Origin of the sequence: Pseudomonas sp. NFR16 (genome assembly GCF_900108875.1) — a bacterium.
GTDB lineage: Bacteria > Pseudomonadota > Gammaproteobacteria > Pseudomonadales > Pseudomonadaceae > Aquipseudomonas.
Map to the genome: position 1 here is coordinate 1,035,258 of NZ_FNYJ01000001.1, position 56,157 is coordinate 1,091,414.

The 56,157-nt window shown below is 60.7% G+C and carries 55 protein-coding genes, 3 tRNA genes and 1 pseudogene (1 of these 59 cut by a window edge); 36 read left to right on the top strand and 23 right to left on the bottom strand.

The features are described from left to right. Positions 1-201 precede the first annotated feature (201 nt). The gene (locus BMZ10_RS04620; protein ID WP_093458848.1) at positions 202-1,110 is read right to left on the bottom strand and encodes a LysR family transcriptional regulator; all 909 of its coding nucleotides are present in this window, start codon (positions 1,108-1,110) and stop codon (positions 202-204) included. Between the two features lie 108 nt (positions 1,111-1,218). Here BMZ10_RS04620 and gcl point away from each other — a divergent pair, with 108 nt between their 5' ends. The 3 genes from gcl (at position 1,219) to BMZ10_RS04635 (ending at position 4,785) form a co-directional block, all read left to right on the top strand. After that, positions 1,219-2,994: a glyoxylate carboligase gene (gene gcl, locus BMZ10_RS04625; RefSeq protein ID WP_093458849.1), complete on the top strand. Its 1,776-nt coding sequence runs from the start codon at positions 1,219-1,221 to the stop codon at positions 2,992-2,994. A 32-nt stretch (positions 2,995-3,026) separates the two neighbouring features. Further along, complete coding sequence (gene hyi / locus BMZ10_RS04630; protein WP_093458850.1) at positions 3,027-3,809, top strand: hydroxypyruvate isomerase; 783 nt, start codon at positions 3,027-3,029, stop codon at positions 3,807-3,809. 73 nt (positions 3,810-3,882) lie between these two features. Beyond that, positions 3,883-4,785, top strand: coding sequence for a 2-hydroxy-3-oxopropionate reductase (locus BMZ10_RS04635; RefSeq protein ID WP_093458851.1), 903 nt, complete (start codon positions 3,883-3,885; stop codon positions 4,783-4,785). A gap of 98 nt (positions 4,786-4,883) precedes the next feature. Here the strand turns inward: BMZ10_RS04635 and BMZ10_RS04640 are convergent, their stop codons facing one another. Continuing rightward, complete coding sequence (locus BMZ10_RS04640; RefSeq protein ID WP_093458852.1) at positions 4,884-6,206, bottom strand: OprD family porin; 1,323 nt, start codon at positions 6,204-6,206, stop codon at positions 4,884-4,886. A gap of 738 nt (positions 6,207-6,944) precedes the next feature. On the opposite strand from BMZ10_RS04640, the pseudogene BMZ10_RS28175 reads away from it, so the two are divergent. The 8 genes and pseudogenes from BMZ10_RS28175 to BMZ10_RS04675 all read left to right on the top strand — a co-directional run. Next, positions 6,945-7,454 (top strand): annotated as a pseudogene (locus tag BMZ10_RS28175) (MCP four helix bundle domain-containing protein); the annotation flags it as partial. 516 nt (positions 7,455-7,970) lie between these two features. After that, complete coding sequence (locus BMZ10_RS28180) at positions 7,971-8,582, top strand: methyl-accepting chemotaxis protein (protein ID WP_371265943.1); 612 nt, start codon at positions 7,971-7,973, stop codon at positions 8,580-8,582. Between the two features lie 321 nt (positions 8,583-8,903). Beyond that, entirely contained in the window at positions 8,904-9,467 is a 564-nt protein-coding gene (locus BMZ10_RS04650; protein ID WP_093458854.1) for a tetratricopeptide repeat protein, read from the top strand. A gap of 173 nt (positions 9,468-9,640) precedes the next feature. Next, complete coding sequence (copC, locus tag BMZ10_RS04655) at positions 9,641-10,027, top strand: copper homeostasis periplasmic binding protein CopC (protein WP_093458855.1); 387 nt, start codon at positions 9,641-9,643, stop codon at positions 10,025-10,027. A 4-nt stretch (positions 10,028-10,031) separates the two neighbouring features. After that, complete coding sequence (gene copD, locus BMZ10_RS04660; protein WP_093458856.1) at positions 10,032-10,904, top strand: copper homeostasis membrane protein CopD; 873 nt, start codon at positions 10,032-10,034, stop codon at positions 10,902-10,904. Positions 10,905-10,989: 85 nt separating this feature from the next. Further along, a complete protein-coding gene (gene ada / locus BMZ10_RS04665; protein ID WP_093458857.1) occupies positions 10,990-12,096 on the top strand; it encodes a bifunctional DNA-binding transcriptional regulator/O6-methylguanine-DNA methyltransferase Ada in 1,107 nt (368 codons plus the stop codon). A gap of 46 nt (positions 12,097-12,142) precedes the next feature. Next, entirely contained in the window at positions 12,143-12,592 is a 450-nt protein-coding gene (locus BMZ10_RS04670) for a type II RES/Xre toxin-antitoxin system antitoxin (RefSeq protein WP_093458858.1), read from the top strand. Further along, entirely contained in the window at positions 12,592-13,035 is a 444-nt protein-coding gene (locus BMZ10_RS04675; protein WP_093458859.1) for an RES family NAD+ phosphorylase, read from the top strand. Before BMZ10_RS04670 ends, BMZ10_RS04675 begins: the two co-directional genes overlap by 1 nt. Here the strand turns inward: BMZ10_RS04675 and BMZ10_RS04680 are convergent, their stop codons facing one another. Both BMZ10_RS04680 and BMZ10_RS04685 read right to left on the bottom strand, forming a co-directional pair. Beyond that, on the bottom strand, positions 13,036-14,019 hold the full coding sequence (locus tag BMZ10_RS04680; RefSeq protein ID WP_093458860.1) for an acrylyl-CoA reductase (NADPH): 984 nt from the start codon (positions 14,017-14,019) through the stop codon (positions 13,036-13,038). 48 nt (positions 14,020-14,067) lie between these two features. Continuing rightward, on the bottom strand, positions 14,068-14,706 hold the full coding sequence (locus tag BMZ10_RS04685) for an acrylate utilization transcriptional regulator AcuR (protein ID WP_093458861.1): 639 nt from the start codon (positions 14,704-14,706) through the stop codon (positions 14,068-14,070). 79 nt (positions 14,707-14,785) lie between these two features. Between BMZ10_RS04685 and BMZ10_RS04690 the strand changes: the two genes are divergently transcribed. From BMZ10_RS04690 to BMZ10_RS04720, 8 genes are all read left to right on the top strand, one after another. Then, a complete protein-coding gene (locus tag BMZ10_RS04690) occupies positions 14,786-15,868 on the top strand; it encodes an NAD(P)H-dependent flavin oxidoreductase (RefSeq protein WP_093458862.1) in 1,083 nt (360 codons plus the stop codon). 123 nt (positions 15,869-15,991) lie between these two features. After that, a complete protein-coding gene (modA, locus tag BMZ10_RS04695; RefSeq protein ID WP_093458863.1) occupies positions 15,992-16,759 on the top strand; it encodes a molybdate ABC transporter substrate-binding protein in 768 nt (255 codons plus the stop codon). Further along, positions 16,760-17,440, top strand: coding sequence for a molybdate ABC transporter permease subunit (gene modB, locus BMZ10_RS04700; RefSeq protein ID WP_093458864.1), 681 nt, complete (start codon positions 16,760-16,762; stop codon positions 17,438-17,440). Between the two features lie 3 nt (positions 17,441-17,443). Further along, positions 17,444-18,532: a molybdenum ABC transporter ATP-binding protein gene (gene modC / locus BMZ10_RS04705; protein WP_093458865.1), complete on the top strand. Its 1,089-nt coding sequence runs from the start codon at positions 17,444-17,446 to the stop codon at positions 18,530-18,532. Between the two features lie 119 nt (positions 18,533-18,651). Beyond that, positions 18,652-19,710: a DNA topoisomerase IB gene (locus BMZ10_RS04710; protein WP_093458866.1), complete on the top strand. Its 1,059-nt coding sequence runs from the start codon at positions 18,652-18,654 to the stop codon at positions 19,708-19,710. Continuing rightward, a complete protein-coding gene (locus BMZ10_RS27665; RefSeq protein ID WP_177182040.1) occupies positions 19,707-19,880 on the top strand; it encodes a hypothetical protein in 174 nt (57 codons plus the stop codon). Before BMZ10_RS04710 ends, BMZ10_RS27665 begins: the two co-directional genes overlap by 4 nt. A gap of 37 nt (positions 19,881-19,917) precedes the next feature. After that, positions 19,918-22,614 carry an excinuclease ABC subunit UvrA gene (locus tag BMZ10_RS04715; RefSeq protein ID WP_093458867.1) on the top strand — a complete coding sequence of 899 codons (2,697 nt, stop codon included), beginning with the start codon at positions 19,918-19,920 and terminating at the stop codon, positions 22,612-22,614. Positions 22,615-22,933: 319 nt separating this feature from the next. Next, positions 22,934-23,185, top strand: coding sequence for a hypothetical protein (locus tag BMZ10_RS04720; protein ID WP_093458868.1), 252 nt, complete (start codon positions 22,934-22,936; stop codon positions 23,183-23,185). 84 nt (positions 23,186-23,269) lie between these two features. On the opposite strand, the gene BMZ10_RS04725 is transcribed toward BMZ10_RS04720, so the two are convergent. After that, positions 23,270-23,980, bottom strand: a complete 711-nt coding sequence (locus tag BMZ10_RS04725) for an SDR family NAD(P)-dependent oxidoreductase (protein ID WP_093458869.1) — start codon at positions 23,978-23,980, stop codon at positions 23,270-23,272. Between the two features lie 77 nt (positions 23,981-24,057). On the opposite strand from BMZ10_RS04725, the gene BMZ10_RS04730 reads away from it, so the two are divergent. Continuing rightward, positions 24,058-24,942, top strand: a complete 885-nt coding sequence (locus BMZ10_RS04730; RefSeq protein WP_093458870.1) for a LysR family transcriptional regulator — start codon at positions 24,058-24,060, stop codon at positions 24,940-24,942. A 145-nt stretch (positions 24,943-25,087) separates the two neighbouring features. On the opposite strand, the gene BMZ10_RS04735 is transcribed toward BMZ10_RS04730, so the two are convergent. The 7 genes from BMZ10_RS04735 to BMZ10_RS04765 all read right to left on the bottom strand — a co-directional run bounded on the left by BMZ10_RS04735 (position 25,088) and on the right by BMZ10_RS04765 (position 29,277). Beyond that, positions 25,088-25,174 (bottom strand) — tRNA-Leu (locus tag BMZ10_RS04735). Between the two features lie 172 nt (positions 25,175-25,346). Then, positions 25,347-25,420: transfer RNA gene (locus BMZ10_RS04740), tRNA-Cys, on the bottom strand. Between the two features lie 45 nt (positions 25,421-25,465). Beyond that, a tRNA-Gly gene (locus BMZ10_RS04745) sits at positions 25,466-25,541 on the bottom strand. Between the two features lie 127 nt (positions 25,542-25,668). Then, on the bottom strand, positions 25,669-26,226 hold the full coding sequence (gene pgsA, locus BMZ10_RS04750) for a CDP-diacylglycerol--glycerol-3-phosphate 3-phosphatidyltransferase (RefSeq protein WP_093458871.1): 558 nt from the start codon (positions 26,224-26,226) through the stop codon (positions 25,669-25,671). Positions 26,227-26,258: 32 nt separating this feature from the next. Continuing rightward, a complete protein-coding gene (gene uvrC / locus BMZ10_RS04755) occupies positions 26,259-28,082 on the bottom strand; it encodes an excinuclease ABC subunit UvrC (protein WP_093460018.1) in 1,824 nt (607 codons plus the stop codon). Between the two features lies 1 nt (position 28,083). After that, the gene (gene uvrY / locus BMZ10_RS04760) at positions 28,084-28,728 is read right to left on the bottom strand and encodes a response regulator transcription factor GacA (protein WP_093458872.1); all 645 of its coding nucleotides are present in this window, start codon (positions 28,726-28,728) and stop codon (positions 28,084-28,086) included. A 189-nt stretch (positions 28,729-28,917) separates the two neighbouring features. Beyond that, positions 28,918-29,277 (bottom strand): helix-turn-helix domain-containing protein, encoded by a 360-nt coding sequence (locus BMZ10_RS04765; RefSeq protein ID WP_093458873.1) that lies wholly within the window; start codon positions 29,275-29,277, stop codon positions 28,918-28,920. Between the two features lie 81 nt (positions 29,278-29,358). On the opposite strand from BMZ10_RS04765, the gene BMZ10_RS04770 reads away from it, so the two are divergent. The 11 genes from BMZ10_RS04770 to BMZ10_RS04820 all read left to right on the top strand — a co-directional run bounded on the left by BMZ10_RS04770 (position 29,359) and on the right by BMZ10_RS04820 (position 42,812). Next, positions 29,359-29,601 carry a DNA-binding protein gene (locus BMZ10_RS04770; RefSeq protein ID WP_093458874.1) on the top strand — a complete coding sequence of 81 codons (243 nt, stop codon included), beginning with the start codon at positions 29,359-29,361 and terminating at the stop codon, positions 29,599-29,601. Positions 29,602-30,371: 770 nt separating this feature from the next. Beyond that, positions 30,372-31,457 (top strand): 3-deoxy-7-phosphoheptulonate synthase, encoded by a 1,086-nt coding sequence (locus BMZ10_RS04775; protein WP_093458875.1) that lies wholly within the window; start codon positions 30,372-30,374, stop codon positions 31,455-31,457. 302 nt (positions 31,458-31,759) lie between these two features. Then, positions 31,760-32,638, top strand: coding sequence for a lipase family alpha/beta hydrolase (locus tag BMZ10_RS04780; RefSeq protein WP_093458876.1), 879 nt, complete (start codon positions 31,760-31,762; stop codon positions 32,636-32,638). Between the two features lie 107 nt (positions 32,639-32,745). After that, positions 32,746-33,027, top strand: a complete 282-nt coding sequence (locus tag BMZ10_RS04785) for a peptidylprolyl isomerase (RefSeq protein WP_093458877.1) — start codon at positions 32,746-32,748, stop codon at positions 33,025-33,027. Positions 33,028-33,351: 324 nt separating this feature from the next. After that, positions 33,352-35,220, top strand: coding sequence for an extracellular solute-binding protein (locus BMZ10_RS04790; RefSeq protein ID WP_093458878.1), 1,869 nt, complete (start codon positions 33,352-33,354; stop codon positions 35,218-35,220). Beyond that, positions 35,220-36,284 carry a microcin C ABC transporter permease YejB gene (locus BMZ10_RS04795; RefSeq protein ID WP_093458879.1) on the top strand — a complete coding sequence of 355 codons (1,065 nt, stop codon included), beginning with the start codon at positions 35,220-35,222 and terminating at the stop codon, positions 36,282-36,284. Before BMZ10_RS04790 ends, BMZ10_RS04795 begins: the two co-directional genes overlap by 1 nt. Next, complete coding sequence (locus BMZ10_RS04800; RefSeq protein WP_093458880.1) at positions 36,284-37,306, top strand: ABC transporter permease; 1,023 nt, start codon at positions 36,284-36,286, stop codon at positions 37,304-37,306. Before BMZ10_RS04795 ends, BMZ10_RS04800 begins: the two co-directional genes overlap by 1 nt. 1 nt (position 37,307) lies before the next feature. Continuing rightward, positions 37,308-38,891, top strand: coding sequence for an ABC transporter ATP-binding protein (locus BMZ10_RS04805; protein ID WP_093458881.1), 1,584 nt, complete (start codon positions 37,308-37,310; stop codon positions 38,889-38,891). 62 nt (positions 38,892-38,953) lie between these two features. Next, complete coding sequence (locus tag BMZ10_RS04810; protein WP_093458882.1) at positions 38,954-40,363, top strand: sigma-54 interaction domain-containing protein; 1,410 nt, start codon at positions 38,954-38,956, stop codon at positions 40,361-40,363. A gap of 276 nt (positions 40,364-40,639) precedes the next feature. Next, entirely contained in the window at positions 40,640-42,031 is a 1,392-nt protein-coding gene (locus BMZ10_RS04815; RefSeq protein WP_093458883.1) for a GntP family permease, read from the top strand. A 10-nt stretch (positions 42,032-42,041) separates the two neighbouring features. Then, the gene (locus BMZ10_RS04820) at positions 42,042-42,812 is read left to right on the top strand and encodes a 3-hydroxybutyrate dehydrogenase (RefSeq protein WP_093458884.1); all 771 of its coding nucleotides are present in this window, start codon (positions 42,042-42,044) and stop codon (positions 42,810-42,812) included. Between the two features lie 110 nt (positions 42,813-42,922). On the opposite strand, the gene BMZ10_RS04825 is transcribed toward BMZ10_RS04820, so the two are convergent. Further along, positions 42,923-44,089: a PilT/PilU family type 4a pilus ATPase gene (locus BMZ10_RS04825; protein WP_093458885.1), complete on the bottom strand. Its 1,167-nt coding sequence runs from the start codon at positions 44,087-44,089 to the stop codon at positions 42,923-42,925. Positions 44,090-44,275: 186 nt separating this feature from the next. On the opposite strand from BMZ10_RS04825, the gene BMZ10_RS04830 reads away from it, so the two are divergent. Beyond that, entirely contained in the window at positions 44,276-44,551 is a 276-nt protein-coding gene (locus tag BMZ10_RS04830) for a peptidylprolyl isomerase (protein WP_081568400.1), read from the top strand. Positions 44,552-44,569: 18 nt separating this feature from the next. On the opposite strand, the gene BMZ10_RS04835 is transcribed toward BMZ10_RS04830, so the two are convergent. From BMZ10_RS04835 to BMZ10_RS04870, 8 genes are all read right to left on the bottom strand, one after another. Then, on the bottom strand, positions 44,570-45,511 hold the full coding sequence (locus BMZ10_RS04835) for a 2-dehydro-3-deoxygluconokinase (RefSeq protein ID WP_093458886.1): 942 nt from the start codon (positions 45,509-45,511) through the stop codon (positions 44,570-44,572). Between the two features lie 12 nt (positions 45,512-45,523). Beyond that, complete coding sequence (locus BMZ10_RS04840; protein WP_093458887.1) at positions 45,524-46,729, bottom strand: amino acid deaminase; 1,206 nt, start codon at positions 46,727-46,729, stop codon at positions 45,524-45,526. Between the two features lie 57 nt (positions 46,730-46,786). Further along, positions 46,787-47,551 (bottom strand): IclR family transcriptional regulator, encoded by a 765-nt coding sequence (locus tag BMZ10_RS04845; protein WP_093460021.1) that lies wholly within the window; start codon positions 47,549-47,551, stop codon positions 46,787-46,789. Positions 47,552-47,692: 141 nt separating this feature from the next. Beyond that, a complete protein-coding gene (locus BMZ10_RS04850) occupies positions 47,693-48,082 on the bottom strand; it encodes a RidA family protein (protein ID WP_093458888.1) in 390 nt (129 codons plus the stop codon). A gap of 22 nt (positions 48,083-48,104) precedes the next feature. Beyond that, the gene (locus BMZ10_RS04855) at positions 48,105-48,896 is read right to left on the bottom strand and encodes an amino acid ABC transporter ATP-binding protein (protein ID WP_093458889.1); all 792 of its coding nucleotides are present in this window, start codon (positions 48,894-48,896) and stop codon (positions 48,105-48,107) included. Further along, positions 48,893-49,555, bottom strand: a complete 663-nt coding sequence (locus tag BMZ10_RS04860) for an amino acid ABC transporter permease (protein ID WP_093458890.1) — start codon at positions 49,553-49,555, stop codon at positions 48,893-48,895. The genes BMZ10_RS04855 and BMZ10_RS04860 overlap by 4 nt, the downstream gene beginning before the upstream one ends. A gap of 9 nt (positions 49,556-49,564) precedes the next feature. Continuing rightward, a complete protein-coding gene (locus tag BMZ10_RS04865) occupies positions 49,565-50,227 on the bottom strand; it encodes an amino acid ABC transporter permease (RefSeq protein ID WP_093460024.1) in 663 nt (220 codons plus the stop codon). A 65-nt stretch (positions 50,228-50,292) separates the two neighbouring features. Continuing rightward, positions 50,293-51,141, bottom strand: coding sequence for a transporter substrate-binding domain-containing protein (locus BMZ10_RS04870; protein ID WP_093458891.1), 849 nt, complete (start codon positions 51,139-51,141; stop codon positions 50,293-50,295). Between the two features lie 343 nt (positions 51,142-51,484). On the opposite strand from BMZ10_RS04870, the gene BMZ10_RS04875 reads away from it, so the two are divergent. Together BMZ10_RS04875 and BMZ10_RS04880 are read left to right on the top strand one after the other, a co-directional pair. Continuing rightward, a complete protein-coding gene (locus tag BMZ10_RS04875; protein ID WP_093458892.1) occupies positions 51,485-51,814 on the top strand; it encodes a hypothetical protein in 330 nt (109 codons plus the stop codon). Between the two features lie 210 nt (positions 51,815-52,024). After that, a complete protein-coding gene (locus tag BMZ10_RS04880; protein WP_093458893.1) occupies positions 52,025-52,393 on the top strand; it encodes an NUDIX hydrolase in 369 nt (122 codons plus the stop codon). 148 nt (positions 52,394-52,541) lie between these two features. Here BMZ10_RS04880 and BMZ10_RS04885 read toward each other — a convergent pair whose 3' ends face one another. Beyond that, positions 52,542-52,841 carry a hypothetical protein gene (locus BMZ10_RS04885; RefSeq protein WP_256214353.1) on the bottom strand — a complete coding sequence of 100 codons (300 nt, stop codon included), beginning with the start codon at positions 52,839-52,841 and terminating at the stop codon, positions 52,542-52,544. A gap of 19 nt (positions 52,842-52,860) precedes the next feature. Beyond that, on the bottom strand, positions 52,861-53,055 hold the full coding sequence (locus tag BMZ10_RS04890; RefSeq protein WP_093458895.1) for a hypothetical protein: 195 nt from the start codon (positions 53,053-53,055) through the stop codon (positions 52,861-52,863). Positions 53,056-53,417: 362 nt separating this feature from the next. Between BMZ10_RS04890 and BMZ10_RS04895 the strand changes: the two genes are divergently transcribed. Both BMZ10_RS04895 and BMZ10_RS04900 read left to right on the top strand, forming a co-directional pair. Then, positions 53,418-55,004 (top strand): ABC-F family ATPase, encoded by a 1,587-nt coding sequence (locus BMZ10_RS04895; RefSeq protein WP_093458896.1) that lies wholly within the window; start codon positions 53,418-53,420, stop codon positions 55,002-55,004. A gap of 149 nt (positions 55,005-55,153) precedes the next feature. Further along, positions 55,154-56,157, top strand: the 5' portion of a protein-coding gene (locus tag BMZ10_RS04900) for an MFS transporter (protein WP_093458897.1). 211 nt of this gene lie beyond the right edge of the window; only the first 1,004 of its 1,215 coding nucleotides appear in the window; it begins with the start codon at positions 55,154-55,156; its stop codon lies beyond the right edge, outside the window.

A 56,157-nucleotide genomic window follows, 5' to 3' on the forward strand; every position in this document is an offset into this window, starting at 1 on the left:
TACGAACAGCGTGCGGCGTCTGTAGGACCGGCTTCAGCCGGGAAAATGCCGGTGTAGCCGTGGAGACGCAGCGGCCGGAAGTCAGTCTTCGCGAGCAAGCTCGCTCCTACAGGTTTTTGGGTTTGCCCTGACAGCGCCATACGACCTTATAGGAGCGCGCTTACAGGCTTTGTGAACCCACCGAGATTCACCAGAAGCCCGTCACTGCTGAGTCCAGTACCCCGGCCGGTTGTACACCTCTTTCAAAAACGCGATGAAAAACCGCACCTTCGCCGGCAGGTAATGTTGCTGTGGGTAGACGCCCTGAATGTCGTAGCTGGGCAGTGCGAACTCGTCGAGCACGGTGAGCAGGCTGCCGTTTTCTATTTCGTTCTGGATTTCCCACGTCGACCGCCAGCTCAGGCCCAGGCCACGTTTGGCCCAGTCATACAGCAGTTCGCCATCGTTGCAATACAGATTGCCTGCCACCTTGATCGCCACCTGCTTGCCGTCGCGCAAAAAGGTCCAGCCACGGTGCTGGCCGCCTTGCAGGTTGAAGGACAGGCAGTTGTGCTCGGCCAGTGCCTCGAGCGTCGCGGGAAAGCCCCGTTCGGCGAAATACGCTGGCGAGCCGCAGACCACGCGCTTGTTCGCGTAAAGCTTGATCGCCACGTAATTGGGGTCCAGGACTTCGCCGATGCGGATGCTCATGTCGTAACCCTCGCGCACGAGATCGACAACGTTGTCGGTCAGGTTGAACGACAGCTGCAGATCAGGAAACCGTGCCTGGAATTCCGGTGCATGGGGCGCGACATGCTGACGGCCAAAGCCTGCCGGCGCCGACACCACCAAGTGGCCGCGCACACTGCTTTCATTTTCGCTGATGCTCGCGTCGAGCTCGTCGAATGATTGCAGCACCGACCTGGCGTTCTCCAGGTAGGACTCGCCAGCGTCGGTCAACGTCAGGCCACGGGTCGAGCGGTGAATCAGCTTCACCCCCAGACGATCCTCCAGCGCGCTCAGGCGTCTGCCCATGATCACCGGCGTCACGCCTTCGACCAGCGCCGCTGCGGCGAAGCTGCCCCGGGTCGCCACCAGCACGTAGCTGCGCAGCTCTGTATAACGATCCATTCGATACTCCTGATACCGATAGAACTGCCAAAAGCAGCCATTCACAAACCGTTCAATTCAAATCACGCTGCTTCCGTACAAAAACTATCGAGTTCAGGAGACTAACAAATGACCATCATGAGAGCCATCGATGCCGCCGTTCTGGTGATGCGTCGCGAAGGAGTCGATACCGCGTTCGGTATCCCCGGCGCTGCCATCAACCCGCTGTATGCCGCGTTCAAGAAACTCGGTGGCATCGATCACGTGCTGGCCCGCCATGTGGAAGGCGCTTCGCACATGGCCGAGGGCTACACCCGCGCCATTGCCGGCAATATCGGCGTGTGCATCGGCACCTCGGGCCCGGCAGGCACGGACATGATCACCGGCCTCTACTCGGCCTCCGCGGACTCGATCCCGATCCTCTGCATCACCGGACAGGCGCCGCGTGCGCGCATGCACAAGGAGGATTTCCAGGCAGTCGACATCGCCAGCATTGCCGCGCCGGTGGCGAAGTGGGCGACAACGGTCATGGAGCCAGGCCAGGTGCCGTACGTCTTTCAGAAAGCTTTTCAGCTGATGCGCAGCGGGCGCCCCGGCCCGGTGTTGATCGATCTGCCGTTCGACGTGCAGATGGCCGAAATCGAATTCGACATCGAGGCGTACGAGCCGCTGCCGGTGATCAAGCCACAAGCCAGCCGCAAGCAGATCGAAAAAGCCCTGACGATGCTCAACGCCGCCGAGCGTCCACTGATCGTCGCCGGTGGCGGCATCATTAACGCCGATGCCTCACAGGCACTGGTGGAGTTTGCCGAACTGACCGGTATTCCGGTCATTCCCACATTGATGGGCTGGGGCGCGATTGCCGACGACCACCCGCAGATGGCCGGCATGGTCGGACTGCAGACGTCGCACCGGTACGGCAACGCAACGCTGCTGGAATCGGACATGGTGCTGGGCATCGGTAACCGCTGGGCCAACCGTCACACCGGCACAGTGTCGGTGTACAGCGAGGGCCGCAAGTTCATCCACGTCGACATCGAACCGACGCAGATCGGCCGCGTGCTGATGCCGGATCTGGGCATTGTGTCCGACGCCGGGGCTGCGCTGGCGATGTTCATTGAGGTCGCCCGCGAGTGGCACACCGCGGGCAAGCTGAAAAACCGCAGCCAGTGGCTTGCCGCTTGCCAAAAGCGCAAACGCACCCTGCAGCGCAAAACGCATTACGACAACGTTCCGGTCAAGCCGCAGCGTGTTTACGAAGAGATGAATCAGTACTTCGGCAAGGACACCTGCTACGTCAGCACCATCGGCCTGTCGCAAATCGCGGGCGCGCAATTTCTGCACGTCTACAAGCCTCGGCACTGGATCAATTGCGGTCAGGCCGGCCCGCTGGGCTGGACCATCCCGGCGGCGCTGGGTGTGGCCAAGGCTGATCCGGGGCGCAACGTGGTCGCGCTGTCCGGTGACTACGACTTCCAGTTCATGATCGAAGAGCTGGCCGTGGGCGCGCAATTCAAGCTGCCGTACATCCACGTGGTGGTGAACAACTCCTATCTGGGACTGATTCGTCAGGCCCAGCGCAATTTCGACATCGATTACTGCGTGCAGCTGTCGTTCGACAACATCAATGCGCCGGAGCTGGAAGGGTATGGCGTCGACCACATCGCGGTCGCAGAAGGCCTGGGCTGCAAGGCCATCCGCGTCAGTGACCCTGCGCACCTTCAGGCCGCCTTCGCCGAAGCCACGAGCCTGATGCAGCGCTACAGCGTGCCCGTTGTTGTGGAAGTCATCCTGGAGCGCGTCACCAATATCGCCATGGGCACCGAAATCAATGCGATCAACGAGTTCGAATCACTGGCGCAAAGCCGTGATGACGCCCCGACCGCCATCAACCTGCTGGACTGATCAGCGCCATCTATCTGCTCAAGGAGCTCACCATGCCACGTGTCTGCGCCAACCTGTCCATGCTGTTCACCGAGCTGGACTTTCTGCAACGCTTCGAAGCGGCCGCCAATGCCGGGTTCAGCGGCGTCGAGTACCTGTTTCCCTACGACTTCAGCTCCGCTCAGATCAAAGCGCAGCTGGACGCCCACGGTCTGACGCAGGTGTTGTTCAACCTGCCTGCCGGTGACTGGGCCAAGGGCGAGCGAGGCATCGCCTGCCACCCGGACCGGGTCGAAGAGTTCTACGCCGGCGTCGACCTGGCGATTGCCTATGCCAAAGTGCTTGGCAATACCCAGGTCAATTGCCTGGCGGGCATCAAGCCGCAGGGCTACGACGATGCGCTCATCGAAAAAACCTTCGTCGACAACCTCAAGTACGCCGCCGACAGGCTGCAGGCTCAGGGCATCGACCTGGTCATGGAGATGATCAACACCCTCGACATTCCGGGCTTCTACCTCACCACCACGGCGCAGGCGCTGGCCATCCGCGACAAGGTCGGCAGCCGCAACCTGTCGCTGCAGTACGACATTTATCACATGCAAATCATGGAGGGTGATCTGGCCCGCACCCTGGAGAAACACCTGCCGGCGATTCGGCACGTGCAACTGGCGGACAACCCGGGTCGGCACGAGCCAGGCACGGGCGAGATCAATTACGGTTTTCTGTTCGGGCACCTGGACAGACTCGGTTATCGGGGCTGGATCGGCTGCGAATACAAGCCGCTGACCAGCACCGAGGCTGGCCTCGGCTGGCTCAAGACCCACAATCTGATCTGAACAGGCTCGCGGTCCGCGCAGAAATATCATTCCTGCAGAACACCGCCCCACGACATAAAAAGAGGCTTATCTCATGGCTAACATCGGATTCATCGGCACCGGCATCATGGGCCTGCCCATGGCGCACAATCTGCAGAAAGCAGGTCATCGGCTGTTCCTGTCGCGGCACTTTTGCGCCCCGCCCGCTTCGCTGGTCGAGGGTGGTGCCACAGTGTTGAGCAACCCGCGCGAAGTGGCCCAGGAGGCCGAATTCATCATCGTGATGTTGCCTGACACGCCTCAGGTCAATGAGGTGCTGTTTGGTGACGACGGGGTCAGCGAGGGCACCGCTGCGGGTAAAGTCGTGATCGACATGAGCTCGATTTCGCCGTCTGCGACCAAGGTGTTTGCAGCGAAAATCAACGCGACCGGCGCGCAGTATCTGGACGCCCCGGTGTCCGGCGGCGAAGTGGGCGCCAAAGCCGCGACCCTGAGCATCATGGCCGGTGGCGAGCAAGACACTTTCGACCGCGCCCTGCCGCTGTTTCAGACCATGGGCAAGAACATCACCCTGGTCGGCGGCAACGGCGACGGCCAGACCGCCAAGGTCGCCAACCAGATCATCGTCGCACTGAACATTCAGGCCGTTGCCGAAGCGCTGCTGTTCGCCTCGAAAAACGGCGCTGACCCTGCGCGGGTCCGCGAGGCGCTGATGGGCGGCTTTGCCTCGTCGAAGATTCTCGAGGTCCATGGCGAGCGGATGATCAAGGGCACATTCAACCCGGGCTTCCGCATCGCGTTGCACCAGAAAGACCTCAACCTGGCCCTGGAAGGCGCCCGTGAGCTGAGCCTGAACCTGCCGAACACGGCCAACGCCCAGCAAGTCTTCAGCACCTGCGCAGCACTGGGCGGCAGTGGCTGGGACCATTCCGGACTGATCAAAGGCCTTGAGAACCTGTCGAACTTCTCGATTCGTGGCGACCATACACCGGATTGATCCACGCCTTATGTAACTGGATCACTCAGATCGCGCCCACGAAAAAGCCAGGCCTCCTCGCGGACTGCCTGGCTTTTTGCCGCTTACGCCTCGCGGGATCAGAACACGTTGATCGGGTAATCCGCGATCAGACGAAACTCCTTGGCGTCGCCGTCCGGCTGGTCGCCGTTAGCGGTGTGCCACGCCTGACGCATGCGAAGGGACAGGTCTTTGGCCGGGCCCGACTGCACGACGTATTTGGCTTCCAGGTTGGTTTCATGATGTTTGCCGTCGTCGCCATACCCGGTGTAGGTGGAATTGGACGGCAGGTGCGAACCGTCGATGTCATCACCGTGAACATAACGCACCATGAAACTCAGGCCAGGCACGCCGTAACTTGCCATGTTCAAGTCATAACGCGCCTGCCAGGACTTCTCGCCAGGACCGTTGAAGTCCGAATACTGAATGGAGTTGGCCAGGAAGATAGAGTCGCCGGTGTCGCCTGCCCCGTTATTGCCGAAAGCCACATAGTCAAAGGGGGTATCGCCGTGCACTTTCTGGTAAGCCAGCGTGACCGTGTGGGCGGTGAGGAACGAATAAGCGGCGGCCAACGACCAGGTGGTGTTGCTGATATCGCCTGCTTTTGCGGCGCCGGTGTCGTTGGTGCGATAAATATTAAAGTCGAAGTTCACCGACTGATCATCAGTGAATGCCAAGGTGTAGTTGGCGTTACCGTAGTACTGGCGCCAGACATCTTTGAGGTCAGAACCATACAGGCTGACCGTCAGATTATCCGTGATCGCGTATTTGCCGCCGGCATAATCGATACTGCTCGCCTCGACGTTGGCGTAAGCCGCCCAGATACCGTGGTCATTGTTGGTGGTGATCGGGCCGTTACTGCCCGTGAAGTGACCACCGTCCAGTTCCAGGTTGGCAATGTCACTGCTCAGCAGATTGAAACCGGTTGCTGTCTGTGGAAACAGACGCGAGCCGCCCGCTGCGAATACCGGGGCTTGTGGCTGGAGGTTGCCGTAACGCAATTCGGTCTTGGAAATGCGCATCTTCAGCGCCCCGCCCGCTGTGCCGTATTCGTCCTGCGGATTGCCGTGGCTGTCGACCGGGAGGTTACCGGTGCCGGTGGTGCCGCCACCGCCGTCAAGCTTGATGCCCCAGTAACCATAGGCGTCGACGCCGAAACCGACAGTGCCTTGGGTGAAGCCGGAGCTGAAGTTGCCAAGCACACCTTGAGTCCAGTCTTTGCTGTCGTCCTTGGTGTTCTTGTTATCGCGGTTGAAGTAGTAATTCTTGAGATGAACCGTGAGGCTGCTGTCGTCGACGAAGCCCTTGGCCTCGGACTGGTCGCTGACAACCCCTGCCATTGCCAGCTGACTGACACCCAGCGAAACCGCGAGCGTCACGAGGTTCCATTTCACAAACGTCATTATTATCCCCTGTCTCAATTAAGGCCCAACGTTCCGCAACCCCGTAAGATACGAGGCATCGTTCTGAGTTCAACGAAAGATGAAACGGTGGAATAAGCGCTACGGCAGATGGGCAAGAAACATCATCACCGCGGATTGATAAACCACGGCGGAACCATAGGCTTTCAGCCCATTCTCATTATTGTTTCGACCGGCGCTCAGCGCCCGTTCTGTGTCAGGTTTGCTCCGCTGACCGAGCAACTTTTAGCATTTTTGCATCGGCGAAATCCCAAACGAGTCGTGATAGTCACTATCGATTTTCGTAATAGTTGAATACGACGATCCAGTGTTACCGTTGTCGGCGATGAAGAACACGACTCAATGGCCTGATGAATCCGCAGCATCAGGCAATCGAATCATGCTCCGCTTCATCATTCCTTTGGTAAGACTTTTCAGCCACCTCGCTTTATGTGCGGTGGCTTTTTTTATTAAATAATTATTCATGCTGTTTTCGCGCAGGTTTCTTCTTCTGACGCCTCGGCATGTTTCGCGCTGACCCTCTTCAGTAACGAATAACGGTTGACTTACCGGATCAGGCAAGTTTGACACCACTCCCGCCTTCGTCATATTCCAGGCACATCATCTGCGCCTATCGAACCCATAGAAAAACTCTCCAGCGCTGGCGTTAACACCTACGTATAAGGGGTTGGCCGATAATAGCGTTGTAATATCACGAACGAGTTCAGTTTAGGTGCACACATGTTCAAGCAGCTTTCAATCGCAAAACGTCTCGGTCTGGGTTTCGGTCTGGTTCTGGCGCTGATGATTCTGATCACGCTGATAGGCGTCCATCGGGTCGGCTTGATCGAGGCCACGCTGACCGACGTCAGCGAAGACGCAACGGTGAAGCAGCGGTACGCGATCAATTTCCGCGGCAGCGTTCATGACCGGGCCATCGCCATCCGTGATGCGGTACTGGTGCACGATGATGGCGATCTCGCGGTGCACCTGCGCGACATCGAGCGCCTCAACGGCGTGTATCAGGCATCGGCTGCTTCCATGGAGCAGGTCTTTCAGAGCAAAGGCGCAACGCCTCAGGAGCAGCAACTGCTGGCGAACATCAAGGTCAGCGAACGCACGGCACTGAGCGCCACTGACACATTACTGCGCCTGCGCCAGCAAGGTGACACCGATCAGGCGCAACGGCTGCTGATGTCAGCGGTGTCGGGCGCCTATAAGGACTGGCTCAGCCGCATCAACGCGCTGATTGATCTGGAAGAGGCATCCATCGTCAATAACATCGGCTTCGTGCGGGTAACGGCGGCGCAGTTCGCCTCGCTGATGCTGCTCGCCACCGGCATCGCGGTCGTACTGGGCATCATTGCGTCGGTGCTGATCATTCGCAGCATGAAGTCGACGCTGGGGGCCGAACCTCACGAGGTTGCCACTTCGATCCGTCGTCTGGCAGCGGGTGAGCTCACCGACCGCATCGAAACGTCCTACCCCGACAGCGTGATGGGGGCGTTGAAGACCACCCGCTCGCACCTGTCCGAGACCATCACGCAAGTGCGCGCGGCGGCGATGGAGCTGATGGGTTCATCCTCGCAGTTGCGCGCCAGCTCCGACAGCAACAGCGAACAGATGCGCCTGCAGGCTGGCGAAACCGAGCACATGGCGACCGCTATCAATCAGATGGCCAGCACTGTGAAGGAAGTCGCCGGTTACGCGGCCAAGGCCGCCAATGCCACGCAGACCGCTGACCGTGAGGTCGAGCACGGCAAACGCATGGTCGAAGGCACTGCGCTGGCGATGGATGAACTGGCGCAAAAGCTGGAAAGTGCTGCCGAGTCTGTCAGCAAGGTCTCCCACGACAGTCAGTCGATCGAAACCATTGTGGCAGTGATCAACTCCATCGCCGAACGGACCAACTTGCTGGCGCTCAATGCGGCCATCGAAGCGGCCCGCGCCGGTGAGGCCGGACGCGGGTTCGCGGTAGTCGCCGACGAGGTGCGCTCACTGGCGACGCGAACTCAGGAGTCGACCCAGGAAATCCGTAACATGGTCGGACAACTGCAAAGCGGCGCGGGGAAAACGGCTGACTTGATGCGCGAAAGCCGGGAGATGGCCCAGCGCACGGTGGAGCAGACTCACGAGGCGCAGACCGCGCTGGTGAAGATTCGTCACGAGGTCGGCGCGCTGAACGACATGAACGCGCAGATCGCCGCAGCCTCCGCGCAACAGGGCGTGGTCGCCGAAGACGTCAGCCACAATGTCAACCGCATTCATGATTCGGCGCTGGAAACGGCAGTCGGCTCCAATCAGGTCGCGCGCTCGAGTCGCGAGCTGTCCAGCCTGGCCGATGTGCTGACCGAGCGCGTGAGTTTTTTCAAACTGTAAGCCCCTTTTCCGCCGGGCCGGTGACCTGCGCGCAGCCCCGCGCGGTCGCCTCGCGAGCACGTCGGGCCAGATCGGACGGCCTGCCGCGACGGCGCCGCGTGGCGCCTCGAACTGCCCGGCTGTCCACCCGCCCGCCGCAACCTGCCATCGCTGTCTATACCTGCTACTGCTGACGCGTCGTCATCGCTGACGATACGCGTCCGCATCGGCGCGGTTGATGATCTGCGCTGATATTTTTCCGTGACCGCGGGAATAAACCCGCCGTTCGTAGCGTTTACCTACCGTTGCCCACTACGTTCAACCGCAAGGGAGCACACAACAATGACAACGCCTCAGAAACACACCGTCGGATTGCCCACCGCCCTGTTTTTTGGCGCGTGCGTGGTCGCCGCACTGCTTGCCGGAGAGGCCCGCGCCGCCGGGGATGAGTCGCCACCGGCCAAACCGAATTGCCCGAAAGGCCAGGTCTGGGACAGCACCAGCAAGAAATGCGTCATGCAGACCAGCCAGGCGGCGTCGGACGCTGATCGCACTGACTACGCCTACCGTCTGGCCAAAGACGGGCGCTACGATGAAGCGCTGGCGCTGCTGAATACCTTGAAGAATCCGCACACCGCCAAGGCGCTCAACTACCGGGGTTACGCCACGCGAAAACTGGGCCGCACCGATGAAGGCATCGGTTACTACCTGCAATCCGTGGCGCTGGATCCCGAGTACGCACAAGTGCGCGAATACCTGGGCGAGGCCTACGTGATCAAGGGAAGGCTCGACCTGGCTCAGGAACAGCTCGCGAAAATCGAGACCCTGTGCAGCAAGGCCTGCGAAGAGTACGAAGACCTGGCCAACGCCATCGCGCATGCGGCCGATAAACCGGCGTCTTCGTGAGCAAGGTCACTGCCATCTGCACGCTGCCGCCAGAGCCTCGCTGCCGGGGAGTCGACTGGAGTCCCGCGGCGCTTTCTGGTCTAGTAGCGTTCCAGTCACGATGAATCCGCCAGGACGGATTCCCTTCACACACCCGCTGCACTCTGCTGCCGCACATGATTAAGGTCCTTTTGATGTCTGCCCACCGTATCAAGCAAGCCCTGTCCTGCCTGTCCTTGCTGGCATGCCTGACGTCCACTTCCGTCTTCGCCCACGCCCACCTCGAAAGTCAGTTGCCCGCCGCTGACAGCGAGGTCACCGCGCCCAAGGAGCTGCGCCTGACCTTCTCCGAGGGCGTGGAGGAAAAATTCACCAAGGTCGCCATCAGCCTCGACGGGCCGGGCGACAGCACCGAAATCATCCAGACGCAAAGCGTCGCGACCGACCCTGCCGACAACAAGGTGCTGATCGTGACGCCGGCGATGCCGCTGGCTCCCGGCAAATACAAGGTCGAGTGGCACGCCGCGTCAGTGGACACGCACAAGAGCGAAGGGGTTTATCGCTTCAAGGTCATCCCGTAACGCCATGCACGATGCATTGATCGCCTGCCGATTCCTGCATTTCGGCGCCGTTGTGTTGCTGTTCGGCATCGTTTTTTTTCGAAGCGTGCTGTTCGCAACGCCATTGCGCGCATTCGAAGCAGGCCCGGCACGGCGCACGGTCGACACCGCACTGACGTGGCTTGCGGCGCTGGCGCTGATCAGTGCCGTGGCCTGGTTGATGATCACCGCAGCCAGTCTTGCCGACGGCTGGGGCGAAGCGATCGACCCACAGACGCTGGCACTGGTGCTGGGCAATACGTTCTTCGGCCACGTCTGGATCGTTCATCTGGCCCTCGGCGCGCTGGCGTTCGGCATCTCGTTGCGCGCCAGGACGCTGCCACCCATGCTGCCCGCGCTGATCAATGCCCTGCTCCTGTTGACCCTGGCGCCTGTCGGCCATGGCGCCATGTTCGACGGCGTGCGTGGCCTACTGCTGATTGTCAACCAGATGCTGCACCTGATCGGCGTCGCTACCTGGCTCGGCGGCCTGGCGATGCTTGCCCTGCTGCTGAGCGCACGCTGCGAGGTGGACATGTCGGCGATCCTTCGCCGCTTCAGTGGCATCGGCTACGTGCTGGTGGCGCTGATTATCGTCACCGGGCTGATCAACGTGCGGGCGTTGAGCGGTGCGCTCTGGCCGGAACCTGCCTTTTCCGGATTCGGTCTGGTGCTGGCGGTGAAAACCGCACTGGTGCTGTGCATGCTGGCGCTGGCCGGTCTGAACCGCCAGTTGTCCCGCGCCGCCGAGCTGCGCCTGCCGCGGTTGCGCGCCAGTGTGGTCCTCGAATGCCTGTTTGGCGCGGCAGCGTTGGGCGCGGTTTCATTGCTGGGCACGCTGCCTCCGATGCTGGCGTGAGTTTGAGCGCAAGACTCGGAGTTTCAGCCCGCCGCACTGGCCCTAATCTGTGCCACGACAACGCTTCTGCAGAGGAAGGTCGCCCATGAGCCGCAACAATCCCCCCGCCGTGCCCGGCGCCGAGCTCGACCCACGCTGGGCCGCCGTGCTGTCCCGAGACCCGTCCGCTGACAGTCGGTTCGTCTACGCGGTGCGCACCACCGGCGTCTATTGCCGGCCGAGCAGTGTTTCGCGTCTGCCCCGCCCGGAGAACGTGGTCTTCTTCGACACCCCGGCCCAGGCCGAAGCGGCAGGCTATCGCCCCAGCAAGCGCGCAACGCCAGACCGAACTGACCTTGCCGAGCAGCACATCGCGATTGTCTCCCGCGCCTGCCGTCAGATTGCCGAAGCCGAGCAAGCGCCCACGCTCAAGGAGCTCGCTGAGCCTGCGGGCATGAGCCCCTGGCACTTTCACCGCGTCTTTAAATCAGTCACCGGCCTCACACCCAAGGCCTACGCCAGCGCGCATCGGGCCGACAAGGTCCGGACGAAACTGGCCCGGACCGGCACCATCACCGATGCCATGTATGACGCCGGTTTCAACTCCAACAGCCGTTTTTACGAGTCCAGCACCCGGTTGCTGGGCATGAAACCCAGCGATTATCGCAAGGGCGGCACCAACGCCGATATCCGCTTTGCCGTGGGAGAATGTTTTTTGGGCGCCATTCTCGTTGCGCAAAGCCAGCGCGGCGTGTGCGCCATACTGTTGGGTGAAGATCCGGGCCAGCTGGTCAACGACCTGCAAGACCAGTTCCACAACGCCAGGCTGATTGGCGCCGATGCCGATTTCGAGCAACTGATCGCGCACGTGGTGGGGTTCGTCGAAGCCCCCGGACTGGGTTTGAATCTGCCGCTGGACCTGCAAGGCACGGCGTTCCAGCGAAGGGTGTGGCAGGCGCTGTCGCAGATCCCGCCAGGCGCCACGGCCAGCTATGCACAGATTGCCGAACGCATCGGTGCACCCGGATCGTTCCGCGCCGTCGCTCAGGCCTGTGGCGCGAACCGACTGGCGGTGGCGATCCCTTGCCATCGCGTGGTCCGCAGCGACGGTGAGCTGTCGGGCTATCGCTGGGGCGTGGAGCGCAAGCGCAAACTGCTGGATCGCGAGGCAGAAGCAAACGTTGGTAACAGCTTGGTTTTTGAGAAACGATAAGGGCGGCGTAAGGTCCTGATTCCAGGTCAAAACAAGGAGCAAGGACGTGCCCGCCACTCTTGAGAAAACCCTCAGCGACAGTGCACCGTCATTCTGGCTGATAGCCGACCAACTCAACGCACGCAACGAGACGCAACGTCTGGATTACATTCGCTCGGGGTTTCCGCCCGGCTGGGTCAAGGCGCTGCGCAACGCTTTCCGTTTGAGCAATGCCCAGCTCGAAGCCTTGCTCGCCACGTCCGTCTCCACCCTTGAACGACGCCTGCGCCAGCAGCGTCCGCTGGATGTGGTCGGCTCCGAACGCCTGGATCGCGTCGCGGCCCTTGCAACCCATGCCGCCGAACTGTTCGAAGACCAGAACGCCGCGCGGCGCTGGATGATGACCGCCAATCACGCGCTTAACCAGCAGACGCCGATTACCCTGTGCGAAACCGAAATCGGCGCGCGCCAGGTGCGTCGTGTACTTAGCGCGATGCATCACGGTGGAATGGTCTGATGCTGGCCTGGAGAATCTGCAAACAGAGCGCCATCGATGACCTGTCCGGCCAGGGCGCGGCGGCGTTCGGCGGTCGCTGGAATCATCCCGATCACGCGGCCCTCTATCTGAGCCTGAGCGCAGCCGGCTGTGCACTGGACAGGTTGATTCTCGGCGCTGGCACGCCTTGTCCCGGGACCTGTCTTGTGCAACTGCAACTGCCGGACGACCCGCAGCTTTACCGGACGCCGACGCTGGATGAACTGCCTCCCGGTTGGGATGCCCTGCCCGCAGACAGGGCGAGCATGGATTGGGGCAGCGACTGGCTGGGGCGCAACGACCAGCTGGGGCTGATCGTGCCGTCGGCGACGATCACTCACACGCGCAATCTGTTGCTCAACCCCAGGCATGCCGCCGTCGCCCAGATCCGGGTGATGGCGATCAGCACCTTTAACTGCGCCTGATCAGCGCTGGACGTCCACCACCACTCGACCGCGCGCCTGCCCTTGCATCAGTTGCTGCGCGGTTTGCACCACCTCGCTCAGACCGATTTCCTGACTGATCAACGGCAACACCGAGAGATCCAGATCCCTGCCCAGACGCGCCCACGCGTCGAGACGGTCCTGCCGCGGACGCGTCACGCTGTCGATCCCGGCCAGGGTCACGCCGCGCAGAATGAAAGGCGCCACCGACGCCGGAAAATCCATCCCTTGCGCAAGCCCGCACGCGGCAACCGTCCCTCGGTAACGCATGCTCGCGCAGACATTGGCCAGGGTGTGGCTGCCCACGGAATCGATCGCCCCGGCCCAACGCTCTTTCACTAAAGGCCGGCCGGGTTCGGACAACGTCGCCCGGTCGATGATCTGCGCAGCGCCCAACTGTTTCAGGTAGTCGCTTTGATCCGCGCGCCCGGTCGACGCCACGACGCGATAGCCCAGTCGAGACAGAAGCGCGATGGCAAAGCTGCCGACACCGCCGTTGGCTCCGGTCACGAGGATTTCGCCCTTGTCCGGCGTGACGTCATTTTTTTCCAACGCCATGATGGCCAGCATCGCGGTATAGCCCGCGGTGCCGATGGCCATCGACTGGGCGGCGGTGAACGCTTCAGGCAGCGGGATCAGCCACTTGCCTTCCAGCCGCGCCATCTGCGCCAGCCCGCCCCAATGACCTTCCCCGACACCCCAGCCATTGAGCAGCACCGCATCGCCCGGTTTGAACTCGGGGTTACTGCTTTGCTCGACCGTACCGGCAAGGTCGATCCCTGGCACCATCGGGAAGGCGCGCACGATCGGCCCCTTTCCGGTGATCGCAAGGCCATCCTTGTAATTCAGCGTGCTGTAGGCGACCCGTACCGTGACATCGCCGTCGGGTAGCCGCGATTCGTCGAGGGACGCCAATTCCGCTCGATAACCGTTGTCGTCCTTGTTGATCAATATGCCTTTGAACATGCCTTGCCTCCTATTTAGACCAATCGTCTATAAATGCACCTGAAGAAATCAGCGCGGCAGGCCGCGCAGAAATCCGCTGATGAAGGTGTTAAGGGGTTTATCGCTTTTTACCAGCCGGGCCCGCAAGACCGCGCCTTCCCAGCCAATCCAGAAATACGCCGCGAGTTCAGCGCAGTCGGCATGCTGCGGCAGCTCTCCGGCCTGCTTGGCCGCTTCGAAACACACTTCCAGGCGGCCTTGCCAGTCCATGAAGATGTTCTCCAGGACCTCCCGAAAACCTTCCGGCAGAATGCTGACCTCCTGGCCCATGTTGCCCACCAGGCAGCCACACCGGTAGTCGTAACTGGCCATGCTGGTCTTGGAAAACTGGACGAAACCGGCCAGCCGCTCCATGGGCGACAACGATTCGTCGAGCAGCCAGCGATCCAGGCGCTTGGCGAAGAACGCCGCGTAGCGCTCCAGTACCGCAAAGCCAAACGCCTCTTTACTGGCGAAATAGTGATAAAACGAGCCTTTCGGCACGCCGACGCGCTTGAGGACGCCGTCGATGCCGGTGGCCGTGAAGCTTTGTTCGGTCAAGACCTCGACGCCGCAGCGGATCAGTGCGTCCCGGGTGTCGAAGTCGTCGGCCCGCGCGACCTTGGGGGGTCGACCGGGACGTCGTGGTTTTGCGAGGATGTCATTCATGGGATTGCATATTAGACCGACCGTCTATTAAATCAACCCGCACTGAGTATTTTGTTCTTACTGCACTGGAGACCTGCCGATGATTGCCTGGCCCGACACGCGACTGCTCAAGCTGTTTGGTATCGAACTGCCCATCCTGCAAGCGCCCATGGCCGGCGCGTCCGGTTCGGCCCTGGCCATCGCTGTCGGCAATGCGGGCGGCCTGCCATCGCTGCCCTGTGCCATGCTCAGCCCGACGCAGATCCGTGAGGAAGTCGCGCTGATCCGTGCCGACACGCGCGCGCCGCTGAACCTCAATTTCTTCTGCCATCAGAACCCGGACGCCAATCCCCAGGGCGATGACGCCTGGAAAGCGCTGCTCAAACCTTACTACGATGAGCTGGGCGCGGACTACGAAGCCCCCACACCGACCTCAAGCCGCGCGCCTTTCGACGATGCCGCCTGTTCGCTGGTTGAAGAGCTCAGGCCCGAGGTCGTCAGTTTTCACTTCGGCCTGCCTGACGCCAGCCTGTTGCAGCGTGTGAAAGCGACGGGCGCCAAGGTAATCTCGTCAGCGACTACCGTGGCTGAAGCGCTCTGGCTGGAACAACACGGCTGCGACGCCATCATTGCCATGGGGCTGGAAGCCGGTGGCCATCGCGGCATGTTCCTCAGCGATCAGCTTTACACGCAGGTCGGCACCCTGGCCTTGGTGCCTCAAGTCGTGGATGCGGTGAGTGTTCCGGTGATTGCAGCGGGCGGTATTGCGGACAGCCGCGGCATCGCGGCGTCCTTCATGCTCGGCGCCAGCGCGGTTCAATTGGGCACCGTGTACCTGTTCACGCCGCAAGCCAAGATCACGCGCCTGCATCAGGCTGCGCTGGGCCGCGCGACTGACTGCGACACCGCCGTGACCAATATTTTCACCGGCCGGCCCGCGCGCGGCATCGTTAACCGAATCATGCGCGAGATCGGACCGATCAGTGCAGCGGCACCGGCATTCCCGACTGCAGGCGGCGCGCTGATACCGCTGCGCAACCAGGCCGAGCCGCAGGGCGACGACGGCTTCATGAACCTCTGGGCAGGTCAGGCCGTGGGGATCAAGCATCAATTGCCGGCCGAAGACCTGACCCGGCAGCTGGCCATTCAAGCGCTGGAAAGGCTGGCGGGCGTGAAAAACTGAGCGTGCACTGGCTGAACGGGCTTCCTTGAGGTGACCACCCGCTATATATTTCACTGCATAGCGTTTGGCCGGTATCCGGTTGACGTCCGTCATCACCTCTCAACAGCCATCCGGAGCCCTTTCATGCGCGCAACGTCCCTTCGCGTCACGCTTAAATCCCTGGCCATCGCCGCTGCCACCTTGTCGATCGGCTCGGCGTTCGCGGACGAAGTCCAGGTGGCGGTCGCGGCCAATTTCACAGCGCCGATTCAGGCGATTGCCAAGGATTTCGAAAAGGACACCGGACACAAGCTGGTGGCCTCGTTCGGCGCGACCGGACAGTTCTACACGCAGATCAAAAACGGCGCGCCGTTCGAAGTGTTCCTCGCCGCCGACGACACCACGCCGGCCAGGCTTGAAAGCGAGAACGAGATCGTCACGGGGTCTCGCTTCACCTACGCCGTCGGTACGCTGGCCCTTTGGTCGGCCAAAGAGGGTTACGTCGATGACAAAGGCCAGGTGCTCAAAGAAAACGCCTACCAGCACCTGTCCATCGCCAATCCAAAAGCCGCGCCCTATGGTCTGGCTGCCACGCAGGTCCTGGACAAACTGGGCCTGACCGCCGGCACACAAGCGAAAATCGTCGAAGGCCAGAGCATCGCCCAGGCGTATCAGTTCGTACAGACGGGCAACGCTGAACTGGGCTTTGTCGCGCTGTCGCAGGTGTTCAAGGACGGCAAGCTGACCAGCGGATCGGCGTGGATTGTCCCGGCGGACCTGCATGAGCCGATCAAACAGGACGCCGTCATCCTCAATAAAGGCAAGGACAACGCCGCCGCCAAGGCGCTGATGGATTACCTCAAAGGCCCGAAAGCCGCGGCGGTGATCAAATCCTTCGGGTATCAGCTGTAAATGCCATTGGACAGTGCTGACCTAGCGGCCATCGGCCTGACGCTGAAACTGGCGTCGCTGACAACCGTGATTCTGCTGATCGTCGGGACGCCCATCGCGCTCTGGCTGGCGCGAACCCGCTCGTGGCTCAAAGGCCCGGTGGGCGCAGTGGTCGCCCTGCCTCTGGTGCTGCCGCCTACGGTGATCGGTTTTTATCTGCTGCTGTTGCTCGGGCCAAACGGCGCACTGGGGCAGTTCACGCAGAGCATCGGGCTGGGCACGCTGACCTTCACTTTTACCGGGCTGGTCATTGGTTCCGTGCTGTACTCGATGCCCTTCGTGGTGCAACCGCTGCAGAACGCCTTTGTTGCGATTGGCTCGCGACCGCTTGAAGTCGCGGCCACCCTGCGCGCCAACCCCTGGGACACGTTCTTTTCGGTGGTGCTGCCACTGGCGCGTCCCGGCTTCATCACCGGCGCGATTCTGGGGTTCGCCCACACCGTCGGCGAATTTGGCGTCGTGCTGATGATCGGCGGCAACATTCCCCAGAAAACCCGCGTGGTCTCGACCCAGATCTACAACCACGTCGAGTCCCTGGAATATGCTCAAGCGCACTGGCTGGCCGGGTCCATGCTGGTGTTTTCCTTCCTGGTTCTGTTGGCGCTCTACTCCAGCGGCAAAACCAGATCTGCCTGGAGCTGAACCATGACGGCCTCGATCGAAGTCCGCCTGAACGTGGACTTCCCCAATTTCAACGTCAATGTCGATCTGGCCTTGCCCGGACGCGGCGTGACCGCGCTGTACGGCCATTCGGGATCCGGCAAGACGACCTGCCTGCGCTGTATCGCCGGGCTGGAGAGGTCTGCCAGCGCCTTCATCCGCATCAACGGCCAGACCTGGCAGGACACTGCCGAGGGCGTCTTCGTGCCTGTGCACCAGCGGGCGCTGGGGTATGTGTTTCAAGAAGCCAGCCTGTTCGCACACCTTAACGTGCGGGCCAATCTGGCGTTTGGCCTCAAGCGCATCAAGGCCGGCGAACGCAGGGTGCAACTTGCGCAGGCTGCGGCACTGCTGGGCATCGATCATCTGCTCGACCGGCGGCCCGACACCTTGTCAGGCGGCGAACGGCAGCGGGTCGGCATTGCCCGTGCGCTGCTGACCAGCCCGCGTCTGCTGCTGCTCGATGAGCCCTTGGCGGCGCTCGATGCGCAGCGTAAAAGCGAGATCCTTCCCTATCTGGAAAGGCTTCACGACGAGCTCGATATCCCCATGATTTACGTCAGCCACTCTCAGGACGAAGTCGCAAGGCTGGCCGATCATCTGGTCCTGCTCAGCAACGGCAGGGCTCTCGCCAGCGGGCCGATCGGTGAAACCCTCGCCCGGCTGGACTTGCCGCTGGCGATGGGTGATGACGCCGGCGTGGTGATTCAGGGCTCGGTCGTGGCCTATGACGTCCGCTATCACCTGGTGACCGTGCGCCTGCCCGACAGCGCGCTGAACATTCGCGTCGCCCACTCCGCGCTGGAAGCGGGCAAGCCCCTGCGCTTCAAGGTGCAGGCACGGGACGTCAGCCTGAGCGTGCAACCGGATGCGCAAAGCAGCATCCTCAATCGCCTGCCGGTGACGGTGATCAGCGAAGTGGCGGCCGATAACGCCGCCCACGTGCTGGTACGACTCGACGCAGGCGGCACGGCGCTGCTGGCGCGCATCACCCGTTATTCCCGCGATCAGCTGAGCCTGGAGCCCGGTCAGCAACTCTGGGCACAGATCAAATCGGTCGCGCTGCTGGCCTAGCCTCCGATGCGCCCCGGCTCGCGGCGTTGGCGGCCAGTGGCGCACGGCGATGGAAATTTGTCGGCACGACTGAGCGAGGCAAAGGTCAATGCAAAGACCCGTTCTCAGGATTGACCGCCATGCAGGAACCCGCCCTTCTCGAAGCTTTGCCCAAGGATCTGCACTACGTCGACGACAGTCAGCCGGGCTTCACGCGCAAGATTCTGCGCGGCAAATTCGCCTATTTCGACACCGAAGGCAAACGTATTCGGGACGAAGCCGAAATCAAGCGCATCAACGCGCTGGTGATTCCGCCGGCCTACACCGATGTGTGGATTTGCGCCGATCCGTGCGGGCACCTGCAAGCCACCGGGCGCGACGCCCGGGGCCGCAAGCAATATCGGTATCATCCGCGCTGGCGCGAGATCCGCGACGAAAATAAGTACTCCCGCATGATCGCCTTCGGCAAGGCACTGCCCAAGGTGCGCAAGCAACTGGAGGCGCAGCTGGCCCAGCCGGGCATGGGCCGTGAAAAGGTCATGGCCGCCGTCGTGTCGTTGCTGGACCAGACGCTGATCCGCATCGGCAACAGCCAGTATGCCCGCGACAACCGCTCCTATGGCCTGACCACGCTGCGCAACAAACATGTCGACGTGCATGGCAGCAAGATCCTCTTCCAGTTTCGCGGCAAAAGCGGCGTCGAACATCAGATCAGCGTGACCGATCGCCGCCTGGCCAACATCATCAAGCGGTGCATGGAGTTGCCGGGGCAGAACCTGTTTCAGTACTTGGACGATGACGGACAGCGCCACACTGTCAGTTCCTCGGACATCAACCAGTATCTGCACAAGCTCACTGGCGCCGATTTCACCGCCAAGGACTATCGCACCTGGGCAGGCAGTGCGATGGCACTGGCCACCTTGCGCAAGCTGGAGTGGGAACCGGAGGCCGACGCCAAGAAGCATATCGTGGCGATGGTCAAGGAGGTGGCCCGATTGCTGGGCAATACTCCGGCGGTCTGTCGTAAATGCTACATCCATCCGGCGGTTCTGGAAGCGTTCGTGATTGGCGAACTGTCCAAACTGCCCCGCTTGCGCCAGCGCAAAGGGCTGCGCCTGGAGGAAGCGGCGCTCGCCGGTTTCCTTCAGGGCCTGCAAGCCGCCGAAGCGCTGAGTGAATCCACAGGAGAAAAACCATGACGTCCGATCAACCCCATGTTCCAGGCGAAGACCTCAACGATCCGAAGGCGAAACCGGCAGATGTTGCCGATGACCGCGAGCGCCGCCGCGAAAGCCGGCAGGACGAGCCCCTGACCGGGGGCGACAACGACATAGCCGGGCATACCCCGAAAGTGCCCGGCGCACAGTAAGCTGTACGCATTGTTTTCCTGATTCAGGGCCTTATTCATGATCACTCCGCCGTATCCGCCTGACGATACCGATCGGCGCGCCAGCGTCCCCTTCACTGTCGACGCCAACGCACCCGGATTCGTCCGGGTGCGAGGCGCGCGCGAACACAATCTCAAGGATGTCGATGTCGACATCCCACGAGACGCGCTGGTGGTGTTTACTGGCGTTTCAGGTTCCGGCAAATCGTCGCTGACGTTTTCAACGCTATACGCCGAAGCGCAACGGCGGTATTTCGAATCGGTCGCCCCTTATGCGCGGCGTTTGATCGATCAGGTCGGCGTACCCAATGTGGATTCCATTGAAGGTTTGCCGCCAGCGGTGGCGCTGCAGCAACAACGCGGCACGCCCAGCACTCGTTCCTCGGTCGGCAGCGTAACGACACTCTCCAGCCTGATTCGCATGCTGTATTCGCGCGCCGGCCATTACCCACCCGGACAGCCCATGCTGTACGCGGAAGACTTCTCGCCGAACCTGCCCCAGGGCGCCTGTCCGGAGTGCCACGGCCTCGGTCGGGTTTACGACGTACCGGAAGAATTGATGGTCCCCAATGACTCGCTGACGATCCGCCAGCGGGCGGTCGCCTCATGGCCATTGGCGTGGCAGGGACAGAATCAACGGGACATTCTGGTCACCTTGGGGTACGACGTTGACATCCCGTGGCGCGATCTGCCGCAAAAACAGCGTGACTGGATTCTTTTCACTGATGAGCAACCCACCGTGCCGGTCTACGCGGGCCTCACCCCGGAAGAAACCCGGGTCGCCCTCAAACGCAAGGTGGAGCCCAGTTATCAGGGCACGTTCATCGGCGCCCGACGCTATGTGCTGCACACCTTTACTCATTCACAAAGCGCGCTGATGAAAAAGCGTGTCTCTCGATTTATGCGCGGTAGCCCTTGTCCGGTCTGCGACGGTAAACGTCTGAAACGTGAAGCGCTGTCGGTGACGTTCGCAGGCCTTGATATCGGCGAGCTGTCGCAGATGCCGCTGCTGCGTCTGGCTGAAGTGCTGCGCCCGGTTGCCGCTGGCACCCTGGATCAGGACAACGACGCTCATGTGCTGGATCGCGAGCAGATCAAGGACGCGCGCAAAAAGCGGGTCAAGGCCGGCGGCTCGGCCCATGACGCGGCGCCGGACGTGCGTGCCACGCCGAACATGTCGATCGAGAAGCGCCTGGCCGCGCAACGCATCGCGCAGGATCTGCTGGCGCGCGTCAGTACCTTGACCGAATTGGGACTGGGCTATCTGGCCCTCGACCGGAGTACGCCGTCCCTGTCATCCGGCGAGCTGCAACGTCTGCGCCTGGCGACGCAACTGGGCTCGCAGCTGTTCGGCGTGATCTACGTGTTGGACGAGCCTTCGGCCGGGCTGCATCCCGCCGACAGCGAAGCGTTGTTCACCGCCCTTCAGCAACTCAAGGCGGCGGGAAATTCGCTGTTCGTCGTGGAGCACGACCTTGAAACCATGCGCCGCGCCGACTGGCTCATCGACGTCGGCCCCGCAGCTGGCGTAAATGGCGGGCGTGTCCTTTACAGCGGGCCACCGGCCGGGCTGTCTGCCATAGAGACCTCGCAGACTCGGCTTCATCTGTTTGCCGATCACAGCGAACTGCGCACCGACCGGCGTCCTGCGTCTGGCTGGCTGAAACTTGAGGGCATCACTCGCAACAACCTCGATCATCTGTCGGCCGCCTTCCCGCTGGGTTGCTTCACCGCCGTGACCGGCATTTCCGGCTCAGGTAAGTCCAGCCTGGTCAGCCAGGCGCTGCTGGAGCTGGTCGGTGCGCAGCTGGGGCGTGCGGTGAACAACCCGGATCAGGAAGAACCGAGTCTGGAGGACGATGCGCCTCAAGCCACCGGTGGCCATATTGCCGGTGGGCTCGAGTCGATCAAGCGGCTGGTGCAGGTGGATCAGAAACCCATTGGCCGCACGCCACGCTCCAACCTGGCGACCTACACCGGCCTGTTCGACAACGTGCGTAAGCTGTTTGCCGCCACCCCGGATGCGCAGGCTGCCGGCTATGACGCAGGACAATTCTCGTTCAACGTCGCCAAGGGTCGCTGCCCGGTGTGCGAAGGCGAAGGATTTGTCAGCGTCGAGCTGCTGTTCATGCCCAGCGTCTATGCGCCCTGCCCGACCTGCCATGGTGCGCGGTACAACCCGGAAACACTGGCCATCCAGTGGCAGGGACTGAGCATTGCGCAAGTCCTGCAATTGACGGTCGATCAGGCCGTCGAGGCATTCGCTGAACAGCCTGCCGTGTTGCGTTCGCTGACCGTGTTGCGCGACATCGGATTGGGCTATCTGCGCCTCGGCCAGCCGGCGACTGAACTGTCCGGCGGCGAAGCCCAGCGCATCAAGCTTGCCACCGAATTACAACGCAGCCAGCGCGGTGCGACGCTGTACGTGCTGGACGAACCCACCACCGGGCTGCATCCCACAGACGTCGATCGACTGCTTACCCAACTGAACGCGCTGGTTGACGCTGGCCACAGTGTGATCGTGGTCGAGCATGAGATGCGTGTCGTGGCGCAGAGCGACTGGGTGATCGACATCGGCCCGGGCGCTGGTGACAAAGGTGGGACCATCGTCGCCAGCGGCACGCCGGAAGCCCTGATAAACGTCGCAGAGAGTCGCACCGCTCCATTCTTGCGCAAAGCCATGCCGCAGCATCAGGTCAAAGAATCAGCCAGGTAATACCCGCGCAGATCGCGATCAATACTGCACAACCGAAAAACTGAAGGTCAGTGGCAAAATCCAGTTCATCATCCATCGCAACGCACTCCATGGGATTCAGATGAATGAATGGATTCTGGCCATTTGCCCAAGTTCAGCAATTTTTTGAGCAGAAATGACCGGTTCTGATCGCGACTGAGCAGTCAGACTGTTGGCTGGGGACGTGGGGAGACGGCCTGCGCAAAGTGGCGGCATGCGCAGCCCCTCCGCTCATCAGTTGGCCTGCACACTTTCGCCTGACTGCCGCTCAAATGGCACACAGTCTCGGGAGACCACGATCATGAACAGAATCACCAGTGCCCTCGCCCTCGCAGGTTTGTTTGCAGTCTGTTCACTCAATGCATTCGCAACCGAAGACAAAAATCCGCAGACCGCGCTTCCAGTGGACGGCCACGCGCAACCGGCAGAGTCCAACGCAGAAAAAGCCAACAAACGCGGCGAAGAAGCCTCCGGCTCGAATTCAGGCGCAGACGCCGAGGCGTTGATCAAAGAAAAAGAAGCGCACAGCGGTGAGAAGAAGCCGGCCCAGTAGCTCAGACGACTCAGGCGCTCTGGGTAGAGACATGAGCGCCTGATTCAGACGGTATGCAGCACGCAGTACTGCGCTGCCCGCCCGTTACCGGCCTGCGATCAGGCCGCCGTCGACATGCAGAATTTCGCCCGTCGAGAACGCTGCATCCTCAAGGTAGAGCACGGCACGCACGATGTCCTCGACTTCTCCCAGCTTGTTCATCGGGTGGAAAGCAGCCAGTTGCTCGACGATCTGCGGATCGTGCATCGGCGTTCGAATCACGCCGGGCGCGACCGCATTCACTCGGATGCCACGCTGGGCGTACTCGATCGCCAGGCTCTTGGTGGCTGAATTCATCCCGCCCTTGGTGAGCATTGCGATGAAGGCTGGAGACAGTGAACTGGCAAACTCCGCAGTGGACGCGGTGATCTGCACCACATGACCGCTGCCTTGAGTCAGCATCACGGGAATGACCGCTTGGGTGGCGAAGAAGAACCCGTCCAGGTTCGTCTGCAACTTCAGCCGGTAATCTTCCTCGGTGTAATCAGTAAACGCCTTGCCGATGAAGATCCCCGCGTTATTGACCAGCGTGTCGATCCGGCCGAACCGCTCCATCGCGGCAGCGACCAGACGCTTGCTCGTCTCGGGATCGCCAATGTCCCCCGCAACCGTGATGAGATCCGGATCCTTGGAAGGCTGGATCGAGCGCGACGTCGCGACGACCCCGTATCCTCTGGCGCGGAATGCGTTGACGATGGCTTCGCCCATGCCTTGCGAAGCGCCGGTGACTATCGCGACTTTTTTGATATCTGGCATTGCTGACTCCTTTTGCTCGTTTGATGAGCCGAAGGTAGAGCGTTGTCAGCTGATCGAATATTCCCTATCTTCTCTCAATGACTGATCAAAAACGCACAGCTCTCGATTGGCAGGATGTCAGGATCTTTTTGGCGCTGGCGCGTCACGGGAGCCTCTCTGCTGCAGCCAGAATGCTCTCGGTGAACCATGCAACGGTTGCGCGCCGGCTTCGTTCGCTGGAAGACAGCCTTGGCGAGAAGCTCGTCGAGCGGCGCCCGGACGGCTATGTCCTGACACTGGCGGGCACCCACGCCCTTCAGGCGGCAGGCGAGATGGAGCAGGCCGCACAGGTATTGGGTCGTGGCATGCAGGACGGATCCCCTTCGGGCCTCGTCAGAATCAGCTCGTCGCCAGGCCTGTGTGGCGGTTTTCTCATTTCCCGATTACCCGAGCTGATCGCCCGTCATCCGCGTCTGGACATCGATCTTGCACCTACGCTGCGTTCGGTCAGCCTCGACCGGCATGAAGCCGACATCGCCATCCGCTTCGACATACCCAAGGACGGAGACATCGTCGCTCGCCCGCTGACCATGGTTGGCTACGGGTTTTACGGGACGCAGGAGGTCTGTCAGGGGACTGAGAATGGAGACAGCCCCGTCTTCATCGGCTTCAACGAGGCCGACGCTTATCTGTCCCAGGAAATCTGGATGACCCAGCATTTTCCCCGCGCGCGCGTGGCCTTTCGCGCCAAAGACCAATTTCTCCAGTCCATCGCCGCGCGCTCGGGGATAGGACTCGCGTTGATCCCCCACTACATTGGCCGGGCCGACCCGCAGCTGCGCTTGTGCGATCTGGGTCCCGTGCCACCGAGCAGAGAGGTGTTCCTGCTGACTCGGGGACGCGATCGGAAAGATTCGTCGATCAGAACGGTTGCGCAAGAGATTGGTGAAATGTTCGATCAGGCGCGCTTATTGTTCACATGAGCACGTTCAGATGAGAGAGCAAGGTGAGACGGCAAGTCTCAGAGAGCGCAGGACGGTGGCGCAATTCCGCTGAAGAGATGTGCGCGCTTCACGAACTGACAAGAAAAAGGCGCTTCGGATTGCTCCGCAAGCGCCTTACCTTGAATGGTGCCCCGAGCCGGAGTCGAACCGGCACATCCTTTCGGACGACGGATTTTAAGTCCGGTGTGTCTACCAATTTCACCATCAGGGCGATAGTGCAGATCAGCTTGAGGCCATACAGCCACGAAGCTGACAAGAGCTGGGAATATATACATCCCTAAGCAGTGAAGCAAGCCGAAAACGCCCTCATTCGGGGCAAAAACAGACTCCACCCGGAAATAAAAAAGCTCTGTAAATCATAGATCTACAGAGCTCGTTTATAGTGGAGGCCGAGGTCGGAATCGAACCGGCGTAAGCGGATTTGCAATCCGCGGCATAACCATTTTGCTACTCGGCCTCAAACGCCAAACGATCTGACAGCGATCGATCAACGCATACAAACTGGAGCGGGAAACGAGACTCGAACTCGCGACCCCGACCTTGGCAAGGTCGTGCTCTACCAACTGAGCTATTCCCGCTTGGTGTGGGCGCCATTCTATAGATTCAAATGACCCCGTCAACCCCTTGATTTAAAAATACTTATCTCGGCGTGCCGTCTCGCTGCAGCGCCAGAAAGGGGAAACGCCGTTTGAGCAAAAAGAGGCGTTACTCCTCGGTCGTCGTCCTCAAATGCGGCCATGCCGCCCGGAGGTATTGCACCATCGACCACAAGGTCAGGCCTGCGGCGACCATCAGCAGCACGTAACCCAACACGACCCAGAACGTGAACGCAGGTGGGTTGGCCAGCAGAATCACCAGCGCGAGCATCTGCGCCGCGGTTTTCCATTTGCCCAGGTTGGAGACGGCGACCTGAGCGCGCGCACCCAGCTCGGCCATCCATTCGCGCAACGCGGAGATGACGATTTCGCGGCCAATGATCACCGCTGCCGGTAACGTCAGCCAGAAATTGGCATGCGCCTGAACCAGCAGCACCAGCGCCACCGCGACCATGAGCTTGTCGGCCACTGGATCGAGGAACGCGCCGAACGGCGTGCTCTGCTGCAGGCGTCGGGCAAGATAGCCATCCAGCCAGTCCGTCGCCGCGGCCAGCGCGAAAACCGAACTGGCAGCCATGTAGCTCCAGTCATAAGGCAGATAGAACAACAGAATGAAGATCGGAATCAGCAGGACACGTAATACGGTAATCAGATTAGGGATATTCATCGGCACAACTGGCTACGAGGTGAGCGAGCATTCTACTCGCTGTGCAGGTTCGCATAAATCGACTCTGCGAGCTTTTTACTGATTCCCGGTGCTTTGGCAATTTCTTCGACGCTGGCGCGGGACAATTCCTGCAGGCCACCAAAGTGTTTGAGCAGGTCTCTGCGCCGTGTCGGGCCGACACCGGCCACCCCTTCCAGGGTTGAAGTGCGGCGTGTCTTGCCACGGCGCGCACGGTGGCCGGTAATTGCGAAACGGTGGGCCTCGTCACGGATCTGCTGGATCAGGTGAAGCGCAGGCGAGTCACCTTTGAGCGTAAACTCATGGGCGGCGTCATTGAGGTAAAGGGTCTCGAAGCCGGCCTTTCGTGTGGTGCCTTTGGCCACGCCCAACAGAATCAGGTCGGGGATCGCCAGCTCATTCATGACGTCGCGGGCCATGTTCAACTGCCCCTTGCCGCCGTCCACCAGCAGGATGTCTGGCAACTTGCCCTCGCCGTCCTTGATCTTGCCGAAACGCCGTGTCAGCGCCTGATGCATCGCTGCATAATCGTCCCCGGCCGTGACGCCCTCGATGTTGTAGCGCCGATAATCCGACTTGATCGGCCCTTCCGGTCCGAACACCACGCACGACGCCACCGTCGCCTCGCCACTGGAATGGCTGATGTCGTAGCATTCCAGGCGCTGCGGCGGCTCGTCGAGTTTGAGCACTTCGGCCAGCGCTTCGAAGCGCGCGGCAACATGCTGCCGGTTGGCCAGACGCGCTGCCAGTGCCTGCTCGGCATTGGTCACCGCCAGTTGCTGCCAGCGAGCGCGTGTACCGCGCACCCGGTGACTGATGACGATCTCGCGCCCGCGGGAAGCCTCGATCGCTTCGATCAACGCCGGGAAATCCTCATTGACCACGTTGACGATGACTTCACCTGGCAACTCACGCTCGCCGCCGCCCAGAAAATACTGAGCGAGAAACGCCGACATGACTTCACCGACCTCTTCCTCGATGCCCACCTGCGGAAAGAAATTCTTGCTGCCCAACACCCGACCGCCACGCACGCTGATGAGGTGAACGCAAGCGCCGCCCGGGTTGACGAACGCCGCTACAACATCGACATCGCCGGTGCCGGCTTCCATGCTTTGCTGATCCTGCACACGACGCAGCAGGCCGATCTGATCACGCAGTTCAGCGGCGTGCTCGAAGTTCAGATCCATCGCCGCCTTTTCCATCAGCGAGTTGAGCTCATCGGTCAGGGCGTTGCTGCGCCCTTCCAGAAACATCACCGAGTGACGCACATCTTCGGCATACACCTGCGGCTCGACGAAATCGACGCACGGCGCCTTGCAACGCTTGATCTGATATTGCAGACACGGCCGGGTGCGATTCTTGTAGAAACTGTCCTCGCACTGACGCACGTGAAAGGTTTTCTGCAGGATGCTCAGGCTTTCGCGGATGGCCCCGGCACTCGGGTAAGGGCCGAAATACCGGCCTTTCGCCTTCTTGGCACCGCGATGAATGCTCAGGCGCGGAAATTCGCCGTCGGACAAGTGCACGTACGGATAGGACTTGTCGTCACGCAACAGGATGTTATACGGCGGCCGAGACTCCTTGATGAGCGTCTGCTCGAGCAGCAACGCTTCGGTCTCGTTGGCTGTAATAGTGGTCTCGATCTGCGAGATCCGCGCCACCAGCGCACCGGTTTTGGGTGCGTGTCCGGTCTTGCGGAAATAGCTGGAGAGCCGCTTCTTGAGGTTCTTGGCTTTGCCGACGTACAGCAGTCGCCCATCGATGTCGAACATCCGATAGACGCCGGGGCGACCACTGCAGGTGGACAGAAATGCGCTGGGATCAAACGGCTGGGTCATTTCAGGCGCTGGCATCGACCATGCCGTGGCGAACAGCCAGCAATGCCAGCTCGACGTCACTGCCGATCGAAAGCTTCTCGAAAATACGGTACCGGTAGGTATTCACGGTTTTGGGAGACAGGCAAAGCTTGTCGGAGATTGTCTGCACTTTCTGGCAGCCGACGATCATCAAGGCAATCTGAATCTCCCGTTCGGACAGGAGATCGAAAGGCGAGTTGCTGGTCTGCGGCTGGAACGATTTGAGCGCCAGTTGCTGAGCGATCTGAGGGCTGATGTAACGCTGGCCGGCAAAAACCAGCCGGATGGCCTGGACCATTTCGGTCAGCCCGGCGCCCTTGGTCATGTACCCCGCTGCGCCCGCCTGCAGCAGCCGGGTCGGAAAGGGATCTTCCTCACAGACCGTCACGGCGACCACTTTTATATCCGGATGACTGCGCAGCAACTTTCGCGTGGCCTCAAGCCCGCCGATGCCGGGCATCTTGACGTCCATCAGCACCACGTCAGGCTTGAGCTCACGCGCCTTTTTCAAGGATTCTTCGCCCGATTCGGCCTGGCCAACAACCTGCAAACCGTCAATGTCGGCCAACATACGCGTGATACCTGTCCGAACCAGATCGTGGTCATCGACAACCAGCACCCTAATCAAGCAGACACCTCACGGAACAATTCATGGCGAATGATCGCCACCTTAACAAAAAGAAAGTGCACGACCTAGCGAGAATACTTCTTCATGGCCGTGCAAGAGGATCGACAACGAGTCGGACACGCTATCATCATCGACCGCAAAACTTGCAAAAAATCTTCAAACGCACGACTTCGGAAAACGCTTGAGCGGCTAGTGCGAGTCGGGGTTCTTTTCCACCGTATATGAAGCTTTATATTCCGCCAACGTGGTTGTCAGGCGTCGAATGGCGTCCTGATCTTCCTTGACGAGTGACCGGTAGCTGCCCAGTACCCACTCCTCAATCTGGCTCAGGCTCTCGATCGGGGCGGGTGTGCGATTGCCGGTCAACACATAAAGCACATCGACACCCTTTGCTGCGACGTTGGCGAGGTAGTCGGCCTTGGGGGTGCGGTCGCCGCTCTCGTACTTGCCCTGAGCGTTGGGTTCCACACCACCAATTTCACCGAATGCGCGTTGCGAGAGTCCAAGACGCTCCCGTTCTTCCCGAATGCGGGTACCGATTCCACTCATTTGAATGCACAACCTTATTGACCCCATCCTTACGAATGGTAATATCCAGATAATTTAAACTGACTTGAACGGTTTTGAACTATGCCCGGAATACGCACCGCAGCACAAGCCAAGGCCTGGCTGGATCAACAGGGCAAATCGGTTCAAGAATTTGCCAGGGAAAACAAAGTAGACCCGGCAACGACTTATCAGATTCTTTCCGGACGCAAGAAGGGCCGCCGGGGAGAAGCGCATAAAGTAGCGGTACTGTTGGGAATGAAGATAGGGGTAATACCATCCAAGGTTGTCACAGGAATTGACGCTTCCGAAGAGCCTGTTTCTTGATCCATCAAAGTACGTAGGAAGTTTCTGAAAGTTCCAGTTCAGCATGCTTGTCTCAGCGCGTAACTTCTTCTCATCAGCCCAGACAAGGTGTCAGAAAAATCGACTACCGGGCATTCCGTGACCTGTGTTCAGTAAGCCGCCCGCCGCTATGCCGGCATTGTATGCAGCGGCGGTCTCTCGGACATCCGCGTCTGGCCATCCGCGGTCGCCAGGCAATGAAGCATCGATGGCCGTCATTGAATATTCCAATTGAACAGTGCAGCGTGCCTGAAGTAAGCTCGCGGCAGACAACGGAGAAACACCATGTTGCATTCCCTCTCATCCCAGCTGCATTTCGCTGCCGACGCCGTGCGTCAGGCTGCGGATCTGGCTGCGTGGGACGCGACGAAGACGACCTCCGCGACTTCTTATTTTTATGGGTATTGGTTTAGCCACTGGCGCGCCTGATACCCACACGGCGCCCACGAATACGGGACGCCACCAGAGATAACTCTACCCCCGGTCGGCCTCCCGACCGGGGGTTTTGTTTTTCTGGCCTGCCTTAAACCTGACTAACGCTCCGCATCGAGGAAACGCGCATGAACCACAGCAACTATTACCGTTACGACATCAGCTACGCATGGCGATTTAGCAACCTCCGTTCGGGACAGCCTGCCGCCTCCGATCGGTCACTGACAGGTGGCAATACAACTCACAGCGCCGACCCGGCCAATTGTCGAACACCCCAATAGGTCCGCGCGGGATAACGCCCGCCGACCAGGAAGCCTGAAATGAACTCGTCCGTCGCCGTAACAAACCTGTCCGATCTGCCATCCGCTGCCGTGACCCTGCTTGACAGTCACCCCGCTGCGCTGCGCTTGCCCAGCGCTCTGGCGCTGAAACAGCAGTTATCGCTCGATGCCGCGCTCTCAGCGCAGATCGCAGCCCACCGCCAATCCGTACGCGCCATTCTCAACGGCGAAGATTCGCGTCTTCTCGTCGTCGTAGGCCCCTGCTCCATTCATGACCCTGAGTCCGCGCTTGAATACGCGGCGCGTCTTGCCGGTCTGGCAGAGGAAGTCAGCGACCAGATGCTGCTGGTGATGCGCGCCTACGTCGAGAAGCCTCGCACGACCGTGGGCTGGAAAGGCCTGGCGTACGATCCGCACCTGGACGGCAGCGATGACATGGCCGCGGGCCTGGCGTTGTCCCGGCACCTGATGCGCGAGATGACCCGACTCGGCCTGCCCATCGCCACTGAATTGCTCCAGCCCATGGCGGCAGGCTACTTCGACGACCTGCTGAGCTGGGTCGCCATCGGCGCGCGCACCACTGAGTCGCAGATCCATCGTGAAATGGCGAGCGGGCTGCAGATGCCGGTCGGCTTCAAGAATGGCACCGATGGCGGGATCGCTGTTGCCTGTGACGCGATTCGTTCGGCGGCGCATGCGCACCGTCATTTCGGCGTCGACGCGCATGGCCATCCGGCAATCATCGAAACCCGGGGCAATCCGGACACTCACATCGTCCTGCGCGGCGGGCACAATGGCCCGAACTACCGGGCGCAGAGTATCGATGCGGTCAATGCCAGTCTGGACAAACAGCGCATCGCGGCGCGGATCATGGTCGACTGCAGTCACGCCAACAGCGGCAAAGACCCGTTGCGTCAGCCGCAGGTCTTCAATGATGTGCTGAACCAGCGTCTGGCAGGCGACCAGACGCTGATCGGCATGATGCTGGAAAGCCATCTGTTCGAAGGCTGCCAGCCGCTCAGCGATTCGCTGCGCTACGGCGTATCAATCACCGACGGTTGCCTGGGCTGGAGCAGCACCGAGCGACTGCTGCGTGAAGCTGTCGACAAGCTGCGTTACAGATAACACCGCCAGATGGGAAGCCGAGGCGTTAACCGTCATCGGTTTCCCATCGACGTGTCACCGTTGTCGGCCCGGTCGCGCGCCTGTTCAGACGCAGGCAGTAGGACGCACTCGCTCGCTCGTGCGACCTTCTTCCTTATCCGCCCGCAGACTTTTAACTCAGTGCCAGAAACCGGAGCCTCCGGGCGCGCGGCGCGACGGCCTGTCACTTGTCCAACAAGGTGGCGCCTCAGATCCGGGCATGCCACCGAACTGTGGGAAACGCTTAACCTCGTTCGCCCTACCCAGTGAATGGACTGTCGAACATGTACACGGAAGTCACCACCAAATATCCCATCCTGCTGGTCCACGGCTTGTTCGGGTTTGATCGCATCGGTCGGTTCGAAATGTTTCACGGAGTTCGGCAAGCCCTCGAGAAAGCCGGTTGCAGGATCCATGTGCCTGCACTGTCTGGCGTACACGACAACGAAATCCGCGGCGAGCAACTCATCGAGCAGATCCAGCGGTTCCTCAAACGCACGGGTTACCTGAAGGTCAACCTCATCGGCCACAGTCAAGGCGCACTCACTTGTCGTTATGTCGCGGCCGTTCGGCCGGGGATGGTGGCGTCAGTCACCTCGGTCAGCGGCCCCAATCACGGCTCCGAAGTGGCCGACCAATTGCGGCGCGCTCTCACGCCTGGACAAATGCCCGAGGCCGCCGCCTCTCGTGTGGCATCGGGCTTCGCCCATTTCCTGGCTCTGCTGGGCGGCACTGCTCACCTGCCGCAGAGCCCCGTGCACGCACTGGACGCCCTGACCCGCGAGGGCGTTGCGCGTTTCAACAGCCGCTATCCACAGGGCTTACCGTCCGAGTGGGGCGGTGAAGGCAGTGAGCGGGTTGACGGTGTGCATTATTACTCCTGGAGTGGCTGCATTCAGAATGCGTTGTCGGAGGGGCGCAACGCACTGGACCCGTTACACCTGGCACTGCGCGGCTATGCGCGGCTGTTCGAGCAGGAAACCACCTGCAACGACGGGCTTGTAGGACGCTTCAGCTCTCACCTGGGGAAGGTGATCCGCAGCGACTATCCGATGGACCATGTCGACACCATTAATCAGACCGCTGGTCTGGTGCGCGCAGATATCGACCCGGTAAAACTGTACGTCGACCATGCAGCATTGCTGTTCAGTAAAGGTCTGTAGCGGCTGATGATGTTCCCGGCTGTAGGCGGTCCGACACCTGGAACTTTCTTGGGAAATGCCTCCCTTAATCCGGTAGGCTCTTTCCTTTTTCAACAGGAGTACCCCAAATGGCCAAAGCCACTGCCCGCCACATCCTTGTGTCCTGCGAAGAGAAATGCAACGAGCTCAAAGCTCAGATCGAGGCAGGCGCTGACTTCGCGGAAGTCGCCAAATCCAACTCCAGTTGCCCGTCCAGCCGTCAGGGCGGCGATCTGGGTTCTTTCGGTCCGGGTCAGATGGTCAAGGAATTCGACACGGTGGTATTCAGCGCGCCAGTCAATGTCGTGCAGGGCCCGGTGAAAACCCAGTTCGGTTACCACCTGCTGGAAGTGACCAGCCGCCAGGACTGATTTCGGCTTGACTCTTACAACCTGCGGCCCGCTCTGACAAGCGGGCCGTTTGTATTCTGTGTGCGAGAAAAACGCCGAGCTGCCCATTCCGGCAGAGAAATTGCACATCTGTAGCACCACGCAGTTTCGCAGCCACGACCCCGTGCAATTGTAAAGAAGTCATCAACCACTGGTAGTGTGCGGTTACAAAGATTCCGGCATTGAGGTACCTTGCCACCGGAGGTAACGAATAAAAACAATGGATCATCCACAGACCAGGCAGCAATCGCCTGATCACGACCTTCAACCCTGATGTTGCGCCCAACGTCAGTCAGGATTTGTGTAATGCGTTTTGTTTTTTCATCGCTGATGGTTGCAACACTGGTCCTTGTTTCAGGCTTTCAGTCCCTGTCCGCCGCACCTCAACACGCACTGACCGTCTACGGCGAGGCTCCCCGCTATCCGTCCGGTTTCCAGCATTTTGACTACGTGAACCCGAATGCCCCAAAAGGCGGCAGCATGCGCCGCTCGGCGCAGGAAATCGGTCAATTCGATCACATCATGCCGTACCTGGACAAAGGCACGGGCGTGTCGCAGGTCAATGGCTTGCTGTACGCGCCGCTGGCTGTCAGGTCGCTGGACGAGCCGTATACCGTTTATGGCCTGATCGCGGAAAAAATGGAGCGCGGCGCCGACGGCATGTCGCTGCGTTTCTACCTCAATCCCAAGGCACAGTTCTCCGACGGCACGCCGATCACGGCCGAAGATGTGCGCTACACCTACGACCTGCTGATGACCCAGGGCAGTTTGTCGTACCGCACCGAATTCCAGGACGTCAAAGGGGTGGAGGTCGAGTCGCCCACCCAGGTCCGCTTTGACTTCAAGAGCAACGAGAGCCGCACATTGCCCCTGGACCTGGCCTCCCTGCCGGTGTTTCCCGAGCACTGGTGGAAAGACCGCGACTTCGCCAACGGCGGCGGCTTCGAGCCCCCTGTCGGCAGTGGTCCCTACCGCATCGGCAAAGTCGATCCGGGGCGCAGCATCACCTTCGAGCGTAACGCCGACTGGTGGGCCAAAGACCTGCCGGTCAATCGCGGCCTCTATAACTTCGATCATTTCAGCGTCGAGTATTTCGGCGACACCGACGTCGCGCGTCAGGTGCTGCTCGGCGGTGGCTATGACTACAACCGCGAATATTCCGCCACCGGTTATGCCGTTCGCTACGAAAGCCCCGCGCTGACCGAAGGCCGGCTGCAACGCGCCCACCTTGCGCCGGGCGCCGTGCAAAGTTCTCAAGGCTTCGTGTTCAACCTAGACAGACCGAAATTTCAGGACCGCCGTGTGCGTCAGGCGCTGGCCATGCTGTGGGATTTCGAGTGGACCAACAAGCAGATGATGCGCAACGTCTACGTGCGCCAGAACAGCTACTTTTCCAACAGCGAACTGGCCGCGACGCAGTTGCCGACCGAATCGGAGCTGAAGATTCTCGAACCCCTGCGCGGCCAGGTCCCTCCGGAAGTGTTCACCACGGTATTCCAGACACCCAGAACGGACGGCACCGGCTTCATTCGCGACAAGCAGCTGCAGGCCCTGGGCCTGCTCGAAGAAGCGGGCTGGATGCCCAAGGGCGACAAGCTGGTCAACGCGGACGGCGAACCACTGAGTTTCACCTTCCTCAATGGCCAGAGCGGTTTCGAAAAGATTTTGCTGCCTTACAAGCGCAACCTCGCGCAGATCGGGATCGACTTTGAGATTCGGCGGATCGACTCGGCACAGTACCTGAACCGGGTGATGGCCCGGGACTACGACATGATCGTGACCGGCTATGGCGTCTCGACTTCGCCGGGCATGGAGCTGTACAACAACTTCGGCTCCAAAGTGGCCCGAGACTCAGGTTCAAGCAATTACATGGTGCTGCGCGACCCGGCGGTCGACACGCTGATCAATGGACTGGCCAAGGCTGACAGTAAGCCGGCAATGATCGATTACGCCCACGCGCTGGACCGCGTGCTGCAGTGGGGCTTTTACTGGATTCCCAACTACTACCCGCCGGGATCTTCCACAGTGTGGTGGAACCGTTTCGGCATTCCCAAAGTGCAGGCCAGCAACAGCGAAGCCATCGACACCTGGTGGGAGTTGAGCCCGCAGGCGCTCACGACGGAACAGTTTGCCCGGCAACAGGGTGATTCGGCCCTTCCATGGGAGGTGAAGTGATGTTCGGCTATCTGATGCGGCGTCTGCTGCTGATCATCCCGACGCTGCTGTGCATTCTGCTGGTCAACTTCTTCATCGTGCAGGCCGCGCCGGGCGGTCCGGTCGAGCAGGCCATCGCCAAGCTGCAAGGCGTGGCCGGCGGAACGATCGGGGCAGGCCACACCGAAACCATGAACGCGGGACAGTCGCGTGCCAGCCGCGGGCTGGACCCCAAGCTGATCAAGGAAATCGAGCACCAATACGGTTTCGACAAACCCTTGCACGAACGTCTGTGGTTGATGCTGACGAACTACGCCCGGCTGGACTTTGGCAACAGTTTTTTCCGGGGCGCCAAGGTGACCGACCTCATTCTGCAAAAGATGCCGGTGTCGATCTCGCTCGGGCTATGGGCCACTCTCATCACCTATCTGGTGTCTATTCCGCTGGGTATTCGCAAAGCGGTCAAGCATGGCAGCCATTTCGATATCTGGAGCAGCACGGCGATCATCATCGGTTATGCGATGCCTGCGTTCCTGTTCGCCATGCTGCTGGTGGTGGTCTTCGCGGGCGGCACGTCGCTGAGCTGGTTCCCGGTGCGCGGCCTGGTGTCCGAGAACTTCGATCAGATGACCACGCTGGGCAAGATCGCCGACTACTTCTGGCACTTGGTCCTGCCGGTGATCTCCCTGGTGATCGGAGGTTTCGCTACGCTGACCATTCTCACCAAGAACTCATTCCTCAACGAGGTCACGCGCCAGTATGTGGTCACCGCCCGGGCCAAGGGCCTGAGTGAACACCGCGTGCTGTACGGGCATGTGTTCCGCAACGCGATGCTGCTGGTGGTCGCAGGCATCCCCCAAGCGTTCATCAGCGTTTTCTTCGCCGGTTCGCTGATGATCGAAGTGATCTTTTCCCTCGATGGCCTGGGTCGCATGAGCTACGAGGCGGCTGTCTCGCGGGACTACCCCGTGGTGTTCGGAACACTGTTCATCTTCACCCTGTTCGGGCTGCTGATTAAGCTGGTCGGCGACATCTGCTACACCCTCGTCGACCCCCGAATCGATTTCAGTGCGAGGAACGCCTGATGAGCAGACTGTCTCCGGTGGCTCGCCGTCGTTTCGAGCGTTTTCGCAACAACCGTCGTGGCTGGTGGTCGTTATGGCTGTTCTGCGGGCTGTTCGCCCTCAGCCTGTGTGGCGAACTGATTGCCAACGACAAACCCTTGGTGCTCAGTTATCAACACTCGTTGTACTTTCCTGCGTTCAAACGCTACACCGAGCAGGAGTTCGGCGGCCAGTTGCCCTTCCAGCCTGACTACCGCAGTGACTACGTGCGTCAATTGATCACCGACGGTGACGGCTGGATGCTGTTTCCGCCCATTCCCTTCAGTGACGACACGCCCAACTATGACCTGAACAAACCAGCGCCCAGTCCGCCCTCTTCCATCAATTGGCTGGGCACTGACGATCAGGCGCGAGACGTGCTGGCGCGCGTCATCTTCGGTTCGCGGGTGTCGATCCTGTTCGCCCTGGCGCTGACTGTCATCAGTGCGCTGATCGGGATTGCCGCCGGGGCATTGCAGGGTTACTACGGTGGCTGGGTGGACCTGATCGGCCAGCGTCTGCTTGAAGTGTGGTCTGGATTGCCCGTGCTTTACCTGCTCATCATTCTTTCAGGGTTCGTGGAACCGAACTTCTGGTGGCTGCTGGGCATCATGGCGCTCTTTTCGTGGCTGGCGCTGGTCGATGTGGTGCGTGCGGAGTTTCTGCGCGGGCGTAACCTGGAGTACGTGAAGGCGGCGCGTGCGCTGGGGCTGGACGATCGCAAAGTGATCCTGCGACACATTCTGCCCAACGCGATGAACGCCACCCTGAGTTACCTGCCGTTCATTCTGACCGGTGCGATTTCAACGCTGACCGCGCTGGATTTCCTTGGCTTTGGCATGCCTGCCGGCAGCGCGTCGCTGGGCGAGCTGATCGGCCAGGGCAAGCAGAATCTGCAGGCGCCCTGGCTCGGCTTCACGGCGTTCTTCACTCTGGCACTGATCCTGTCGTTGCTGGTGTTCATAGGCGAGGCGCTGCGTGACGCCTTTGACCCGAGGTCCTGACATGTCCGAAAACCTGATTGAAATCCGCGACCTGTCGGTGTCGTTCAGCGGCAACACCGTGGTCAAGCACCTCAGCCTGGACATTCCCGCGGGTGAATGCCTGGCGCTGGTGGGTGAATCCGGTTCCGGCAAGTCGGTTACCGCGCACTCGATCCTGCAATTGCTGCCTCAGGCGGGCACGGTCAGCACAGGCAGCATTCGTTATCGCGGCAAGGAATTGCTGGGCGCCGACGGCAAGACCATGCGGCAGATTCGTGGCAATCAGATCGCGATGATCTTTCAGGAGCCGATGACGTCGCTCAACCCTCTGCACACTGTCGCCAAACAGATTGGCGAGACGCTGTTGCTGCACAAGGGCCTGAGTGGCAAGGCGGCGCAGGCCCGTATCCTCGAACTGCTCGAACTGGTGGGCATCCAGCATCCGAAGAAGCGCCTGAAAGCTTATCCTCACGAACTGTCCGGTGGGCAGCGGCAACGGGTGATGATCGCCATGGCGCTGGCCTGCGAGCCCGAATTGCTGATTGCCGACGAGCCGACAACGGCGCTGGACGTCACCGTTCAGCGCAAGATCCTGCTCCTGCTCAAACACCTGCAGCAGCGCCTGAACATGTCGCTGCTTCTGATCAGTCATGACTTGAATCTGGTCCACAGCATTGCCCAGAAAGTGTGCGTGATGCGCGCCGGCGAAATCGTCGAGCAGTCCAATTGTCATCTGCTGTTCAGGAACCCGCAGCACCCGTACAGCCAGCTGTTGCTGGACGCGGAGCCTGCCGGCGAGCCGCTGCCCCGGGACACCCGCGAGAAGGTGCTGGAGGTCGATAACCTGCGGGTCTGGTTCTCACTGGGTGGCGGCATTTTCAATCGCCATCAGGAATACCTGAAAGCCGTCGATGACATCAGCCTGAGTATCGAGCGCGGCAAGACACTGGGCATCGTCGGCGAATCCGGCTCCGGCAAATCGACACTTGGTCAGGCAATCCTGCGCTTGCTGGAATCCCGTGGCAGTATCCGTTTCAAGGGTCACGCGCTGGACAGCCTGAATCAGAAACAGATGCGCCCGTGGCGCAAGCAGATGCAGGTGGTCTTTCAAGACCCTTACGGCAGTCTCAGCCCGCGCATGTCGGTGGCGCAGATCATCAGCGAAGGGCTGGAAGTCCACAGTGAACTGGACAAGGTCTGCTGTGAGGCCGAGGTGATTCGCGTGCTGGAGGAAGTGGGCATCGACCCGTTGAGCCGGCACCGTTACCCCCATGAGTTTTCTGGCGGGCAGCGACAACGCATCGCCATTGCCCGCGCACTTGTGCTTAAACCTGCCCTGATTCTGCTCGACGAACCCACTTCCGCACTGGATCGCACGGTGCAGAAACAGGTCGTTGCGCTATTGCGGCAATTGCAGGAAAAGCACGGGCTGACGTACCTGTTCATCAGCCACGACCTTGCCGTTGTCCGGGCGCTGGCCCATGACCTGATCGTGGTCAAGGACGGCAAGGTGGTCGAACGCGGTGCCAGCCACGATGTATTCGATGCACCTCAGCACCCGTACACCCGGGAGCTTCTGGCGGCGGCGCATCCAGGCTTCAACTGAAACGGGCAACAATCAGCAGTCTGTGCGGCCAGATGCCGGGAACCGGATTTACGGAACGATCCATGAAAGACAGCGAAAGCCTGAAGGACTACCGACGCGTCCGGCGTCTGGCTATCCGGTCTCTGTTCGAAATCATCGAGCAATCCAGTGAAGGTACGGTCATCGTCGACCGCGAGGCACGGATCGTCTGGATCAACGAGCGCTATGCCCGGCGTTTCGGCCTGGAGGACGCCAGTCGCGCGGTCGGCCAGCCGTGCGAGCAAGTCATCCCCGGCAGCCTGCTGCGTCAGGTGGCCAGCAACGGCCAACCGATCCTGCTGGACATGATGGACACCGCCAAGGACCCGCTGGTGGTCATGCGCCTGCCGATTCATGACGACGGCGGCGGCGTCATTGGCGCCATCGGCTTCGCCCTGTTCGATGAGCTGCATGCGCTGTCGCCGCTGCTCAAACGTTATTCAAGCATGCAGCAGGAACTGGCCTCGACACGCTCGATGCTGCGCGCGCGCCAGGCCAAGTACAGTTTTGCGCACTTCATTGGGACCAGCGCGGCGAGTCTGGAAGTCAAACGACGCGCCCGACGCAGCGCCAGCACGGATTCTCCGGTGCTGTTGCTGGGCGAGACGGGCACCGGCAAGGAATTGCTCGCCCACGCCATCCACAATACCTCGCCGCGCGCGCACAAGCCTTTCGTCAGCATCAACAGCGCGGCAATCCCCGAAGCGCTGCTGGAAGCCGAGTTCTTCGGCACCGCGCCCGGTGCATTCACCGGTGCCGATCGCCGAGGGCGTCAAGGCAAGCTGTATCTGGCCGAGGGCGGAACGCTGTTTCTCGACGAGATCGGCGACATGCCGCTGCCTCTGCAGAGCAAACTGCTGCGGGTGCTTCAGGAAAAAGAGTACGAGCCGGTTGGCTCGAACGAGATGATCAAGAGCAATGTGCGCCTGATCGCGGCGACGTCCACGGATCTTGAAGCGGCGATCAAGCGCGGCGAGTTCCGCGCAGACCTGTATTACCGCCTGAGCGTGCTGCCCATCGAAGTGCCGCCGTTGCGCCAGCGACTGGACGACATCCCGGCGCTGACCGAGGCCATCCTCGAAGACCTGCGCAGCCAGCATGAGCTGGAACCCGCCGGGCTCTCGACCCTGGGGCAGCACGCCTGGCCGGGCAACATACGGGAGTTGCGCAACGTGCTGGAGCGGGCCGCGCTGCTCAGCGACGACTTGCACCTGGGGGCGACTGAAATCCGCACAGCGATCGGCACCCTTGTCGCCGCTGACCCGCAGACGGCGCCCCAACCGCTTAACGACGAGACGTACAGCGAAGCCAGGCAGCGTTTCGATCGTGAACTGATCACCGCAAAACTCGCACAGTGTGACGGCAATGTGGTCCTGGCGGCCCAGCAATTGGGGCTTGGACGATCGACGCTCTACAAGAAAATGGCCGCGCTGGGCATTGCCGAGTCTCAATAACGAGACAACATTCTACGAAGGGAGACACGCCGTATGCCCGCCCGAAATGGTCTCGGCAGACCTGCGCGCCGGTCGTTGGCCACTGTTCCGGCAGTCGCTGATGGAGCAGGTTTGAATCGGGAAGTCTCTTTTTCGAGACAACCATGGGTTACAACTTTCGCAAGCCCGGACTTATCCTTAACGAAATCAATCACTTAGCGCAGTGGCACGAAAGTAGCTATACCTCCTGTTGCGCGGCTCGACCGCATCCAGAACAAAAACAACAGGAGACACTCGATGAGTGTGATCATCGCTTTGGCAGCCCTCGCGCTGCTGATGCTTGCTGCTTACCGTGGTTACAGCGTTATCCTCTTTGCCCCCATCGCCGCCCTGGGCGCGGTCTTGCTGACCGACCCGTCCGCCGTGGCGCCCGCCTTCACCGGCGTGTTCATGGACAAGATGGTCGGCTTCGTCAAACTCTACTTCCCGGTGTTCCTGCTAGGTGCCGTGTTCGGCAAGCTCATCGAGTTGTCCGGATTCTCGCGCTCCATCGTCGCGGCAGCCATTGGTTTGCTCGGCACACGCCAGGCCATGCTGGTGATTGTGCTGGTGTGCGCCCTGCTGACGTATGGCGGGGTGTCGCTGTTCGTCGTGGTGTTCGCCGTGTACCCATTCGCTGCCGAGATGTTCCGGCAAAGCGACATCCCCAAGCGGCTGATCCCGGCGACCATCGCCCTGGGTGCATTTTCGTTCACCATGGACGCCCTGCCCGGCACGCCGCAAATCCAGAACATCATCCCTTCGACGTTCTTCAACACCACAGCATGGGCCGCGCCCTGGCTGGGCCTGATCGGCACGGCGTTCGTCTTTTGTGCCGGCATGCTGTTTCTTCAACGTCAGCGCAACAAGGCCCAGCGCGCCGGTGAAGGCTACGGCACAGAGCTGCGCAACGAGCCCGAGACACCGGCCGATATCACCCTGCCCAACCCGTGGATCGCCCTGGCGCCCCTGTTGCTGGTGGGGATCATGAACCTGCTGTTCACCCAGTGGATTCCACAGTGGTATGGCAAGACCCACACGCTGGCGCTGCCCGGCATGACAGCGCCAGTGCAGACGGAAATTTCCAAGATCACGGCCATCTGGGCGGTCGAAGCGGCACTGCTGGTCGGCATCGTGTTCGTCCTGCTGTTCGCCTTCGGCACGGTCAGGACGAAACTGGCCGAAGGCAGCAAAGGCGCCGTCAGTGGCGCATTGCTGGCGGCCATGAACACTGCGTCGGAATACGGCTTCGGCGCGGTCATCGCCTCGTTGCCGGGCTTCCTGGTGCTGGCGGACGGGCTGAAAAGCATCCCCAATCCGCTGGTCAACGAAGCCATTACCGTGACCTTGCTCGCCGGCATCACAGGCTCGGCGTCAGGCGGGATGAGTATCGCACTGGCAGCGATGTCGGACAGCTTCATCGCGGCGGCCCACGCGGCGAACATTCCGCTTGAGGTGTTGCACCGCGTCGCCGCCATGGCCAGCGGTGGCATGGACACGCTGCCGCACAACGGCGCCGTGATCACGCTGCTGGCGGTGACCGGACTGACCCATCGCGAGGCGTACAAAGACATCTTCGGCATCACCCTGATCAAGACCCTGGCGGTCTTCGTGGTGATCGCCATCTTCTATGCAACCGGCATCGTGTGAGGATCTGAACATGAGTCTGCAAGGCAAAACCGCACTGGTCACCGGCTCCACGAGCGGCATCGGCCTGGGCATCGCGCTGACGCTGGCCAAGGCTGGCGCCAACCTGGTGCTCAACGGCTTCGGCGATGCGTCGGCGGTGATCGAGCAAGTCAGGCAGTACGGCGGCAAGGTCGGCCATCATCCTGCGGATGTCAGCGACGTCGGGCAGATCGCCGACATGATCGCCTACGCCGAGCGTGAGTTCGGCGGCGTCGACATTCTGGTGAACAACGCCGGGATCCAGCACGTCGATGCCGTGGAAGACTTTCCGGTGGAGAGTTGGGACAAGATCATCGCCATCAACCTGTCATCGGTGTTTCACAGCACCCGTCTTTGCCTGCCGGGCATGCGTGCAAAGGGCTGGGGGCGGATCGTCAACATCGCCTCCGTTCATGGGCTGGTGGGCTCCACTGGCAAGGCCGCTTACGTTGCGGCAAAGCATGGCGTCATCGGCCTGACCAAGGTCGTGGGTCTGGAGACAGCGGCGAGTCAGATTACCTGCAACGCCATCTGCCCCGGGTGGGTGCTGACCCCGCTGGTGCAGAAGCAGATCGACGATCGCGGCGCCGAAACCGGGGACATTGAGCAAGCGAAGCATGATTTGCTGGCCGAGAAGCAGCCGTCGCTGGAGTTCGTCACCCCTTCGCAGCTGGGCGAGCTGACGCTGTTCCTGTGCAGTGACGCTGGCGCCCAGGTGCGTGGGGCTGCGTGGAACATCGACGGTGGCTGGCTGGCGCGATAACGTCTGGGCTCACCCCGAGACGGGGGGCTTGTCTGTGAGGCTCAGGTGTCAGTCGGAATGACCGGCTGACACCCTCCGTCTACGCGCAGGCAGACGCCTGACCCCTGGTTTCAAGCCCCCGGCTCGTCGCGCTCGTCCACCAGGCCCCAGTCCTTGACGTCGACCTGCGCCGCAGGCTGTGGCGCGGGAGGTGGCGTGGTGATCGTCGAATGACCGCCTTCGCTGTGCAGCTTCAGACGCAACCGCACGTTGTTCGCGGAATCGGCGTTCTTCAGCGCCTCATCCTCGCTGATCGCGCCTTCGATGGCCAGGTCGTACAACGCGTTGTCGAAGGTCTGCATGCCCAGATTGGTGGACTTTTCCATGATGCCTTTGAGCTCGGTGAGCTCGTTGCGATGGATCAGGTCACGGATGGTCGGCGTGCCGAGCATTACTTCAACGGCAGCTCGGCGCTTGCCGTCCTTGGTCTTGACCAGCCGCTGCGAGACGAACGCCTTGAGGTTGTTGCCCAGGTCATGCAACAGCTGCGCGCGACGCTCCTCCGGAAAGAAGTTGATGATGCGATCCAGCGCCTGGTTGGCGTTGTTGGCATGCAACGTGGAGATCGCCAGATGTCCCGTATCGGCGAAAGCCAGCGCGTGCTCCATGGTCTCGCGGTCGCGGATCTCACCGATCAGAATCACATCCGGCGCCTGACGCAGGGTGTTTTTCAGCGCTGCATGAAAACTGCGCGTGTCGACCCCGACCTCACGCTGATTGATGATCGATTTCTTGTGCCGATGGATGAATTCGACCGGGTCTTCAATGGTGATGATGTGCCCGCTGGCGTGGCGATTGCGGTGATCGATCAGGGCAGCCAGCGACGTCGACTTGCCCGAGCCCGTGGCGCCGACGAACAGCACCAGGCCGTGCTTCTCCATCACCACATCGAGCAGCACCGGCGGCAGATGAAGGTCTTCGAATCTGGGAATATCGAGCTTGATGTTGCGCGCCACGATGGACACTTCGTTGCGCTGTTTGAAGATGTTGATGCGGAAACGCCCGACGCCCGAAAGGGAAAACGCCAGGTTCATTTCAAGTTCACGCTCGAAGTCCATGCGTTGCTCGGCGTCCATGATGCCGTCGGCGATAAGCGCCACGTCGCCAGGCTTGAATGCCTCAGTGCCCAGCGGCTTCAGCACGCCGTTGAACTTGGCGCAGGGTGGCGCGCCCGTGGATAAATAGAGATCCGAACCGTCCTGGGTGGCAAGAACCTTCAACAACGCCGGAAAATCCATAAGGCAATACCGCACAAAAGGTTTAAGAAGACTGCAGGTCGACACTGTGTGCGACCTTCGACCCGAACCAACGTTCGCCGCAAACAGCCGGGCTGCGCGTCGTTGGTCCGATCAAGGTGAAGGAAATTACCTGAATTCGCGCTGCAAAGGCATAATGCGCGGCTTTTTTATCGAGGCGATTTCAACATGAAAGCTCAAGCCCGCCACATTCTGGTCAAGACCGCCGAAGAGGCCGAGCAGCTCAAGCAGCGCATCGCCAAAGGCGAAGCGTTCGACGTGCTAGCCAAGAAATACTCGACCTGCCCGTCCGGCAAACGTGGCGGCGACCTGGGAGAGGTTCGCCCCGGCCAGATGGTCGGAGCGATCGATCAAATCATCTTCAAGAAGCCGCTGCGCACCGTGCACGGCCCGGTGAAGAGCAAGTTCGGCTATCACCTGGTGCAGGTGTTTTACCGCGACTGAGGATCGTACCGCCTGCTGTCAGGCCGGCATGACACTGCGCGGGATTAGCGCGCCGGGATGCTGGATCACCAGACTCGCCAGACGATGCCCCGCCTCAGCTGCTTCCTGCGGACTGCCACCACGCAGCCGGCGGGCCAGGTACCCGGCGCTGAACGAATCGCCGGCCGCCGTGGTGTCGATGACCTTGTGCACTGGCTGCGCCGGGATCTCATAGCGACGCTCGCCCGAACGCACCAGACAACTTTGCGCGCCACGCTTGATCACCACCTCGCTGACGCCCAGCTCACCATACGCCGCCAGGATCTGCTCGCTGTCGCTGTAATCGAACAGCGCCTGCTCGTCCTCTTCGGTGAGCAGCGCCAAGTCGACCTCATGCATCACTGCTCGATAGGCCTGGCGCGCCTGATCGACACTGCGCCACAGACGCGGTCGGTAGTTGTTGTCGAACACCACGCGCGCGCCCCGGTCCCGCGCCTCGCCCAGCGTCGATAACAGCCGCGCCCTGCCCACCTCACCAAGCACCGCCAAGGTAATGCCGCTGAAATAAAGCACGTCGTATTCGGGCAGTGCCGCAAGAATCGGCTCGGCAGCCGGCGTGGTGAAACAGTCACGCACCGCCGCCTCATTGCGCCAGTAGAGGAACCGCCGCTCGCCGTTGGCATCGGTCTGAATGCAGTAAAGCCCGGGCAACCTGCCCGGCAGACGCTGAACCCGGCTCAGGCCGATGTCTTCGTCCGCCCAAACCTGACACATGGCGTCGCTGAAGCTGTCGTCGCCAAGGGCCGTGACGTAGTCCACCTGCGCGGCCGAGCCCAACAGGCGCGACAGATACACCGCGGTGTTCAGCGTGTCGCCGCCGAAACTCTGCTTGAGCGTGCCGTTGGCATGCTGCTGCAGCTCGATCATGCATTCGCCGATCAGCGCCACGCGCGGATGACTGTGACTCACCATCTCGCTCATTGCAGACTCCTGTCAGAAGCAGGTTTCGAAAGATTCGATGACGCTCAGATCGTCGCCGACCAAGCAACCCGTGCGCCATTTGTCGAAGGTCAGGCACGGGTGCGAGGTGCCGAACGAAATGATGTCCCCCACGCGCAGCTCACACCCCGGCGCAACCGTCATGAAGGCGTGCTGGTCCATGACCGCAGTGACTTCGCACGCGCTCACGTCATCGCCCTGCGCCGGCACTACGCCCGGCTTGTAACGCTTGATCGGGTTCGGCATTCCGGCGTCGAATGCGACGTCACGCTTGCCCAACGCGATGACCGCGAAACCGGGTTCAGGCATCGACTGCACATGCGCCCAGACTTCCAGCGCCGGTTGCAGGCCTTCGCTCAGGTCGTGGCGACGGTCCAGCACGCAGCACTGCGCTTGTTTATAAATGCCGTGGTCGTGAACCACATAGCTGCCCGGGCGCAGCACGCTGAGGAAGCGTTCGCGCACCTGCTGCTTGTCGAACTCTTCCGCAATCAGGTCGTACCACGCCGAGCCCGACGCAGTGACAATCGGGCGGTCCAGGGCGAAGGCGCCCTTGTCCTGCAGCGTGACGGCCAGACGCACCAGTGATGCGGCAAACTGGCGAATGCCACTGACCGCCTGGTCGCCATGAATCACGCCTTCGTAGCCTTCGATGCCGGTCAGTTTCAGCGCAGGTTGCGCGGCAATCGCCTCGGCCAGCGCCATCACCTCGTCCTCGCTGCGGCAGCCGCAGCGCCCGCCGACCACGCCATACTCGATCATCACGTTCAGGTGCAGGCCTTTGGCAGCGAAGAATTCGCCAAGCGCCTTGACGTTGTCCGGGTGATCGACCATGCAGTGAAAATCGAACAGCGAATCGGTCAGCATCTCGGCGATGATCGCCATGTTCGGCGCGCCAACCAGCTGATTCGCCATCAACACCCGGCGAACACCGTGGGCATAGGCGGCCCGGGTCTGCACGGCGGTGGCCAGGGTCATGCCCCAGGCGCCGTGCTGCAACTGCCGCTGGAACAGCGCGGGGACCATGCTGGTCTTGCCATGGGGCGCCAGCTCCGCGCCGCTGTCACTGACGAATTTCTGCATCCAGCGCAGGTTGTGCTCCAGCGCCTTGTCGTGGATGACCAGCGCCGGCAGGCTCACATCCCGTACCAGTTGGTCGCCCGGTTTGGCGGCGCCCTTTTCGATTGCAGCAATGTTCATGTCTGTTCTCCGGAATGCTTGTTCGTGTCGGGGATAAACACCCGCTGATCGTTGGCGTTAGTCATTGACTCGACGCGCGAGACTGTCGGCGCAGTCGATCAGCACCCGCCGGTAATGTTCATAGTGCGCGCTGGCATCGGCCCGCGGGGCGACAATGCACAGGGTCGCAATACAGATGCCCTGCTTGTCCCGCACCGGCGCGGCGAAGCAATGGGTAAAGGTGTCGGCAATGCTGTTGAACGAGAAAAACCCCTCTTCGTGGGCCTTGCGGATCTCACCGATGAAGGTGTCCAGGGTCAGGCGCTCACCGCTGGGCAGAATGAAATCTTCAGGGTCGATCAGATCGATGATCTGTTGATCGCTGAGATGGCCGAGCAACAAACGGCCCGAAGCGGTCCACGGGATGGGCGCGTCTTCGCCGATGTCCGAAGAAATGCGAAAGTGCCGGGCCCCTTCCTTCATAAGCGCGACGGTGTATTTGCGTCCGTTGAGCAGGCACATCTGCGCGGTTTCCCGCGTCTGCTCGACGATTTCGCCGAGGCTGATTTCCGCCTCTCGGGTGAAGTCGAAATGGCGCAAGTGCGCCTGGCCGAGAAAGTACAGCTGACGACCGAGGTAGACGTGCCCGTCCTTGCCGACTGTTTCCAGAATACGTCGCTCCAGCAGCGAACTCACCAGCTCATAGACCGTCGACTTCGGACTGCCGATGCCGATGGCGATTTCGTTCGGCCGCAAAGGCGTGCCCTTTTCCTTGAGGAAATCGAGGATATCGAACGCCCGGTCGAGCCCGCGGGCCCGGCGTTTGATGGTGTCTTCGGTCATCGTGGCGCTTTCCATTGAGGCAGTGGTCTCTTGAAGAAGACTGGCAGTCTACCGCTAGCCCGGCGAGCAGGAACCTGTGGGCGCAAAATGATTCCGCACCCGCAATGGTTCGATGACGCCGCGCAACACCGGCGCGTCGTCTTACGCCTTCTTTTTGTACGCAATGCAGTCGATCTCAACCTTGCAGTCGACCATCATGCTCGCCTGCACGCACGCGCGAGCCGGCGCGTGCTCAGGCTTGAAGTACTCGCCGAAGACCTTGTTGAAACTCCAGAAATCCCGCGGATCTTCGAGCCAGACGCCCACCCGAACGACGTCCTCGAGGCCGTAACCGGCTTCGGTGAGGATCGCCACCAGGTTCTGCATGGTCTTGTGGGTCTGCTCGACGATGCCGCCATTGATGATCTCGCCATTCTCAGCAGGTACCTGTCCGGACACGTGCAGCCAGCCGTCGGCTTCGACCGCACGGGCGAATGGACGTGGCTGACCGCCACCTGCGGTGCTGCCAGCGCCGTAACGAGTAATGCTCATGAATATCTCCTTTGATTGAGCGTTAGAAACGAATGTTTTTGAGGAATTCGGCCAGCCGGGCCGACTTCGGCTGTTCGAACAGGCTCTTGGGCGGACCCTGTTCTTCGATCCGGCCCTGGTTCATGAAGACGATCTGATCGGACACTTCATAGGCAAAGCGCATCTCGTGGGTGACCAACAGCATGGTCATCCCTTCTTCGGCCAGACCTTTGATCACGCTGAGCACTTCACCCACCAGTTCAGGGTCGAGCGCAGACGTCACTTCATCGAACAGCATCAGGCTTGGGTTCATCGCGATAGCGCGGGCAATCGCCACACGCTGCTGCTGACCGCCGGACAGCTGCCCGGGGAAATGGTTGCGACGCTCCAGCAGACCCACCCGTTCAAGCCATTTTTCGGCCAGCGCCACGGCCTGATCCTTGGGCATCTTTTTGACTTTGAGCAGGCCGAGGGTGACGTTCTGCAGCGCCGTCAGGTGCGGAAACAGGTTGAACTGCTGAAACGCCATGCCGGTCATGGCGCGGTGTTGGGCGATGACCTTTTCCGGGTGGCGCACTCGCTTGCCGCTGACGTCGCTGTAGCCGATGTCCTGCCCTTCAAGACGAATATGCCCGCCCTGAAACTCTTCGAGCAGGTTCACGCAGCGCAGCAGCGTGGTTTTGCCCGAGCCGCTGGAACCGATCAACGTGACGACATTGCCCTTGTTCATCTTGAGGTCGACGCCTTTGAGCACTTCGACCGGACCGTAGGATTTGTGCAGCCCTTCGATGCTCAGCAGCGCCGGGGCAGCGGTTGTGGTTTGGATCTGAGTCATGGCAAGGCCACCCGTTTTTCGATTTGCCGCCCAAGAAGCTCGATGGCGTAGTTGATGACGAAGAAGAGAAAGCCGGCGAACAGATAGAACTGCAGCGTCATGAAATTGCGCGCGATGACTTGCTGCGTGCTCAGTAGCAATTCCGCGACACCGATCACCGACAGCAGCGTGGAAGCCTTGACGATTTCCGTGGACGAGTTGACCCAGGTCGGCAGGATTTGCCGCAACGCCTGAGGCAGCAGCACGTAGCTGAGCGACTGGCTGAACGTCAGGCCAATCGCCTTGCCGGCCTCAAGCTGCCCGCGGGGGATGGCCTGCAAAGCGCCGCGCACGATCTCGGCAACGTGGGACCCGCAAAACAGCGTCAGCCCCAGCGCGCCGGCCTGGAACGCGCTGATTTGCCAGCCGAGCGCCGGCGCCATGTAGAAGCAGGCCAGCACCAGCACAAACACCGGCGTGCCGCGGATCAGGTCGACATAGCAGCGAAACGGCAGCCGCGCCCAGAGCTTCCCGTAGGTCAGGATCAGTCCGGCGAACACGCCGATCAACGTGCCGCAGACAATGGCCAGTGCGGCGCACTGAACGCTGGTGATGAAGCCGGACCACAGGGCCTCGCGAGCGATCCACAATTCATGCAGCCAGGTAGGTTGTTCGTACATGTCGGCCTCCTAGCGGCGAATGGCCAGGCGCTGTTCGAGATAGCGCAACAGCATGGCGATGAGGTAACACGCGGCGACATACAGCGCCGTGGTCACCAGCCAGGTTTCGATCACCCGGTAGCTCTCGACGTTGATCTTGCGCGCGTAATAGGTCAGCTCAGGGACGGCGATGGCAGCGGCCAGCGACGTGTCCTTGAACAGCGAGATGAAGTTGTTCGACAGCGCCGGCAGCACATTGCGCAGCATCACCGGCACGATGATGTACGCGCGCACTTGCCACTCGCCGAGCCCGATTGCCAGCCCAGCCTCACGCTGCCCCTTGTGAATGCTCAGCAGACCTGCACGGAACACTTCGGTGAGGTAAGCGCCGGCGTAGAGCGAAAGGGTGACGATGAACGAGGGAATCTTGTCCATGCGGATGCCCAGGCTCGGCAAAGCAAAGTAGATCAACAGAATCAGCACCAGGATGGGCGTGTTGCGAACCACCGTCACGTAAACCGAAGCCACCAGACGCAAGGCCCGATAGCGCGACAACATCGCGAACGCCGCCATAAGACCAATGACGCAGCCTATGGCGATGGAGATCAGGGCCAGTTCCAGCCCCAATCCAAGACCGGCGAGCAGGCTGGGAAAATCCCGCCAGACTGCCGCAAAGTTCAACTGATAATTCATGGTCAGCAGCACCCGGGACAGGAAGACACTGAGGCCTTCCCTGCCCCTTTCAATGGCAGGTCGCGTTAGTTGTATTCCATCGGGAAGCCGATCTGTGGCGTCGGCAGATCCACCCCGAACCACTTCTTGAAGGATTCCGCGTACGTCGGGAATTCCACGCCGGTCATGGCTTCATGCAGCGCAGTGTTGACGAAGTTCAGCCAGTCCTGATCCCCGCGCTTGACGGCGCAGGCATAGGTCTGCGGGCTCCAGGCGAACGCCGGTGAACGATAACGGCCAGGATTCTGCACCATCAGGTATTTGACCGATGACTGATCGGTGGCAGCGGCGTCGGCACGGCCCGAATTGATCGCCTGATACATCAGATCAACGCTGTCGTACTGATCAACCTTGGCTTTGGGCAGCGCCTGATGCACCAGTTCCTCGGCGTAGACATTCTGCAGCACCGCAACCGTGACACCGTCACCGGCGGCTTTGAGGTCGTCGATTTCCTTATATTTGCTGTTGGCTGGCAGCAGCAGGGCAACACCTTCGCGGTAGTACGGCAGGGTGAACGCGACCTGCTGGGCGCGGCTGGCGGTCACGGTGATGAACTGACAGCTCATGTCCACTTTGTCCGTCAGCAGGTTGGGAATCCGCGCATCGGACGACTGCACGACGAACTCGACTTTGCCTGGATCATTGAACAAGCCCTTGGCGACGATGCGTGCGATGTCGATATCGAAGCCCTGCAACTTGCCGTCTGCCCCCTGGAAATGCCAAGGCGCGTTGGTGCTGCCAGTCCCCACGACCAGATGACCGCGCTGCAAGACGCTGTCGAGCTTGCTGTCCGCTGCCTGCGCGGTGGAGACCGCCGTAGCCGCGGCGGCCAGAACGAGTGCAAAAGCTTTCAGGAGAGAAGGTCCGCGATGCATGAGAAAAACTCCGCCGAGTAATAGTTGATTCCGCTATAGCGGAACAAGGTATGTAACAACGGAATAGACAGCAGAAAGTGTGCCATAGAAGACGCGGCGAGTTGAAGCCGTTTAAAGCGCTGCTATTTCAACGGGCTGGTACAGGAGAGGCGCCTTTGAACCCTTTTGGAATGATCCATTGCGCTACTAATCGCCACGCGGTTGGGAATCAAGGCCCCATTCGGGTGCGTGGTCGCGCCATCTCTGCGCATGGAGGGAGCTGCCCCGTTCGTCGTTAGAGCTGCACATGGCTTCGAAGCCGACGGCCTAAGCAGTGACAATGACACTCCGAAGGAGACATGTGATGACTCGCTCAAACCTGATTGGATGCTTGTTCACCGCGGTGCTGGGCGCTCTGCCCTTAGGTGCATCGGCGCAAAACACCGCCGCGCAACTGGCGGGGCAGTCTTCCGGCTCGGCCCTGCCCCCTAGGGTAAATCCGTCCCCTCCGGCAGTTGGTACCGGCGGCGACGCCAACGGTTACGAAAAGCGCACGGCCATCCGCCCAGCCGACGGCGACGCAACCGGCAAAAAACCGGTTGGAAAAACCCAGACGCATCAGAAATCCATGGAGTCGTCCGATAAAGCAGTATCAAAGACCAAAAAAGCCACGGCGCCGGTGAACGAGCAGTAACCAGAGCGTTCATAGCTTAAGGCCACTATTGGTCCTGCCCTTCCAGCGGACCGGAGTGAATATGATCAGGCAAGGAATTCTGCACTGATAAAGCAAGCGGAACATTGGCACCGTAAGTGCTTCAAAGCGCTATATGAAGCTTTTGTGACAACTACGTGACGTTGCATTCACGCTGAACATCTCACGGGTTGTACGGTGGAGGACCATCCAATGAAAGAACGAGCGACCGTCATCTGTCGGCGAGACAACCAGATACTCTACGTGCGCAAACCCAAGGCGCGCTGGACACTGCCGGGCGGAAAGGTCGAGACTGACGAAACGCCCTCACAGGCGGCTGCCAGAGAGCTGCGTGAAGAAACCGGCTTGATACTGGAAGACCTGGCCTATGTGACGCGCTTCGAAGGCGGCACCGTTCTGCATCATGTGTTCGAGGTATCGGTCACGATGATCGCCACGCCTTCGCCAAAAAACGAGATCGCGGCGTGCAAGTGGTTTACGGTCAAGGAACTGGGTGATCAGAAGGTCAACCCGTCTGCCAGGTCGATCGTGAAAGCGTTTTTGAACAACGAAATTCCTTAACTTAAATTTTGTTGAGAGTTATTCACGTTTCTTTCACATCGTCTTCGGTAGCCTTCAATGGCTCCTCCAAGACTGACTTTAAGCCCGCACTCCCCATCGCGGGCTTTTTCTTGCCTGCAATTTGCTGACAGACTTCAACCCTACGGCGTCACCGCGCCCTGCGCCAGGGATGCAAGAGGCTGTTGCAGGCAGATGCCAGGGAAACCCAGATCAGCGCCACCGCACCGGTCATGACACTGGCCTTGTGTTCTCGCAGAATGCCCAGTTGGTCAGGTGTTGCGACGTAGGTCATGACGCCCAGAAAGACCGCGGCAACCGTACTGGAGCATGCGGTGGTGATGATCACGACGTGCGACAGGTCGGGCGTCTGACGATGAATGCAGGCACCGGCCAGATAGACGACAATGAACAGCACGCTGCAGATGATCGAGTAATCAAACTGACTCACTGGCAGGCTCCACCCCTCTTCACGATCGATCCGGTTTCAACGCCTGAAAACCGAACAGCGCGCCGAGCACCCCACCGATAGCCGAACTGCCCAGGCCGGGAAACAGCATATTGGCGACAATGGCGGTCCCGGCGGTCAATGCGATCAGGCGCACATCCATAAGGCGGGCGGTCAACGTAGGAAAAGCAGGGTTCGAGGTGTGCTTGCGTAACATAGCGGTCTCCATCCATGAGTAATCGACACAACGGAGTCTGGTCAGTGAAGCGCTCGCTGACAATGATGGGACCGGAGAATCAGAGTTTTCCTACATCCGACTCACACGCTCGCGTTGAGCATTTCGTCGAGCCCGAGCCCTCGTCCCCCATATATCTGTAACGCCAGCTATGCGACAATGCTCGCCACTGTCCGGCACGAATCCCGCATTCATCACGCCAGCGCACCTGCTCAAGGTCGACGCTGAGGCTGTTTTTTGTCTGCTGGATCCACTGAAGGTGTGACACCTGCGGCTCGCCCGGCAATCCCCGACGGTATCACGCCTGCGTCGCGTCACTTCCAAGCTATTGAAAGGTAAGGTAATTGATTTCCACAGCTAACATCACCATGCAGTTCGGCGCCAAACCGCTGTTCGAGAACGTTTCGGTCAAATTCAACAACGGCAATCGCTACGGCCTCATCGGCGCCAATGGTTGTGGCAAATCCACCTTCATGAAGATTCTGGGTGGCGATCTGGAGCCGTCGGGCGGTCAGGTCATGCTCGAGCCGAACGTGCGTCTTGGCAAACTGCGTCAGGATCAGTTCGCGTACGAGGAATTCACGGTCATCGACACCGTGATCATGGGTCATGAAGAGCTCTGGAAGGTCAAGGCCGAACGTGACCGCATCTACTCGCTGCCGGAAATGAGCGAAGAAGACGGCATGGCGGTGGCCGAGCTCGAAACCGAATTCGCCGAGATGGACGGCTACACCGCCGAATCCCGTGCAGGTGAGCTGTTGCTGGGCCTGGGCATTCCACTCGAACAGCATTTCGGCCCGATGACCGAAGTCGCGCCGGGCTGGAAGCTGCGCGTTTTGCTGGCTCAGGCGCTGTTTTCCGATCCTGAAGTCCTGCTGCTCGACGAGCCGACCAACCACCTGGACATCAACACCATCCGCTGGCTGGAAACCATTCTCACGGCGCGTAATAGCACCATGATCATCATTTCCCACGACCGGCACTTCCTGAACAGCGTCTGCACGCACATGGCCGACCTGGACTACGGCGAACTGCGCCTGTTCCCGGGCAACTACGACGAGTACATGACCGCGGCGACCCAGTCCCGCGAGCAACTGCTGTCCGACAACGCCAAGAAAAAGGCCCAGATCGCCGAGCTGCAGACCTTCGTCAGCCGCTTCTCGGCCAACGCCTCGAAAGCCAAGCAGGCCACCTCCCGCGCCAAACAGATCGACAAGATCCAGCTGGCCGAGGTCAAGCCATCGAGCCGCGTGAGCCCGTTCATTCGCTTTGAACAGACCAAGAAGCTGCACCGTCAGGCCGTGACCATCGAGCAGATGTCCAAGGGCTTCGACGGCAAGACCCTGTTCAAGAACTTCAGCTTCACCGTTGAAGCCGGCGAACGTGTGGCGATCATCGGCCCGAACGGCATCGGCAAGACCACCCTGCTGCGCACCCTGATGGGCGAACTGACGCCGGATTCGGGCTCGGTGAAATGGACTGAAAGCGCTGAGCTGGGCTATTACGCTCAGGACCACGCTCACGATTTCGAAGACGACGTCAGCCTGTTCGACTGGATGGGCCAGTGGACCCAGGGCGAGCAAGTCATTCGTGGCACGTTGGGTCGCATGCTGTTTTCCAACGACGAGATCCTGAAATCGGTCAAGGTCATTTCCGGTGGCGAACAGGGTCGCATGCTGTTCGGCAAGCTGATCCTGCAGAAGCCGAACGTGCTGGTGATGGACGAACCGACCAACCACCTGGACATGGAATCCATCGAGGCGCTGAACCTGGCGCTGGAGAACTACCCGGGCACGCTGATCTTCGTCAGCCATGACCGTGAATTCGTATCCTCGCTGGCCACTCGCATCATCGAGTTGAGCCCCAATGGCGTGACCGACTTCAGCGGCACCTACGATGATTACCTGCGCAGCCAGGGCGTGGTGTTCTAAACCCGCGTCGCACGCTGTCTGAACCCCGTCCTTGCGACGGGGTTTTTCATGGGGCTGAATTCAGTGCAAGACAAAGTCGTTAGCCTGCTTTCATTTCTTCTCATGCCGCGCGATGATGGGGCACTCCCACCGCTCCAGCGAAGAGTCCCATGTCTGCTGCCCTGCCGCCTGATACGTCCGCTGCCAACGTCAGTTCCACGACGATAACCCTGCAAATCGTCTCTATCGTCTTTTATACCTTCGTCGCGTTCCTGTGCATTGGCCTGCCCATTGCCGTCATGCCCGGCTATGTGCACGACCAGCTCGGCTTCAGTGCAGTCGTCGCCGGACTGGTGATCGGTTCCCAGTACCTGGCGACGCTGCTCAGCCGCCCAGTGGCCGGTCGAATCTGCGACACCATCGGCACCAAACGGGCGATTGTCTACGGTCTGTCCGGTATCGCGCTGAGCGGTGTCCTGACCGTCGTTGCGGTCCTGCTGCAGAGCTTCGCCGGGACCAGCCTTGTCATTCTGGTGATTGCACGTCTGATTCTGGGCGGTTCCCAGGGATTGATCGGCGTCGGCACCATCAGTTGGTGCATCGGCCAGGTCGGTGCGGAACACACCGCGCGCTCGATTTCCTGGAACGGCATCGCGTCTTACGGCGCCATTGCCATTGGCGCCCCGCTGGGCGTGCTGATGGTGGGTGCGCTGGGTTTCGTCAGCCTCGGACTGGCGCTTACCGCCCTGGCAGCCGGTGCACTGTTGCTGATTCGCAACAAACCTGCCGTGCCGGTGGTGCGCGGCGAACGCATGGCATTCTGGTCGGTGTTCGGTCGTGTCGCCCCTTACGGACTGGGCCTGACCCTGTCTTCGATCGGTTACGGAACGCTGACCACCTTCATCACGCTGTACTACGTCAACCGAGGCTGGGAAGGCGCCGCGTGGTGCCTGACGGTATTCGGCGTCTGCTTCATCGTCGCGCGGCTGTTCTTCATCAATGCGATCACCCGCTTCGGCGGCTTCCGCTCGGCCATCACCTGCATGTCGGTCGAAACGGTTGGACTGGTGCTGTTGTGGCTGGCTCCCGGTACCACTGTGGCGCTGGTCGGCGCCGGATTGACCGGTTTCGGGCTCTCGCTGGTGTATCCGGCCATCGGCGTGGAGGCGATCAA

Excerpts from the sequence above, each read along its gene's own strand:
- BMZ10_RS04765 (WP_093458873.1), bottom strand. The coding sequence starts at position 29,277 with ATGAGTGGAATCGGTACCCGCATTCGGGAAGAACGGGAGCGTCTTGGA.
- BMZ10_RS04825 (WP_093458885.1), bottom strand. The coding sequence starts at position 44,089 with ATGGATTTTCCGGCGTTGTTGAAGGTTCTTGCCACCCAGGACGGTTCG.
- BMZ10_RS04775 (WP_093458875.1), top strand. The coding sequence starts at position 30,372 with ATGAACTCGTCCGTCGCCGTAACAAACCTGTCCGATCTGCCATCCGCT.
- BMZ10_RS28180 (WP_371265943.1), top strand. The coding sequence starts at position 7,971 with ATGGTCGAAGGCACTGCGCTGGCGATGGATGAACTGGCGCAAAAGCTG.
- hyi (WP_093458850.1), top strand. The coding sequence starts at position 3,027 with ATGCCACGTGTCTGCGCCAACCTGTCCATGCTGTTCACCGAGCTGGAC.
- modA (WP_093458863.1), top strand. The coding sequence starts at position 15,992 with ATGCGCGCAACGTCCCTTCGCGTCACGCTTAAATCCCTGGCCATCGCC.
- BMZ10_RS04880 (WP_093458893.1), top strand. The coding sequence starts at position 52,025 with ATGAAAGAACGAGCGACCGTCATCTGTCGGCGAGACAACCAGATACTC.
- BMZ10_RS04850 (WP_093458888.1), bottom strand. The coding sequence starts at position 48,082 with ATGAGCATTACTCGTTACGGCGCTGGCAGCACCGCAGGTGGCGGTCAG.
- BMZ10_RS04720 (WP_093458868.1), top strand. The coding sequence starts at position 22,934 with ATGAACAGAATCACCAGTGCCCTCGCCCTCGCAGGTTTGTTTGCAGTC.
- BMZ10_RS04835 (WP_093458886.1), bottom strand. The coding sequence starts at position 45,511 with ATGAGCGAGATGGTGAGTCACAGTCATCCGCGCGTGGCGCTGATCGGC.
- ada (WP_093458857.1), top strand. The coding sequence starts at position 10,990 with ATGAGCCGCAACAATCCCCCCGCCGTGCCCGGCGCCGAGCTCGACCCA.
- BMZ10_RS04680 (WP_093458860.1), bottom strand. The coding sequence starts at position 14,019 with ATGTTCAAAGGCATATTGATCAACAAGGACGACAACGGTTATCGAGCG.
- BMZ10_RS04725 (WP_093458869.1), bottom strand. The coding sequence starts at position 23,980 with ATGCCAGATATCAAAAAAGTCGCGATAGTCACCGGCGCTTCGCAAGGC.
- BMZ10_RS04830 (WP_081568400.1), top strand. The coding sequence starts at position 44,276 with ATGAAAGCTCAAGCCCGCCACATTCTGGTCAAGACCGCCGAAGAGGCC.
- BMZ10_RS04730 (WP_093458870.1), top strand. The coding sequence starts at position 24,058 with ATGACTGATCAAAAACGCACAGCTCTCGATTGGCAGGATGTCAGGATC.
- BMZ10_RS04820 (WP_093458884.1), top strand. The coding sequence starts at position 42,042 with ATGAGTCTGCAAGGCAAAACCGCACTGGTCACCGGCTCCACGAGCGGC.
- copC (WP_093458855.1), top strand. The coding sequence starts at position 9,641 with ATGTCTGCCCACCGTATCAAGCAAGCCCTGTCCTGCCTGTCCTTGCTG.
- BMZ10_RS04640 (WP_093458852.1), bottom strand. The coding sequence starts at position 6,206 with ATGACGTTTGTGAAATGGAACCTCGTGACGCTCGCGGTTTCGCTGGGT.
- BMZ10_RS04890 (WP_093458895.1), bottom strand. The coding sequence starts at position 53,055 with ATGTTACGCAAGCACACCTCGAACCCTGCTTTTCCTACGTTGACCGCC.
- modC (WP_093458865.1), top strand. The coding sequence starts at position 17,444 with ATGACGGCCTCGATCGAAGTCCGCCTGAACGTGGACTTCCCCAATTTC.
- pgsA (WP_093458871.1), bottom strand. The coding sequence starts at position 26,226 with ATGAATATCCCTAATCTGATTACCGTATTACGTGTCCTGCTGATTCCG.
- modB (WP_093458864.1), top strand. The coding sequence starts at position 16,760 with ATGCCATTGGACAGTGCTGACCTAGCGGCCATCGGCCTGACGCTGAAA.
- BMZ10_RS04815 (WP_093458883.1), top strand. The coding sequence starts at position 40,640 with ATGAGTGTGATCATCGCTTTGGCAGCCCTCGCGCTGCTGATGCTTGCT.
- gcl (WP_093458849.1), top strand. The coding sequence starts at position 1,219 with ATGACCATCATGAGAGCCATCGATGCCGCCGTTCTGGTGATGCGTCGC.
- BMZ10_RS04780 (WP_093458876.1), top strand. The coding sequence starts at position 31,760 with ATGTACACGGAAGTCACCACCAAATATCCCATCCTGCTGGTCCACGGC.
- uvrC (WP_093460018.1), bottom strand. The coding sequence starts at position 28,082 with ATGACCCAGCCGTTTGATCCCAGCGCATTTCTGTCCACCTGCAGTGGT.
- BMZ10_RS04845 (WP_093460021.1), bottom strand. The coding sequence starts at position 47,551 with ATGACCGAAGACACCATCAAACGCCGGGCCCGCGGGCTCGACCGGGCG.
- BMZ10_RS04855 (WP_093458889.1), bottom strand. The coding sequence starts at position 48,896 with ATGACTCAGATCCAAACCACAACCGCTGCCCCGGCGCTGCTGAGCATC.
- BMZ10_RS04790 (WP_093458878.1), top strand. The coding sequence starts at position 33,352 with ATGCGTTTTGTTTTTTCATCGCTGATGGTTGCAACACTGGTCCTTGTT.
- BMZ10_RS04635 (WP_093458851.1), top strand. The coding sequence starts at position 3,883 with ATGGCTAACATCGGATTCATCGGCACCGGCATCATGGGCCTGCCCATG.
- BMZ10_RS04860 (WP_093458890.1), bottom strand. The coding sequence starts at position 49,555 with ATGTACGAACAACCTACCTGGCTGCATGAATTGTGGATCGCTCGCGAG.
- BMZ10_RS04875 (WP_093458892.1), top strand. The coding sequence starts at position 51,485 with ATGACTCGCTCAAACCTGATTGGATGCTTGTTCACCGCGGTGCTGGGC.
- BMZ10_RS04870 (WP_093458891.1), bottom strand. The coding sequence starts at position 51,141 with ATGCATCGCGGACCTTCTCTCCTGAAAGCTTTTGCACTCGTTCTGGCC.
- BMZ10_RS04810 (WP_093458882.1), top strand. The coding sequence starts at position 38,954 with ATGAAAGACAGCGAAAGCCTGAAGGACTACCGACGCGTCCGGCGTCTG.
- BMZ10_RS04785 (WP_093458877.1), top strand. The coding sequence starts at position 32,746 with ATGGCCAAAGCCACTGCCCGCCACATCCTTGTGTCCTGCGAAGAGAAA.
- BMZ10_RS04710 (WP_093458866.1), top strand. The coding sequence starts at position 18,652 with ATGCAGGAACCCGCCCTTCTCGAAGCTTTGCCCAAGGATCTGCACTAC.
- BMZ10_RS04795 (WP_093458879.1), top strand. The coding sequence starts at position 35,220 with ATGTTCGGCTATCTGATGCGGCGTCTGCTGCTGATCATCCCGACGCTG.
- BMZ10_RS04800 (WP_093458880.1), top strand. The coding sequence starts at position 36,284 with ATGAGCAGACTGTCTCCGGTGGCTCGCCGTCGTTTCGAGCGTTTTCGC.
- copD (WP_093458856.1), top strand. The coding sequence starts at position 10,032 with ATGCACGATGCATTGATCGCCTGCCGATTCCTGCATTTCGGCGCCGTT.
- BMZ10_RS27665 (WP_177182040.1), top strand. The coding sequence starts at position 19,707 with ATGACGTCCGATCAACCCCATGTTCCAGGCGAAGACCTCAACGATCCG.
- BMZ10_RS04690 (WP_093458862.1), top strand. The coding sequence starts at position 14,786 with ATGATTGCCTGGCCCGACACGCGACTGCTCAAGCTGTTTGGTATCGAA.
- BMZ10_RS04770 (WP_093458874.1), top strand. The coding sequence starts at position 29,359 with ATGCCCGGAATACGCACCGCAGCACAAGCCAAGGCCTGGCTGGATCAA.
- BMZ10_RS04865 (WP_093460024.1), bottom strand. The coding sequence starts at position 50,227 with ATGAATTATCAGTTGAACTTTGCGGCAGTCTGGCGGGATTTTCCCAGC.
- BMZ10_RS04685 (WP_093458861.1), bottom strand. The coding sequence starts at position 14,706 with ATGAATGACATCCTCGCAAAACCACGACGTCCCGGTCGACCCCCCAAG.
- BMZ10_RS04675 (WP_093458859.1), top strand. The coding sequence starts at position 12,592 with ATGCTGGCCTGGAGAATCTGCAAACAGAGCGCCATCGATGACCTGTCC.
- BMZ10_RS04805 (WP_093458881.1), top strand. The coding sequence starts at position 37,308 with ATGTCCGAAAACCTGATTGAAATCCGCGACCTGTCGGTGTCGTTCAGC.
- BMZ10_RS04840 (WP_093458887.1), bottom strand. The coding sequence starts at position 46,729 with ATGAACATTGCTGCAATCGAAAAGGGCGCCGCCAAACCGGGCGACCAA.
- BMZ10_RS04620 (WP_093458848.1), bottom strand. The coding sequence starts at position 1,110 with ATGGATCGTTATACAGAGCTGCGCAGCTACGTGCTGGTGGCGACCCGG.
- BMZ10_RS04715 (WP_093458867.1), top strand. The coding sequence starts at position 19,918 with ATGATCACTCCGCCGTATCCGCCTGACGATACCGATCGGCGCGCCAGC.
- BMZ10_RS04650 (WP_093458854.1), top strand. The coding sequence starts at position 8,904 with ATGACAACGCCTCAGAAACACACCGTCGGATTGCCCACCGCCCTGTTT.